46 protein-coding genes and 1 pseudogene (2 of these 47 running past the window's edge) are annotated in these 57,671 nt (G+C 71.4%); 30 read left to right on the plus strand and 17 right to left on the minus strand.

The window, feature by feature from the left end; all coding sequences use genetic code 11:
- Positions 1–310: the 3' end of a GntR family transcriptional regulator gene (locus ACFHNC_RS13885; RefSeq protein WP_437169815.1), read on the plus strand. Its footprint begins 491 nt before the window's first position; the window shows 310 of its 801 coding nt (coding positions 492–801); its start codon lies beyond the left edge, outside the window; the stop codon is at positions 308–310.
- On the opposite strand, the gene ACFHNC_RS13890 is transcribed toward ACFHNC_RS13885, so the two are convergent.
- Genes ACFHNC_RS13890 through ACFHNC_RS13900 form a run of 3 tightly spaced genes read right to left on the minus strand, consistent with a single transcriptional unit; the run spans position 297 to position 2,819 of the window.
- The gene (locus tag ACFHNC_RS13890; protein WP_437169816.1) at positions 297–1,298 is read right to left on the minus strand and encodes an enoyl-CoA hydratase/isomerase family protein; all 1,002 of its coding nucleotides are present in this window, start codon (positions 1,296–1,298) and stop codon (positions 297–299) included. The two genes, ACFHNC_RS13885 and ACFHNC_RS13890, sit on opposite strands and share 14 nt — an antisense overlap.
- 7 nt (positions 1,299–1,305) lie before the next feature.
- A complete protein-coding gene (locus tag ACFHNC_RS13895; protein WP_437169817.1) occupies positions 1,306–1,956 on the minus strand; it encodes an MlaC/ttg2D family ABC transporter substrate-binding protein in 651 nt (216 codons plus the stop codon).
- 29 nt (positions 1,957–1,985) lie between these two features.
- The gene (locus ACFHNC_RS13900) at positions 1,986–2,819 is read right to left on the minus strand and encodes an MlaA family lipoprotein (RefSeq protein ID WP_437169818.1); all 834 of its coding nucleotides are present in this window, start codon (positions 2,817–2,819) and stop codon (positions 1,986–1,988) included.
- A gap of 197 nt (positions 2,820–3,016) precedes the next feature.
- Between ACFHNC_RS13900 and metF the strand changes: the two genes are divergently transcribed.
- Entirely contained in the window at positions 3,017–3,952 is a 936-nt protein-coding gene (metF, locus tag ACFHNC_RS13905) for a methylenetetrahydrofolate reductase [NAD(P)H] (RefSeq protein ID WP_437169819.1), read from the plus strand.
- Positions 3,953–4,118: 166 nt separating this feature from the next.
- Entirely contained in the window at positions 4,119–5,090 is a 972-nt protein-coding gene (locus tag ACFHNC_RS13910; RefSeq protein ID WP_437169820.1) for a tripartite tricarboxylate transporter substrate binding protein, read from the plus strand.
- A gap of 16 nt (positions 5,091–5,106) precedes the next feature.
- Here the strand turns inward: ACFHNC_RS13910 and ACFHNC_RS13915 are convergent, their stop codons facing one another.
- Positions 5,107–5,532 (minus strand): hypothetical protein, encoded by a 426-nt coding sequence (locus ACFHNC_RS13915; protein ID WP_437169821.1) that lies wholly within the window; start codon positions 5,530–5,532, stop codon positions 5,107–5,109.
- A gap of 64 nt (positions 5,533–5,596) precedes the next feature.
- Positions 5,597–6,535, minus strand: coding sequence for a bile acid:sodium symporter family protein (locus tag ACFHNC_RS13920; protein ID WP_437169822.1), 939 nt, complete (start codon positions 6,533–6,535; stop codon positions 5,597–5,599).
- A 163-nt stretch (positions 6,536–6,698) separates the two neighbouring features.
- On the opposite strand from ACFHNC_RS13920, the gene ACFHNC_RS13925 reads away from it, so the two are divergent.
- The 3 genes from ACFHNC_RS13925 to ACFHNC_RS13935 all read left to right on the plus strand — a co-directional run bounded on the left by ACFHNC_RS13925 (position 6,699) and on the right by ACFHNC_RS13935 (position 10,618).
- Positions 6,699–7,157, plus strand: coding sequence for a pentapeptide repeat-containing protein (locus tag ACFHNC_RS13925; RefSeq protein ID WP_437169823.1), 459 nt, complete (start codon positions 6,699–6,701; stop codon positions 7,155–7,157).
- Positions 7,154–9,388 carry an ATP-dependent helicase gene (locus tag ACFHNC_RS13930; protein ID WP_437169824.1) on the plus strand — a complete coding sequence of 745 codons (2,235 nt, stop codon included), beginning with the start codon at positions 7,154–7,156 and terminating at the stop codon, positions 9,386–9,388. Before ACFHNC_RS13925 ends, ACFHNC_RS13930 begins: the two co-directional genes overlap by 4 nt.
- A 306-nt stretch (positions 9,389–9,694) precedes the next feature.
- Positions 9,695–10,618 carry a 50S ribosomal protein L11 methyltransferase gene (locus ACFHNC_RS13935; protein WP_437169825.1) on the plus strand — a complete coding sequence of 308 codons (924 nt, stop codon included), beginning with the start codon at positions 9,695–9,697 and terminating at the stop codon, positions 10,616–10,618.
- Positions 10,619–10,813: 195 nt separating this feature from the next.
- Here ACFHNC_RS13935 and ACFHNC_RS13940 read toward each other — a convergent pair whose 3' ends face one another.
- Positions 10,814–11,239 carry a DUF1127 domain-containing protein gene (locus tag ACFHNC_RS13940; protein WP_437169826.1) on the minus strand — a complete coding sequence of 142 codons (426 nt, stop codon included), beginning with the start codon at positions 11,237–11,239 and terminating at the stop codon, positions 10,814–10,816.
- Positions 11,240–11,422: 183 nt separating this feature from the next.
- Here ACFHNC_RS13940 and ACFHNC_RS13945 point away from each other — a divergent pair, with 183 nt between their 5' ends.
- From ACFHNC_RS13945 to bcsD, 7 genes are all read left to right on the plus strand, one after another.
- Entirely contained in the window at positions 11,423–13,207 is a 1,785-nt protein-coding gene (locus ACFHNC_RS13945; protein ID WP_437169827.1) for an aminopeptidase P family protein, read from the plus strand.
- 154 nt (positions 13,208–13,361) lie between these two features.
- Positions 13,362–14,483: a glycosyl hydrolase family 8 gene (locus ACFHNC_RS13950; protein ID WP_437169828.1), complete on the plus strand. Its 1,122-nt coding sequence runs from the start codon at positions 13,362–13,364 to the stop codon at positions 14,481–14,483.
- Between the two features lie 79 nt (positions 14,484–14,562).
- On the plus strand, positions 14,563–15,678 hold the full coding sequence (locus ACFHNC_RS13955) for a hypothetical protein (protein ID WP_437169829.1): 1,116 nt from the start codon (positions 14,563–14,565) through the stop codon (positions 15,676–15,678).
- Positions 15,679–15,709: 31 nt separating this feature from the next.
- Entirely contained in the window at positions 15,710–16,510 is an 801-nt protein-coding gene (bcsQ, locus tag ACFHNC_RS13960; protein ID WP_437169830.1) for a cellulose biosynthesis protein BcsQ, read from the plus strand.
- Positions 16,507–21,357 (plus strand): UDP-forming cellulose synthase catalytic subunit, encoded by a 4,851-nt coding sequence (bcsA, locus tag ACFHNC_RS13965; protein ID WP_437169831.1) that lies wholly within the window; start codon positions 16,507–16,509, stop codon positions 21,355–21,357. The genes bcsQ and bcsA overlap by 4 nt, the downstream gene beginning before the upstream one ends.
- Entirely contained in the window at positions 21,354–25,250 is a 3,897-nt protein-coding gene (locus ACFHNC_RS13970; protein WP_437169832.1) for a cellulose synthase subunit BcsC-related outer membrane protein, read from the plus strand. Before bcsA ends, ACFHNC_RS13970 begins: the two co-directional genes overlap by 4 nt.
- A gap of 10 nt (positions 25,251–25,260) precedes the next feature.
- Positions 25,261–25,743: a cellulose biosynthesis protein BcsD gene (gene bcsD, locus ACFHNC_RS13975; protein ID WP_437169833.1), complete on the plus strand. Its 483-nt coding sequence runs from the start codon at positions 25,261–25,263 to the stop codon at positions 25,741–25,743.
- Between the two features lie 108 nt (positions 25,744–25,851).
- Here the strand turns inward: bcsD and rnhA are convergent, their stop codons facing one another.
- Genes rnhA through ispH form a run of 3 tightly spaced genes read right to left on the minus strand, consistent with a single transcriptional unit; the run spans position 25,852 to position 28,286 of the window.
- Complete coding sequence (gene rnhA / locus ACFHNC_RS13980) at positions 25,852–26,331, minus strand: ribonuclease HI (protein ID WP_437169834.1); 480 nt, start codon at positions 26,329–26,331, stop codon at positions 25,852–25,854.
- Positions 26,315–27,295: a homoserine kinase gene (locus tag ACFHNC_RS13985; RefSeq protein ID WP_437169835.1), complete on the minus strand. Its 981-nt coding sequence runs from the start codon at positions 27,293–27,295 to the stop codon at positions 26,315–26,317. Before ACFHNC_RS13985 ends, rnhA begins: the two co-directional genes overlap by 17 nt.
- A 10-nt stretch (positions 27,296–27,305) precedes the next feature.
- Complete coding sequence (gene ispH / locus ACFHNC_RS13990; RefSeq protein ID WP_437169836.1) at positions 27,306–28,286, minus strand: 4-hydroxy-3-methylbut-2-enyl diphosphate reductase; 981 nt, start codon at positions 28,284–28,286, stop codon at positions 27,306–27,308.
- Between the two features lie 195 nt (positions 28,287–28,481).
- Here ispH and ACFHNC_RS13995 point away from each other — a divergent pair, with 195 nt between their 5' ends.
- A complete protein-coding gene (locus tag ACFHNC_RS13995) occupies positions 28,482–29,030 on the plus strand; it encodes a hypothetical protein (protein ID WP_437169837.1) in 549 nt (182 codons plus the stop codon).
- Between the two features lie 86 nt (positions 29,031–29,116).
- Here ACFHNC_RS13995 and ACFHNC_RS14000 read toward each other — a convergent pair whose 3' ends face one another.
- From ACFHNC_RS14000 to ACFHNC_RS14010, 3 genes are all read right to left on the minus strand, one after another.
- Complete coding sequence (locus tag ACFHNC_RS14000) at positions 29,117–29,587, minus strand: GlcG/HbpS family heme-binding protein (protein ID WP_437169838.1); 471 nt, start codon at positions 29,585–29,587, stop codon at positions 29,117–29,119.
- A gap of 73 nt (positions 29,588–29,660) precedes the next feature.
- Positions 29,661–31,154 (minus strand): hypothetical protein, encoded by a 1,494-nt coding sequence (locus ACFHNC_RS14005; RefSeq protein WP_437169839.1) that lies wholly within the window; start codon positions 31,152–31,154, stop codon positions 29,661–29,663.
- A gap of 24 nt (positions 31,155–31,178) precedes the next feature.
- Entirely contained in the window at positions 31,179–32,828 is a 1,650-nt protein-coding gene (locus ACFHNC_RS14010; protein ID WP_437169840.1) for a 4Fe-4S dicluster domain-containing protein, read from the minus strand.
- 87 nt (positions 32,829–32,915) lie between these two features.
- Here ACFHNC_RS14010 and ACFHNC_RS14015 point away from each other — a divergent pair, with 87 nt between their 5' ends.
- From ACFHNC_RS14015 to moaB, 3 genes are all read left to right on the plus strand, one after another.
- Entirely contained in the window at positions 32,916–33,710 is a 795-nt protein-coding gene (locus tag ACFHNC_RS14015; RefSeq protein ID WP_437169841.1) for a uracil-DNA glycosylase, read from the plus strand.
- Positions 33,711–33,973: 263 nt separating this feature from the next.
- A complete protein-coding gene (locus ACFHNC_RS14020) occupies positions 33,974–35,659 on the plus strand; it encodes a transglycosylase SLT domain-containing protein (RefSeq protein WP_437169842.1) in 1,686 nt (561 codons plus the stop codon).
- A 47-nt stretch (positions 35,660–35,706) separates the two neighbouring features.
- Positions 35,707–36,246, plus strand: coding sequence for a molybdenum cofactor biosynthesis protein B (moaB, locus tag ACFHNC_RS14025; RefSeq protein ID WP_437169843.1), 540 nt, complete (start codon positions 35,707–35,709; stop codon positions 36,244–36,246).
- Between the two features lie 71 nt (positions 36,247–36,317).
- On the opposite strand, the pseudogene ACFHNC_RS14030 reads toward moaB, so the two are convergent.
- From ACFHNC_RS14030 to ACFHNC_RS14045, 4 genes and pseudogenes are all read right to left on the minus strand, one after another.
- Positions 36,318–37,492, minus strand: a pseudogene (locus ACFHNC_RS14030) (M20 aminoacylase family protein).
- Positions 37,493–37,509: 17 nt separating this feature from the next.
- Complete coding sequence (locus ACFHNC_RS14035; RefSeq protein ID WP_437169844.1) at positions 37,510–38,166, minus strand: DUF1028 domain-containing protein; 657 nt, start codon at positions 38,164–38,166, stop codon at positions 37,510–37,512.
- A 10-nt stretch (positions 38,167–38,176) separates the two neighbouring features.
- On the minus strand, positions 38,177–38,869 hold the full coding sequence (locus ACFHNC_RS14040; RefSeq protein ID WP_437169845.1) for a glutathione S-transferase family protein: 693 nt from the start codon (positions 38,867–38,869) through the stop codon (positions 38,177–38,179).
- Positions 38,866–41,103, minus strand: a complete 2,238-nt coding sequence (locus tag ACFHNC_RS14045; RefSeq protein WP_437169846.1) for a hypothetical protein — start codon at positions 41,101–41,103, stop codon at positions 38,866–38,868. The genes ACFHNC_RS14040 and ACFHNC_RS14045 overlap by 4 nt, the downstream gene beginning before the upstream one ends.
- Before the next feature lie 624 nt (positions 41,104–41,727).
- Here ACFHNC_RS14045 and ACFHNC_RS14050 point away from each other — a divergent pair.
- From ACFHNC_RS14050 to ACFHNC_RS14075, 6 genes are read left to right on the plus strand one after another with little or no spacing between them, the layout of a single operon-like run.
- Positions 41,728–43,056: a hypothetical protein gene (locus ACFHNC_RS14050; RefSeq protein WP_437169847.1), complete on the plus strand. Its 1,329-nt coding sequence runs from the start codon at positions 41,728–41,730 to the stop codon at positions 43,054–43,056.
- A complete protein-coding gene (locus ACFHNC_RS14055) occupies positions 43,046–44,122 on the plus strand; it encodes a hypothetical protein (RefSeq protein WP_437169848.1) in 1,077 nt (358 codons plus the stop codon). Before ACFHNC_RS14050 ends, ACFHNC_RS14055 begins: the two co-directional genes overlap by 11 nt.
- Positions 44,119–45,192, plus strand: coding sequence for a hypothetical protein (locus ACFHNC_RS14060; protein ID WP_437169849.1), 1,074 nt, complete (start codon positions 44,119–44,121; stop codon positions 45,190–45,192). The genes ACFHNC_RS14055 and ACFHNC_RS14060 overlap by 4 nt, the downstream gene beginning before the upstream one ends.
- On the plus strand, positions 45,192–46,673 hold the full coding sequence (gene glpK, locus ACFHNC_RS14065; RefSeq protein WP_437169850.1) for a glycerol kinase GlpK: 1,482 nt from the start codon (positions 45,192–45,194) through the stop codon (positions 46,671–46,673). Before ACFHNC_RS14060 ends, glpK begins: the two co-directional genes overlap by 1 nt.
- Complete coding sequence (locus ACFHNC_RS14070) at positions 46,670–47,848, plus strand: hypothetical protein (protein WP_437169851.1); 1,179 nt, start codon at positions 46,670–46,672, stop codon at positions 47,846–47,848. Before glpK ends, ACFHNC_RS14070 begins: the two co-directional genes overlap by 4 nt.
- 9 nt (positions 47,849–47,857) lie before the next feature.
- Positions 47,858–48,520: a hypothetical protein gene (locus tag ACFHNC_RS14075; RefSeq protein WP_437169852.1), complete on the plus strand. Its 663-nt coding sequence runs from the start codon at positions 47,858–47,860 to the stop codon at positions 48,518–48,520.
- A gap of 249 nt (positions 48,521–48,769) precedes the next feature.
- Here the strand turns inward: ACFHNC_RS14075 and ACFHNC_RS14080 are convergent, their stop codons facing one another.
- A complete protein-coding gene (locus ACFHNC_RS14080) occupies positions 48,770–50,668 on the minus strand; it encodes a PHA/PHB synthase family protein (protein ID WP_437169853.1) in 1,899 nt (632 codons plus the stop codon).
- A gap of 180 nt (positions 50,669–50,848) precedes the next feature.
- Between ACFHNC_RS14080 and ACFHNC_RS14085 the strand changes: the two genes are divergently transcribed.
- The 7 genes from ACFHNC_RS14085 to ACFHNC_RS14115 form a co-directional block, all read left to right on the plus strand.
- On the plus strand, positions 50,849–51,418 hold the full coding sequence (locus ACFHNC_RS14085; RefSeq protein ID WP_437169854.1) for a hypothetical protein: 570 nt from the start codon (positions 50,849–50,851) through the stop codon (positions 51,416–51,418).
- A 47-nt stretch (positions 51,419–51,465) separates the two neighbouring features.
- Positions 51,466–52,677 carry an LL-diaminopimelate aminotransferase gene (locus ACFHNC_RS14090; protein WP_437169855.1) on the plus strand — a complete coding sequence of 404 codons (1,212 nt, stop codon included), beginning with the start codon at positions 51,466–51,468 and terminating at the stop codon, positions 52,675–52,677.
- A 22-nt stretch (positions 52,678–52,699) separates the two neighbouring features.
- Positions 52,700–53,992, plus strand: coding sequence for a homoserine dehydrogenase (locus ACFHNC_RS14095; protein WP_437169856.1), 1,293 nt, complete (start codon positions 52,700–52,702; stop codon positions 53,990–53,992).
- Between the two features lie 220 nt (positions 53,993–54,212).
- Entirely contained in the window at positions 54,213–55,235 is a 1,023-nt protein-coding gene (gene glpX, locus ACFHNC_RS14100) for a class II fructose-bisphosphatase (protein WP_437169857.1), read from the plus strand.
- Positions 55,232–57,034 carry a single-stranded-DNA-specific exonuclease RecJ gene (recJ, locus tag ACFHNC_RS14105; RefSeq protein ID WP_437169858.1) on the plus strand — a complete coding sequence of 601 codons (1,803 nt, stop codon included), beginning with the start codon at positions 55,232–55,234 and terminating at the stop codon, positions 57,032–57,034. Before glpX ends, recJ begins: the two co-directional genes overlap by 4 nt.
- Before the next feature lie 61 nt (positions 57,035–57,095).
- On the plus strand, positions 57,096–57,395 hold the full coding sequence (locus ACFHNC_RS14110; protein WP_437169859.1) for a hypothetical protein: 300 nt from the start codon (positions 57,096–57,098) through the stop codon (positions 57,393–57,395).
- Positions 57,335–57,671: the 5' portion of a hypothetical protein gene (locus ACFHNC_RS14115; RefSeq protein ID WP_437169860.1), read on the plus strand. The gene runs 53 nt beyond the window's last position; the window shows 337 of its 390 coding nt (coding positions 1–337); it begins with the start codon at positions 57,335–57,337; its stop codon lies beyond the right edge, outside the window. Before ACFHNC_RS14110 ends, ACFHNC_RS14115 begins: the two co-directional genes overlap by 61 nt.

A 57,671-nucleotide genomic window follows, 5' to 3' on the forward strand; every position in this document is an offset into this window, starting at 1 on the left:
CCAGCCCTTCCTGCTGGCCGATGTCTGGCTGGATGACAGCCTGTCGCCGAAGGTGACGCCGGAAGATCTGGTGACCAAGACGGCGCTGCGCCTGGTTGCCAGCATCCCGGGCGTGAAGATCGCCGGCGCCCGGCAGACGCTGACCATCGGCAGCGCCGATGTGGAAACCGCCGCCGCCCTGCACCTGCCGCTGAATGCGCCGATCGCGCATGTCCACCGCGTGGCGCTCGACGCCAAGGGCACCTTGTTGATGGTGGCGAACGGCCTCTATCGCGGCGATACCGTCCGCATCGACGTCAAGCTGCGATAGCCGGGAAGAAGCCCGCCACATCGCCCGGCGGCGCCCAGCGTGGCGCCTGGTCCTTGTCCACCAGCACGGCGCGCACGCCCTCGGCGAAATCCGGGTGGCGGGTGACATGGGCGGTCAGGGCGAGTTCCATCGCCAGGCAGCCGGCGAGGTCCAGCGTGGCGCCACGGCGCAGCAATTCCAGCGTCACCGTCAGGCTGGTGGGGGACATGCGGGCCAGGATGGCCGCCTGCTCCCGCGCCCAGTCGGTGCCCTCGGCGGCCAGCGCCGCCTGGATCTCGGGCAGGGTGGCGGGGCCGAAGCAGCGGTCGATGGCCGGGCGCTGGGCGGCGATCGGGCCCGGCGGCACGACCTTGGCGAAGCGATCCACCGCGGCGGCGTCACCCGCCAGCAGCGCGGCGCGCAGGGCGGGCAGGCGGTCCCGCGTCACGAAATGCGTGGCAAGGCTGGCCTCCACCGCCTCCGCCCCCCGCAGCCGCGCGCCGGTCAGCGCCAGCCATTTGCCGAGCGCGCCGGGCAGCCGCGGCAGGACGTAGGAGGTGCCGACGTCCGGGAACAGCGCGATGGCGGTTTCCGGCATCGCCAGCATCGCATGGTCCGTCACCACGCGGTGGCTGCCATGCACGGAAAGCCCGATGCCGCCGCCCATGCAGACGCCGTCGATCAGGCTGATCCAGGGCTTCGGAAAGCCGGCGATGGCGGCGTTCACGGCGTATTCGCCAGCGAAGAAGGCGCGCACCCCGTCATCATCCCCGGCGAGCGCCAGTTCACGCACCCGGCGCACGTCGCCGCCGGCGCAGAAGGCCTTGCCGCCCGCCCCTTCCAGCAGCACCAGCCGCACCGCCGGGTCATCCCGCAACCGGCCGATCGCGGCATCGAGCTGTGCGATCATTGGCAGGTCGAGCGCGTTCAGCGCCCGCGGACGGTTCAGCAGAAGGGTGCCGGCCGCCCCCTCCTGCCGGAGAAGGACGGTCGGTTCAGCTTCGGTCATCGGGCTGTCAGGTGCCTTCGCGGGAGGCGAGCTGGGTGATCTGCCGGCGCATGGCGGAAAGCAGGGCCTGCACATTGTTGCCGTTGCGGGTGATGACGCTGCTGTATTCGCTGCGCGTGGTCAGTCGCAGGCTGGTGCCCTCGGCGATCACATCGACCACGCGGGGCTGGCCGCCCACTTCCGCCACCCGCCAATCGAGCCCGAAGGCCGGGGTGCCGGTGCGTTCGATGATGGTGCTGACCAGCACATCCTCCTCCGTCCGCGCCTGGCTGCGACCCAGGGTGAAGGTGAGCCCCTGGTATTCCCCGAAGCGGGAGGAAAGGTTGCGGATCAGCACCTCCGCGAATAATTGCAGGTATTCCTGCTGCTGCTGCGCGTTGGCGGTGCGCCACCAGCGGCCGAGGATGAAGCGGCCCACGCCGTCCACATCCACGGCGCGGCGCAGGATGGCACCGACCCGGTCGCGCCGCTGCGCCACTGGCCCATCGACATTGATGGCGGCCACCAGTTCACGCCCCGTGGCGTCGATGAACGCCGAAGCGCGGCCGATATCCATCTGCTGCGCCCAGGCCTGCTGCGTTGTGGCGGCGCCGCTCAGGCCCAGGAGTCCGAGCGTGCCGAGCAGCAGGGGACGGCGGGTGAAGTTGCTTGCTGTCATGGAACTCTGTCCTTCTCGGGCCGCCGCGCTCAGCGCCGCAGGCCCTGGATGCCGGAGCCGAGGCCGTGATCGGAGGTGGCCGCGGCCCCTGTCGGCACATTGCGGATTTCCACCACCCGGCGCTGGCGATAGGCGCTGCGGATGGTGGCGTAGGGGTCGAGGGAGGAAGCGCGCACCTGGTCGATCGGTTCGATCAACCCCTCGCGGGTGGACAACGCGGTGGCGGCGGTGCGGGAGATATTGATCGCCTCCCAGGTCTCGCCGCCGGTATAGGACAGCGGGTTGATCGCGGTGTCGGCGGCGAAGCCCACCACATCCCGCGGGCTGGACGGGCCGAGCACCGGGATGAACAGGTAGGGACCTTCGGGCGCGCCCCAGACCGCGAGCGTCTGGCCGAAATCCTCGGTATGGCCGATCAGCCCGAAATCGGTGGCGCGGTCGAAGATGCCGCCGATGCCCACCGTGGTGTTGACCAGGAAGCGGCCTGCGGTGGTGGCGGCGCGATAGCTTTCGCCCTGCAGCAGGTCATTGGCCAGGATCACCGGCGTGCGGAGATTGGCCAGCACGTTGCGGATGGCCGTGCGGACCTCCGGCGGCAGGAAGACGCGATACATCTCGGCCGCCGGGCGCAGCACCAGCGTATCGATGCCCTCATGCACGAAATAGGCGCCGCGGTTCAGCGGCTCCAGCGGGTCGTTGGTGGCGCGGAATTCGGCCACCGCCTCGGCATCGGTCGGGTTGGGCCGGGTGGCGCAGGCGCCCAGGCCGAGCGCGACCGCAAGCGCCAGGAAGGGCAGGGCGGGCCTGGTGCGGCTGCGGCCCCAAAGGGTGCCGGACGTGATGGCGTGGCGGATGCGGATCAACGGGCGACCTCCGGAAGCGGGTGGCTGGGCACAGCCCAGCCATCGCGACCCGGGACTTCCTGGGACACGATACCACCCTTATATGCGTCGGAAGGCATCAGCGAAACGGTGGTGCCGCCGAAGTTACGCACAGAGACATCCCGCGCCGGCAGAGGAGGCCCCGCCTTCGGCCGCGCGCTACCGAGAGAACCCACCCGATGGACATGGCCCTTCCCGGCACTTTGCAGCGTTGGTTGACCGGCCCGCGCGTGGCCAGCCTGCCAGTGCCAACCGAGATGCCACCGCCGAAACTGTCCTTCGAGTTCTTCCCGCCGAAGAACGAGGCGCTGGAGACCGCGCTCTGGGCCGCGATCCGGCGGCTGGAGCCGCTGGGGCCGCGCTTCGTCTCCGTCACCTACGGCGCAGGCGGCACCACCCGTTCCCGCACGCATGAGACGGTGGCGCGGCTGGCCAAGGAAACCTCGCTGACCCCGGCCGCGCACCTCACCTGCGTCGGCGCGACGAAGGAGGAGGTGGATGAGGTGGCGCGGGACTACCTGGCGGCCGGCGTCCGCCACATTGTCGCGCTGCGCGGCGACCCGCCGGCCGGCGCCAGCCAGTACACCCCGCATCCGGGCGGCTACGCCCAGGCGGAGGATCTGGTGCGCGGCCTGAGCCGGATCGGCGATTTCGACATCTCGGTGGGCGCCTATCCCGAGATGCATCCCGCCGCCGCCTCCGCCGAGGCCGATCTCGATTTCCTGAAGCGGAAGATCGATGCCGGGGCGACCCGCGCCATCACCCAGTATTTCTTCGACACCGATGTCTATCTCCGCTTCATCGACCGCTGCGCCGCCGCCGGCATCACCGTGCCGATCGTCCCGGGCATTCTGCCGGTGTCGAATTTCGGACAGGTGAAGAAGTTCTCCGCCATGTGCGGCGCCTCCGTCCCCGCCTGGATGGGCCGCCTGTTCGAGGGGCTGGAGGAGGATGTGGAGTCGCGCCGGATGGTCGCCGCCGTGGTCGCCGCGGAGCAGGTGCGGCTGCTGCAGGCCAATGGCGTGGATGAGTTCCACTTCTACACGCTGAACCGCGCCGACCTGACCTACGCCATCGCCCATCTGCTGGGCGCAAGGCCCCAGAAGACTGGGTGAAGGCGGCCTGATTCGCGCGGTCGCATGGGCTGAACCGCGCCGGCGTTTCACCACACGTTGCCATTGACGTGAGGCGACCCCGCCGGACGTGAACGACCTTTCCCTCCGCCAATGCCAGGCCCAGCATGGCGCACCGGCATCAGACCGGATGGTGGAGGTAAAGCCCATGACAACCACGCGCCGCGCGACCCTGCTGGCCGCGCCCGCCCTTCTCCTCGGCAGCCGCCTGGCGGGCGCCCAGGCCTGGCCATCCCGCCCCGTGCGGATCGTGGTGCCCTATACGCCGGGGGGTGTCTCCGACATCACCGCGCGCTTGATCGCGGAGCCGATGGCCGCGGCGCTGGGTGTTGCCGTACCGGTGGAAAACCGCCCCGGCGCGGATGGCGTCATCGGGACGGAGGCGGTGGCGCGCGCGCCCGCCGATGGGCATACGCTGGCCCTGGTCTCGGTCGGGCATCCTGTGAACGCGGCCTTCTACCGGCTGCCCTTCGACACGATGCGGGACTTCACCTTCATCAGCCTGACCACGAAGACGCCGCTGGTGCTCTGCGCGGCGCGGACCTTCGTGGCCTCCACCCCGGCGGAGCTGGTGGCGCATGCCAAGCGCAACCCGGCCGGGCATGTGACCTTCGCCGGCACGGGGGGCGTGGTGCGGCTGGCGCCGGTGCTGTTCGCGCAGCGGACGGGGATCGAGATGACCTATGTGCCGTACCGGGGTTCGACCCAGGCGCATCCGGACCTGATCGCCGGGCGTGTCGACATCATGTTCGACACCGTCCCGGCGGCGCTGCCGCATATCCAGGGCGGCACGCTGAAGGCGCTGGCCACCACCGGCGCTGTCCGCGCGCCGCAACTGCCGGATGTGCCGACGCTGGGGGAAAGTCTGGCGGGGTTCGAGGCCTCCACCTGGGGCATGGTGATGGGCCCGGCCAACCTGCCCGCGCCCGTGCTGGAGCGGCTGCACCGGGAGATCACGGCCGCCGTCATGCGCCCCGATGTGGTGGCGCGGCACCGGCAGCTCGGCGCGGAAGTCGTCACCTCCAACCCCGATGAGACGCGGAGCTTCGTCCAGGCGGAGATGGAGAAATGGGGCACGGCGGCCCGCGCCGCGGGGGTACGGCCCCAAAACGCCGGGTGACACGCGGGGTAGCCCGCTACCGCGCGCCGAGGATCCACTCCGCCACGAACAGCGTGCCGAACAAGGTGCCGGCGAAGATCAGGAGGTGGTTCCGCACCGCGTCCTTGCGGAACACCATGGCGGGCGGCGGCGGCGGGGTGGCGGAGGCCGCGAGTGCCGCCAGGCCGCGCGGTTCTTCCGGCTCCGGCGGCACCGCGGGCACGGCGGCCGCCAACGCCCGCTCCGTCTCGGCCGGGGTCAGGCACGGGCCGAGATAGGTGAAGCGGCGCACCGCTTCCTCCGCCGTCACCGCACTGCCATCCCAGACGATCCACTGCCGCAGCGCGCCGTTCCAGCCGATCGGCAGCGGGGCGCGGCCTCGATCCTCCGTGCGCGCCACCCAATGCCAGGGGCGGGACGGGTCGGCAGGCTCGCCAGGGCGCTTCGGGTCGGGCCAGGCCATGCAGCATTTTCCTTCTTGGGATTGGACCATAGCAGGGCGCGACTCGCCCCGCGGCAAGGGGGCATCAGGTGACCAGCCGCGCCCTCAGCCGGTCATAGACCGGGCGCAGCAGCAGCGGGGACAGGAACAGCGGGAACTGGCACAGCGCGAAGAACATCAGGATGCCGGGATCCGTCGCCGCCGGCAGCACCGCCAGGAACAGCGCCGTGTTGCGGTTGCCCGAGAGAAGGCCCGCGGAAAGTGCCACCCTGGCGCCGGCCGGCTTCAGGAAGGCCAGCGCCGTCAGCAGGTTCAGGCCGAAATTGCCGGCGAAGGCCAGCGCCACCCCGCCCAAAACCCACATCGGCTGCGCCAGCAGCATGGCCTGAACGCCGTCCATCACGCCAAACCCGTACAGCACCACCAGCAGCACCACGGCGCCATCGACGCTGCGGCCATAGGTCGCCAGCCGCACCGGCCCCGCCAGCCGCCGGATCACCAGGGAAATGAGCAGCGGTACCCCCACCACCAGCGCCAGCCGCCCCATCAGCCCGCCGAGCGAGATCGCCAGGTCGATGCCCAGCAGGCCGAGCGCCAGCGGCGGCGCGGTGAAGGGAACCAGCAGGGTGGACAGCACCGCGACCACCAGCGAAATCTCTCCATCCAGCCCTACCATGCGCGCAAAGGCGGGGGAGGAGGTGGCGGCGCAGCCGGTGGCCATGATGACCACTGCAGCGCCAAGCGGGCCCTCCAGCCCCAGCAGCCGGACTAGGGCGAAGACGATCAGCGGGCAGACCAGCAGGACCCAGGTCAGCAGCGCCGCCACCAGCACCGGCCGGCGCAGATAACCGAGCACCTGGCCGAAATCGACCCGCAACAACACCAATGTCATCAAGCAAGCTACGACGGGCGTCACCACATCCCGTGTGGCGGCCGCCAGCGGCGGCAGCAGCACGCCGAGAAACACGCCATAGCCCAGCAGGGCGCCGCCATTGCGGGCGGACCATTCGAGAAAACGGACCAAGGGGAACCCAATGGCTCAGGGACAGGATGCGGGAGAAGCGGATGCGGGAGGCGCGGGCGAGGTTGGCGTTGTTCGACCTGTGTTCTATATCCAAGGTGTGCCCGGACGTCATCACACCCCGAATCGCCTCGCGCTCCTGCCCTTCCTGGCATTGCTTGGCCTGATGCTCAGCGCCGCGCCTGCGCTGGCCGCCTGCACGGACCCGCCTGGGCCGGGGGTGGATTGGCGGCGCTGCAGCCTGGATGGGCGCGATTTGAGTGGTGCGGACCTCTCCGGCATGCAGCTTCGCGATGCTTCCCTGCAACGCACCCAGTTGGTCGGCGCCAAGCTGGTCGGGGCGGAAGGGTCTTATGTGCGCTTCGTGTCCTCCGACCTGAACGGCGCCGATTTCACTGGTGCGACTCTGCGGGAAGCCGATTTCACCCGCGCCACGCTGCGCGGCGCCAAGCTGGTCCGCGCCGATCTGCGCCGTGCCCGGCTTTACCGTGCCGATCTGACGCAAGCGGACCTGACCGGCGCGATGCTGGGCGGCACGGATTTCACCGGGGTGATCCTGGATGGCGCGACCTGGACCGATGGCGCGCGGATCTGCGCCGCGGGGTCCGTGGGTTCCTGCCAGTGAGTCTTCCGGCGACCCAGCCGGACTACCTCGCCCGGCTTAACCCGGAACAGCGCCAGGCGGTGGAAACGCTGGATGGCCCGTTGCTGGTGCTGGCCGGCGCCGGCACCGGCAAGACCAGCGTGCTGACCACCCGCTTCGCCCATCTGCTGATGACCGGCCGCGCCCGCCCCTGGCAGGTGCTGGCCGTGACCTTCACCAACAAGGCGGCGAAGGAGATGCGCGAGCGCGTCGCCACCATCCTCGGCCAGCCTGCGGAGGGGCTGTGGCTCGGCACCTTCCACGCACTATGCGCCCGCATGCTGCGCCGGCATGCCGAGATCGTCGGGCTGAAGTCGAACTTCACCATCCTCGATACCGACGACCAGATGCGGCTGCTGAAGCAGATCATGGAGGCTGCCGGCGGCATCGATTCCAAGCGCTGGCCGCCGCAGGGGCTGATGGCGGTGATCCAGCGCTGGAAGGATCGCGGCCTGACGCCGGCCCGCATCACCCCGGCCGAAGATTCGGACTACGCCAACAACCGCGCGCGTAGCCTTTATGAAGCGTATCAGCGCCGCCTGATCGAGCTGAACGCGGCCGATTTCGGCGACCTTCTGCTGCATGTGGTGGAGATCCTGCGCACCCGCCCGGATATCCTGGCCGAGTACCACAGGACCTTCCGCTACATCCTGGTGGACGAATACCAGGACACCAACCTGGTCCAATATCTGTGGCTGCGCCTGCTCGCCCAGAACGAGGACCCGGCCCAGCGCAACATCTGCTGCGTCGGCGATGACGACCAGTCGATCTATTCCTGGCGCGGCGCCGAGATCGAAAACATCCTTCGGTTCGAAAAAGATTTTCCTGGCGCGCGCACCGTGCGGCTGGAATCCAACTACCGTTCGACCAAGCCGATCCTCGCCGCGGCCGCCGGGCTGATCGCCCGCAATGCGGGCCGCCTCGGCAAGACGCTGCGCGCCGGTCGCAAGGACGCGGAAGGCGAGAAAGTGCGCGTCGTCTCCCTGTGGGACAGCGAGGAAGAAGCCCGCATGGTGGGGGAGCGGATCGAGGCGGCGCGCCGCGGTGGCCACCCGCTGTCCGAATTCGCCATCCTCGTCCGCGCCGGCTTCCAGACCCGCAGCTTCGAGGAACGCCTCATCACCCTCGGCCTGCCCTACCGCGTGGTTGGGGGGCTGAAATTCTACGAGCGCGCGGAAATCCGCGACGCCATGGCCTATCTCCGCATCCTGCACCAACCCGCCGACGACCTGGCGTTTGAGCGCATCGTCAACACGCCGAAGCGCGGCCTCGGCGACAGCGGCCTACGCGCCCTGCACCAGGCGGCCCGCGCGGAAGCCATTCCCCTCGCGCTCGCCGCCGAACGCATTGCCGAAACCGACTCCCTCAAGCCGAAGCCTCGCACGGCGCTGCGCGAACTGATGCGCGGCTTCGTCCGCTGGCGCGGCATCAACGAGAAGGAAGGCCACGTCGTCGCCGCCGCGACCATGCTGGATGAATCCGGCTACACCGAGATGTGGAAGCTGGACCGCAGTCCCGAAGCCCCCGGCCGCCTCGAAAACCTCAAGGAACTGCTGCGCGCGCTGGGCGACTACCAGACCCTCGCCGGCTTCCTCGACCACGTCGCCCTGGTGATGGAAACCGACGAGAACGCCGAAGCCGAACGCGTCCAGCTCATGACGCTGCACGCCGCCAAGGGCCTGGAATTCGACACCGTCTTCCTGCCCGGCTGGGAAGAAGGCCTGTTTCCCTCCCAGCGCTCCCTCGACGAGGGCGGCGACAAATCGCTCGAGGAAGAACGGCGCTTGGCCTATGTCGGCATCACCCGCGCCCGCCGCAACGCCATCATCAGCCACGCCGCCAACCGCCGCATCTACGGCAACTGGACCTCCTCCCTCCCCTCCCGCTTCCTCGACGAATTGCCGGAAGAGGCCATCACCCGCGAAGGCCAATCCACCATCCGCGCCAACCGCATGGCCGACACCCCCAGCGTCTTCCTCGGGCAATCCGGCCTGCTCGCCCGCCGCCCGCGCATGACCGACGTGAACCCCTGGGACACCCGCGAACGCCCCGCGCGCGAATCCACCCTCGTGAAGGGCGAACGCGTCTTCCACCAGAAATTCGGCTACGGCACGATCACCGACATCGACGAAGACCGCCTCGACATCACCTTCGACCATACCGGCCCGAAACGCGTGCTGGACCGCTTCGTCCAGAAGGCGAGCGAGGTTTAGGGACTTCGGATGTGGTCGCGGGGTGGTTCGCGGGGGGCCTTGCCCCCCGCACCCCCCACCAGGAGGCAGTGGCCTCCTGGACCACGGGACTTTGTGCAGGAAGGGAGAGGGGCCAGCGGTACCGCAGATCATGCGGTCGCTCCGGCCCCTCTCCCTTCCTGCACAGGATTCAAGGGTTCCAAGGGGCCACTGCCCCTTGGCGGGAGGGTGCAGGGAGGGCGGAGCCCTCCTTGCAAACAACCCGCGCCATCCTCCAAAGCCCCCACAATCCTCGCCCACCCTTCCGGATGAAAAGGTTCAGCCTGCATGTCGCGTGATGTTTATGCCCAGCGTCAGGCGCGGCGGGCGGAGCCGTTGGAGACGGTTTGGTTTGATGCGTTGCCGGAGGCGGCGGTGCCGATGTTTGAGGCGGCGTTGTTGCGGGTGTGTCCTTCGGTCGCGATTTTCCGGGATGAGGCGACGGATACCTGGCGGGTTGAGGGGGTGCGGGCGCGCGGGCAGGGGGATGAGGAGTTGGCGGGGGCTTTGGCCTTGGCGGCTCTGGTCACGGGTGTGACGCCAGCGTTGCAGGCGGAGCCTGTCGAGGCGGAGGGGTGGCTGGCCCGGACGGTGGCCAGCTTCGGGGAGCAGGAGATTGGCGCCGGCGTGCTGGTGCGGCCGACGCATGTGCCGGATCGGCGGATCTATGGGCGCATGGTGTTGAAGCTGGATGCAGGGATCGCGTTCGGCTCGGGCGAGCATGGCTCGACGCGCGGTTGCCTCGTGGCGTTCGAGCGGGTGGCGCGGGATGGCCGGGCGCGGCGGTTGCGGCGGTTGCTGGATCTGGGGACGGGGTCCGGCATTCTGGCGATGGCGGCGGCCAAGCGGTTGCGGCGGCCTGTGCTGGCCACGGATATCGAGCCGTGGAGTGTCCGGGTGGCGGAGGAGAATGCCCGGATGAATGGCGTAGGGCGGCTGGTGCGGGCGCGGCTGGCCGATGGCTGGAAGGACCGGCATGTGCGGGCCGGGCGGCCTTATGACCTGGTGTTCGCCAATATCCTGGCGCGGCCGCTGTGTTCCATGGCGAAGGATCTGAGTGTGGGTCTGGCGCCGGGCGGCACGGCCATTCTCGCAGGGCTTCTGGGGACGCAGGTGCGAATGGTGCTGGCGGCGCATCGGCGGCGCGGCATGGTGCTGGAGCGGCGTCTGCCGCAGGGCGCCTGGGCGACGCTGGTGTTACGACGGAGATAAGGGGCCGGACATGCGACGGGGCCGATGCCGCTGGCACCGGCCCCGCGCTTCCGCCGCGGTCCAGATCCCCTGCCGGGTGCGGGGGTTGGGGCTGCAACGGGTAAGGGGCGCGCGCTCCTGCTGGGGGAGTGGGAGCGCGCGGTGGGTACCGCCGCCAAAGGGGGGGATTTTGGGGGCGGACCTGTCTCGGGAACGTCAGGCTGCGGCGGCGGTTCCCCGCACCGGGCTGTTGGCATTCGCCGGCGTGTGCACGGTGGTTACGGCCACGGTCACCGTCGCGGCCTTGACCGGGCTGGCGGCCTTCAGCGCCGGTGCGCGGAAGTCCGGGTCGAACACATGGGCGATCTCGCCGCGGGTCAGGCCGATATCCGCCAGTTCGCGGTCGGTCAGGCTGCGGAGGCTCTCATAGGTGCTCTGCCGGGCGGGCCAGCTGCGCAGCGTGCGGCCGAGGAAAGACAGGCCGCGGACCAGGCTGGCGAAGAAACTGATCACGCCTTCGGCGATCGCCTGGTCGCGGGCGCGGATCGCTGCGTGGCGCAGCATCTCGATCTCGCGGGCCGTGCGGTCCGGGGTGGCGATGGCGAACAGGATGGCCTGTTCCGTGCTGTGGCGGGCGTTCATGATGACCTCTGTTGAGCGGCGCGGCGGGCTGGCCAGTCTTGGCCTCGGCCCCCGCGCTTCGCAGATGCAACATAGGGATGGAGAGGCCACAGGTGATGCGCCGAAGCCACAGCCAAGACATGCGTCCAGCGCATGAAATACATCGGACATATGTTTCATCGTTAGGGCTTCGGTAACCAGCCGATGGAAACCTCACCCTCCCACCGCCTCGCTGTGCTGCGCGCGGAGCTGGCGCGCCAGGGGCTGGACGGCCTTCTGGTGCCGCGCGCGGATGCGTTTCTTGGTGAATATGTACCGCCCTCCGCGGCGCGGCTGGCCTGGCTCACTGGCTTCACCGGCAGTGCCGGGCTGGCCCTGGTGCTGCGGGACCGCGCGGTGCTGTTCGTTGATGGCCGCTACACCACCCAGGCGGCGGCGGAGACCGACCCGGCGCTGTGGGAACGCCGGCATCTGCTGGACCAACCGCCAGCCGCCTTCCTGAAGGCGGAGGCGCCGGGCGCGCGTATTGGCTACGACCCCTGGCTGCACCCGCAAGCCGCGCTGGATCGGCTGGCGGAGTCCGGCGGCACTCTGGTACCACTGGAGGGCAATCCGGTCGATGCGGTTTGGGCAGACCGCCCTGCGCCGCCGGCGGGCCAGGCCGTGCCGCATCCGCTGCAATTCGCCGGGCAGGATTCCGGTACGAAGCGCGCGGAAGCCGCCGCCGCGCTGCGCGAAGCCGGGCAGGATGCCGCGGTGCTGGCCGATGCCCATGCGGTGGCCTGGCTGCTGAACATCCGCGGCGATGACCTGCCGCACACACCGCTCGCCCTCGCCATGGCGCTGCTGCATGCCGATGCGCGGGTGGATCTGTTTCTCGACCCCGCGCGCGCCGATGCTGCGCTGCTGGCGCATCTCGGCAATGGCGTGGCCCTGCGCAAGCCGGAGGCGCTGGCCGGCGTGCTGGAGGGCCTGGCCGGCCGCCGGGTGCGGCTGGATGCGGAGGTGACGCCCGCTTGGTTCGGCCAGCGCCTGCGCGCAGCGGGGGCGGAGGTGGTGGCAGGCGAAGACCCCTGCCGCCTGCCGCGCGCCTGCAAGAACACGGTGGAGCAGGACGGTGCCCGTGCTGCCCACCTGCGCGATGCGGTGGCGCTGTGCCGCTTCCTCGCCTGGTTCGCCGGCGCCGCGCCGGCGGGGCGGGAGACGGAGCTTTCGGCGGCGGCGAAGCTGCTGGCGCTGCGGGCGGACGGCGCGCATTTCGTGGCCGAAAGCTTCCCCGCTATCAGCGGTGCCGGTGAGAATGGCGCCATCATCCACTATCGCGCGACACCGGAGACCGATCGGCCGATCCGCGCGGATGAATGCTACCTGATCGACAGCGGCGCGCAGTACCGGGATGGCACCACGGATATCACCCGCGCGCTGTGGACCGGCCCGGGCGCGCCCCCGGCCGAGCTGGCCGCGCGCTACACGATGGTGCTGCAGGGCCACCTGGCGCTGTCCGCGCTGCGATTCCCGGAGGGTGTGGCCGGCGTTCACCTGGATGCGCTGGCGCGCCAGCGGCTCTGGGCCGCGGGGCTGGATTACGACCACGGCACTGGCCACGGCGTGGGCAGCTTCCTTTCGGTGCATGAAGGGCCGGCCGGAATCAGCCGTGCGGCGCGACCGGTGCCGCTGAAGCCGGGCATGATCCTGTCGAACGAGCCGGGACTCTACCTGCCCGGCGCCTATGGCATCCGCATCGAGAACCTGCTGCTGGTGCGCCAGGCCACCCCTCTGCCCGGCCAGGCCAAGCCCTTCCTGGATTTCGAGACGCTGAGCTGGGCGCCCTATGACCGCCGCCTGATCCAGGGGGCGATGCTGTCCGCAGCGGAACGGGCGCAGGTGGATGCGTATCACCGCGCGGTCGCGCAGCGGATCGGCCCGCTGCTGCCGGAGGAAGCGCGAGGCTGGCTGATGCAGGCCTGCGCGCCGCTGCCGAAGGGCTGAGAAAGCCCGGTCGCGCCGCGCGGGTTTGGGGTGCTGTCGGCGGAACGATAAGGAATGCAACCTATACGGGCAATTACGTGGACTCGCGCAGGGGAAGGTTGTTAACTGTGAATATCAACCCTCGCTTCACCTGCTGCTGCGACCCTAGGTCCGCATGTCCCAGATCCTCCGTCGCCGCACGCTGCTCGCTCTTGCCGCCGCACCGGCCCTGCCGGCGCCGGCGCTTGCCACCATGGATGCAGGCAGGGGGCCGCGCCCGGAACCCGGGCCGCCCAGCCCCCGCGGCCCGGCGCTGGACCCCGCAGTGTGGCGCACCTTCTGCACCCGTTTCGTGCGCCCGGATGGGCGGGTGGTGGATACCTTCAACAACGGCATCTCCCACAGCGAGGGCCAGGGCTGGGCGCTGCTGTGTGCCGAACAGGCGCTGGACCGGGAGACCTTCGACCAGATCCTGAGCTGGACCACCCGCACCCTGGCGCGCCCCGGCGATGCGCTGCTGTCCTGGCGGTTCCGGCCGGATGCCTTTGGCGGGGTCGGCCAGGTGGATGACCCGAACAACGCCACGGATGGCGACCTGATGTTCGCCTGGGCGCTGCTGCGCGCCGGCCGGCGCTGGCGGTCCGAGGCCTACACCGAACAGGGCGTGGCCGTTGCGCGGGATGTGCTGCGCCTGCTGGTCCGCCAGGTGGGGGACGAGACGGTGCTGCTGCCGGGCGCGGCGGGGTTCGAGCAGCGCGAGCATGTCGTGCTCAACCCCTCCTACTACGCCTTCCCGGCGCTGCGGGCGCTGGCCCAGGCGGTGCCGGACCCGATCTGGCTGCGGCTCGCCTCCGATGGATTGTCGCTGATGCGCCGGGCGCGCTTCGGCCGCTGGGGCCTGCCGGCGGATTGGGTGGCGCTGCCGCGCGGCGGCGGACGGCCCTCACCCGCACCGGGCTGGCCGACGCGGTTCTCCTATGACGCGGTGCGGGTCCCGCTGTACCTGGCATGGGCCGGGCTGGGGCGGGAGCCCGCCGCGGTGGGCGCCGCGCGCTTCTGGACCGACCCGCGCCACACGCGTATGCCCGCCTGGACCGATTTCGCCGCCGATACGGTCTCACCCTATGGAGCGTCACCCGGAATACGTGCGGTGGCGCAACTGACGATCGCGAGGCATGCAGATGCGACGAGTTCACCCCCGGAATCCTCGGTGGATGAGGCGCAGGACTACTATTCAGCGATCTTGTCGCTGCTCGCCCGTCTCGCTTGGCGAGACTCGCTGACAGCTTCGATCTAGAAGTGCCTGCGCGGTCGAGATTAGGTATTCCCTAACCGTCGCAGCCACGGCATGTTGCGGTGCGATTGGGGGTTTTTTTATGCGCCAAGATACGGATGTTGCCCGCGTCGCCGCGGCGCTTCGGGCGCCCGCTATCCGTTACCGTAGTTTCGGCAATGAACCGGTCCGTACACCTGTGCCGGTGCCGGAGGCCGATCCCTATGCGTTGCTCGGCGCCGCCATGAATGCGGCGGCGGAGATCGGCCAGCAGCAGGGGATGCCGCCAGCCGAACCCTGGCAGCCCCCGATGCCCCCGCCCGCGCCGGTTTCCGAATCCGTGGCCCCTGCACCTGCCCAGCCCTATTGGTCCGAGCCTCCCTCGCCGCAGGCGGTGCCGACCCAGAACTGGGCCGAGCCGGTGCAGCAATGGTCGGCGCCGGCCCAACCGGTGGCCGAGCCGCAGACCTGGCCGGAGCCCGCCGCCGAGGCCTGGCCCGCCCCGCAGCCGCCAACGCAGCATTGGGTGGAGCCGGAGCGGCCGGCGCCACCCCGGGAGCCAGAGCCGGTGGCAAGCCTGCCCGAGCCTGCACCGCCTCCACCCCCGATACCGGTGCCGCTTCCGCCGCCGCCTGTCCTTCGGCAGCCGGAGCCGGCTGCGCCGCCGCCGGAAAGGCCCGAGGCCGCCGGCTGGACGCCCGCGCCGGTCCAGGTGGCAGAGCCTGTGGCCGCACCTGACGCGCCTGCAGCCGCGCCCGCCCGTGTGGCGACCCCGCCGAAGGCGCCGCCAGCCGCGGCCGCCCCGGCGGTATTCGGTCTCAGCGACATGACCCTGCTGCAGGCCGCCGACATGCCGGCGCCCCCCGCACTGCGCCCGGCGCTGTCCACCCTGGCGGAATTGTCCTCCGCCCCACCGGCTTCGCGGCATGCCTCGCAGCCTGGCGCCCCGCATGCGGCATTTCCGCTGATCGATGCGCTGGACCTGCCCGGCGGCCTGCTTGCCCGCCGCTCCGCCCTGGCCGAGGCGCGGGACCCCGTGCCGGAGGAAGCGCCACCGGCGGAGCCGCCCGCGCGGCCGCCGCCCGCCGTCCTGATGGCTACCGAGATAGACTTGCCCCTATCGGAACTTTTGCGCCTTCTCGCCGCGGATCCGGCCGAGTCGGCCGATGCCTTCCAAGCCCTGCGCCGTCCCCCACGCGCAGAACCACTCGACGCCTGATGTTCCAACTGCCGGGAGGCACCGCTCGCCCATGCCGCTAATCTGTTTTGCGTCCCCCAAGGGCGGCGTCGGCAAGACGACGCTGACCGCGAACCTCGCCGACGCGCTGCAGCGCGAGGGTCGTCGGGTCATGGTCATGGACTTCGACCCGCAGAACACGTTGCGGCTTCATTTCGGTGTGCCCCTGACGGATATGGGCGGCTTCACCGCCGATCTGCCGCGCCGCCCCGACTGGCGCAGCTGCGTGCGGGAGACAGCATCCGGCGTGAAGGTGCTGCCGCATGGCGCGATGGAACTGCGCGGCGCGCTCGGCCTGGCCGCGGCGCTGGAGCGGGACCCGGAGCTGCTTGCGGCGCCGATGCGCTCCATCCTGTCCGACCCCGGCCTGACCGTCATCGCCGATACCTCGCCCGGCCCCTCGCATGCGCTGGCGGTGCTGGTGCCGATGGCGTCGATGGTCATCGCGGTGCTGCAGGCGGAAGCGATCAGCGCCGCGCTGATCCCGGACATCGACAGCGGCCGGTTCCTCGGCTCGGGCACCATGGCGGCGCTGTTCGCCGGCCGGCTGCGCGTGGTGCTGAACGAGGTGGATCTGAATTCGCGACTGTCCCGCGCGGCCGCCGATGCCGTGGCGCGTCATCTCGGCCCGCGCCTGCTCGGCGCCGTGACGCGCGATGAAACGATGGCCGAGGCGCTGGCGATGCAGAAGCTGGTGCAGGAAATCGCGCCCGACAGCCGCGCCGCGGAAGACATCCGCGGCATCGCCCGCGCGGTCGAGGCCGCGCTGCCGGCGGCGCCCGAGGGCTTCTCCATGGGTTGGGGCGCGCGATGAGTTTTGCCCAGTCCCTGCGCCAGGGCCGAGCGTTCCGGGGCGGGCCCTGGGCACGGCGCTGGGTTTCCTGGCCGCTGATGGCGCTGAGCCTGATCATCGGGCTGATCTTCACGGTGGCACCGCTGCAGGCAGAACAGCAGGCCTGGCTCGCGGTGGCGGGCTTCCTGCTGTTTCTGGTGGCCAACCGCATTCCGGGCCGGGCGATGACGATCTTCATCGTCTTCATGTCCTGCCTGGTGTCCATGCGCTACATCTACTGGCGCCTGGTCGATACGCTGGAATTCACCAGCTTCATGCAGACCTTTCTCGGCACCGGCCTGCTGCTGGCCGAGGTTTATGCCGTGACCACGATGCTGCTGGCCTATTTCCAGGCGATCTGGCCGCTGGACCGCAAGCCGGTGCCGCTGCCGGAAGACCCGGATGAATGGCCGACCATCGACGTCTTCATCCCGAGCTACAACGAGCCGCTGGAGATCGTGAAGCCCTCCATCTATGGCGCGCTGGCGATCGACTGGCCGCGCGACAAGATGAATGTCTACCTGCTCGATGACGGGCGGCGCGACGAATTCCGGCGCTTCTGTGAACAGGTCGGCTGCAACTACCTGATCCGCCCCGACAACAAGGGCGCCAAGGCCGGCAATATCAATGCCGCGCTGAAGGTCACGAACGGCGAATACGTCTGTATCTTCGATTGCGACCACGTCGCAACACGCGCCTTCCTCCAGCTGACCGTGGGCTGGCTGCTGCGCGACCGCGACCTCGCGATGGTGCAGACGCCGCACCACTTCTACTCGCCTGACCCGTTCGAGCGGAACCTGGCCTCCGGTGAGCGCGTGCCGAATGAAGGCTTGCTGTTCTACGGCATGGTGCAGCAGGGCAATGACCTGTGGAACGCGGCCTTCTTCTGCGGCTCCTGCGCGGTGATCCGGCGCGAGGCGCTGCTGGAAGTGGGCGGCGTGCCGACGGAGACGGTGACGGAAGACTGCCACTGCTCGCTGAAGATGCAGCGGCGCGGCTGGCGCACCGCCTATCTCCGCGTGCCGCTGGCCGCCGGCCTCGCGACAGAGCGGCTCATGCTGCATATCGGCCAGCGCATGCGCTGGGGCCGCGGCATGATCCAGATCCTGCGGATCGAGAATCCGATGCTGGGCGCGGGGCTGAAATTCCACCAGCGCTGCTGCTACTTCATGTCGCAATTCCACTTCCTGTTCCCGCTGCCGCGCTTCGTCTTCCTGACCGCGCCGCTGGCCTTCCTGCTGTTCGGCGAGAGCATCATCGCGGCGTCGCCGCTGGCCATCATCGCCTATGCCGGCCCGCACATCCTGCATTCGGTGGGCGCCACCAGCCGGCTGTCCGGCCATGTGCGGCACAGCTTCTGGTCGGAAATCTACGAGACGGTGCTGGCGCTGTATCTGATCCCGGTGATGCTGGCGACGCTGCTGGACCCGAAGAAGGGCAAGTTCAACGTCACCGACAAGGGCGGCACGCTGCAGGAAGGCTTCTTCGACCTGCGTGCCGTGGGCCCGAACATGGTGCTGGCCCTGGCTTTGATCGCGGGACTGCTGTCCGGCATCTATGGGCTGACGACGAACGCCGTGGACAGTTTGGATTTCCAGGCCTTCGCGTTGAACTTCCTGTGGGCGACGCTGTCCTTCGTGGTGGTGCTCGCCGGTCTGGCCGTGGGCCGCGAACGCCGCCAGGTGCGCGAACGCGCCCGCGTCGGCGCCGTGGTCGCGGCGAATGTGGTGCTGGCCGATGGCCGCGTGGTGGAAGGCGAGACCATGGACCTTTCGCTCGGCGGCGCGGCCGTCGCGATCCCGCGGCCGGCCGATGTCCCGGATGACGCGGCCATCACCCTGGAGTTGGATGTCGGCCCCGAATGGGTGGCGATTCCGGCCGAGGTGCTGCGCTGGCAGGATGACCGGATGCAGGTGCGCTTCGCGGCGCAGACCCTGCATGATGAGGGCAACATCGTGCGCGCCGTGCTCGGCCGCGCGGATGCATGGGTGGATTGGGACGACGTGCGAGAGGATAAGCCACTGCGTAGCCTGGGCGAGGTGGCACGCTCGATCGGCGGCCTGTTCCGCGGAGACAGCCAGTTCTCCTTCTTCACCCGCCGTCAACAGCGCCAGAAGGTGGTGGTCCGCACTGCCGAGACGCCGGCCATCGAGGCGAGCGCGCCAGACGCGGCGGAGGCCCCGGCCTTGCCCGCGCGCCGTGCCCGCGGCGAAAGCAGCGTCATCCGCCGTGCCGCGGCCGTGGCGCTCGCTTTGGCGCTCTCGGCGCCGGGCGTTGCGCTGGCGCAGGTGAACTTGCGCGGCGCACCGCCGCCGCCGGCGCCGTTGCAGCCGGGCCCGCAGGGTCTGCCGCTGACGCTGACGCCGCAATCGCCCGGCATCGGCACCTTCGGGGCGCCCTCCACCCAGTCCGGCGCGGTGCCGCTTGGCGCCGCCTCCCCGCTGCAGGTGCAGGGCTCGCCCTTTGGCCAGCCCGCGCCCTCCGGCCAACCGGTGCAGTTCGGCCAGCCCGCGCCGTTCGGCCAGCCCGCACCGTTCGGACAACCGGCGCCGTTCGGCCAGCCGGGCCAGCTTGGCGCGATCGGCCCGGTCAATCCGCCGCCGACCGGTCTGCCGCCACTGCCGCTCGCCCAGCCTGCCTTCGGCAGTGGGCCCGAGGTCGGCAGCTTCGGCGCGCCGACCGGCGACTTCGGCTCCACCCGCACGGAATCCCGCACGCTGCGTCAGCTTGGCCTGCGCGCACCGATGCAGATGCGCGGCACCTCGGATCTGCAGGGCGTGCTGTTCGGCGTGCGCGGCGATGAGGTGGTGACGGGCGCCCGGCTGGTGCTGCAGGGCGCGACCAGCCCGGCGCTGATCCCGGAATACAGCCAGATCTCGATGGCGCTGAACGAGCAGTTCGTCGGCGTGATCAACCCCGACCGCAACCGCCCAGCCTTCGGCCCGTTGGAATTCCCGATCAACCCGGTGTTCTTCGCCGATCTGAACCGGCTGAACTTCCGCTTCACCGGCCGCTACACGCTGGAGTGCAACGACCCGCTCTCCGGCCTGCTCTGGGCCAATATCTCGGACCTCTCGACCCTGCAGCTGACGCTGGAGCGCCTGCCGCTGCAGCGGGACCTGGCGCGACTGCCGGAGCCGTTCTTCGATCCGCGCCTGCTGCGGGAACCGCTGTCCCTGCCGGTGGTGCTGCCGCAGGCGGCGAGCAACGAAAGCCTGCAGGCGGCGGCGACCGTCGCCTCCTGGTTCGCGGTGCAGGCAGACTACCGCGGCGCCAGCTTCCCCGTCTCCTTCACCGTGCCGCAGCGCGGCAATGCGGTGGTGGTTGTCGGCGGCAACGAGAATGTCCCCGGCCTCGCGCTGCCGCGCTTCGATGGTCCGACGCTCGCCCTGGTGCAGAATCCGACCGACCGCCTCGGGCTGATCCTGGTGATCGGTGGCCGTACCGGCGCGGAAGCCGCCCAGGCGGCGACCGTGCTGGCCGGCAGCAAGGAAGCGCTGGCCGGCGAAATTGCCGTGGTGCAGCCTGTCAGCATTCCGCCGCGGCAGCCCTATGACGCACCGCGCTGGGTCCGCAGCGACCGGCCGGTTCGGCTGGGTGAATTGGTGGACCCCTCCGAACTCCAGGCCTTCGGCTACGCGCCCGGGCCGATCGCGGTGCCGTTCCGTACGGCGCCGGACCTCTATACCTGGCGTGGCCGGCCACTTCCGGTGGAACTGCACTACCGGTCCCCGCCTGGCCCGATCATGGATGTCGCGGTCTCTCGCCTCGATATCGCGCTGAACGACATCTATCTGCGCAGCCTGCCGCTGCGCGAGGTGGATGCGCCGTGGCCGCTGTCCCTGCTCAGCCGGCAATTCGGCCAGTCGGAGCGCATGACCGGTCGCTTCGGCCTGCCGCCCTACCTGATCTTCGGCATGAATGAGCTGCAGATGCGCTTCGACATGCGCCCCCTGCATCGTGGCGACTGCATCGCGGTGCCGGCGGATGTTCGGGCCGGGATCGACCCGGACAGCACCATCGACCTGTCCGATGCCCACCGCTTCACCACGCTGCCGAACCTGGCCTTCTTCGCTGGCTCCGGCTTCCCCTTCACGCGGATGGCGGATTTCGCGGACACGGCGGCGGTGCTGCCGGACCAGCCGAGTGAGGTGGAGCTGTCCAGCTTCCTGACGCTGATGGGCCGCCTGGCCAGCCATGTCGGCCACGCCACCACGAGCATCCAGGTGGTGCGCAGCGGGGCGCTGGACAGCGTGGCCGGGCGCGACCTGCTGGTGATCGGCACGCTCGGCCGCCAGCCGGCGCTGGAGCGCCTGCTGGGCGAGGATGGGCCGGTAACGCTGCAGGGCAACCGGCTGTCCGTGGCGCTGCCCGATGCGCTGGAGGGGTTCCGCAACCTGTTCCTGGGTAGCGAGCCGCGGCTGGCACGCGAACAGGCGCAGGCGATGCTGACCTCCACCGGCGACGGCCTCGGCATCCTGCTGGGCTTCGAAAGCCCGCTGCGTTCCGGCAAATCCGTCGTGGCGCTGACCGGGACGACGCCGCAGGGGCTGGAGCAGATGCTGGCCGCGCTGCGCGACCCGGAACAGGCGCCGCGCGTGCAGGGCGACCTTGCCATCCTCTCGGCCGGGCGGATTACCGGCTTCACGCTCGGCCGCAACTATACGGTGGGGACGTTGCCACCTTATATCTGGCCGCAATACTTCCTGCAGACCCGCCCGGATCTGCTGCTGCTGCTGCTGGCGCTTGCCTGTGCCATCATTGCCATCCCCGCCTATTGGGCGCTGCGCCGTCGCGCGGCCATCCGTCTCCGGACGAGGACCACATGACGAAACTGACGATGTGGAAGTTGCGCACCGGCACGCTTCGTGCCGGCCTGTTATGCACCGCGCTGATCGCCGCGCCGGCTCTGGCCCAGGATCGCGGCGTGGCCGCGCTGCTGGACCAGGCGAATTACTGGAAGCTGCAGAACCGGCCGGACCAGGTGGTCCGCACGCTGGAACGCATTCTGGAAGTGGACCCGCGCAACACCGATGCGCTGGCCGGCATGGCGGAAGCGCAGGCGCAGCTTGGCAATGTGGCGCAGGCGCAGCAGGCGCTCGGCACCTTGCGGCAATCGGCGCCGGCCGACCCGCGCACGGTGCAGGCGAGCGTCGCGGTGCGGACCTCCACGGTGGATGCCGGCGCCCTGGCGCAGGCGCGCCAGTTGGCTCAGGCCGGCCGAAATGCGGAGGCGGTGGAACGCTATCGCGCCCTGTTCGGTGGCGGCCCGGTGCCGGACAGCTTCGCCCTGGAATACTATCAGGCGCTGGCCGGGACCGAGAGCGGCTGGCGTGAGGCGCGGGATGGGCTGGGCCAGCTCACCCGGCGCAACCCCTCCAACACCGCGGCGCAGCTCGCCAATGCCCAGGTGCTGACCTACCGCGAGGAAACCCGTGCCCAGGGGATCGAGGCACTGCGCCGCCTGTCCGGCCAGCCGGAAAGCCGGCAGAGCGCATCCGCCGCCTGGCGCCAGGCCCTGACCTGGATCGGCCCGGGACCGGATGCGGTGCAGCCGCTCGAAGGCTATCTGCGGCAATTCCCCAATGATGCCGAAATCCAGCAGCGGCTGGACCAGGCGCGCAACCCGCCGCCGGGCGCTGTGGATGCGGTGGGCGGTGCCCGCGTCGAGGCCTGGAACAGCTTCAACGCCGGACGGCTGCGGGAGGCGGAGGATCGCTTCACCGCCCTGCTGGCGGTCGAGCCGAATGACCCGGATGGGCTGGGCGGCATGGGCCTGATCCGGCTGCGCCAGGGCCGCCAGGCCGAAGCGCGGCGGCTGCTCCAATCGGCGATCGAGGCCGATCCGTCGCGCCGCTCCGCCTGGGACCAGGCGCTGCGTGGCGCCAGCCAGCGCCCGGCGGCGCCTGCCGCTGCGGTCGGTGGTGGCGGTGCGCCGGGGCCGGATATCCAGGCGGCGCGCAATCTGGTGGAGGCCGGGAACATATCCTCCGCCGAGCCACTGCTGGCGCGCATCGTCGCCCGCAATGGCGGCGACCGGCCGGATGCCGAGGCGCTGCTGGGCGACATCGCGCTGCGCCAGGGCAATGCGGGGCTGGCGGAGCAGCGCTATCGCGCCGCGCTGGCACGCCGCGGCAATTTCGGCGCGGCGCTGTCGGGCCTCGCCAATTCGCTGCAGGAACAGGGCAAGTTCGCGGAAGCCGAGGAGGTGTTCCGCCGTATCGGCGGCACCAACGCACCCCAGGTGCGCGCCGATGCGCTGCGTGCCGAGGCGCAGCGCACGGATGACCCGCAGGCGGCCAGTGCCCTGCTGCGCGCCGCCATCCAGAACGACCCGAACAATCCCTGGCCGCGGCTCGATCTCGCCCGTCTGCTGGCCCGCTCCGGCCAGGCCGCCGAGGCGAACCAGCTGATCGGCGCCACGGTGGCCAGCCGGGCGACGCCGGATACCATACATGCCGCGGCGATCTTCGCCCAGGAACAGGGCCGCCCGGCGCAGGCCGTGCAGCTTCTGGAGCGGATTCCGGCACGGGCGCGCAATGCCGACCAGAACCGGCTGCTGGTCTCGGCCGGCGTGCAGGGGGAGGTGCAGGCGGCTGCGGCCCTGGCCCGGACCGGGCAGCGCCAGCAGGCGCGCACGCGGCTGATCGCCATCGCCTCTCGCCGTGACCCGACCGGGGAAGCGGGGCCCGCGGCGGTGCGCGCGCTGAACGCCATCAATGACCCGCGCGGTGCGCAGGAAGCGGCGCGGATGTATGCGATTGCGGCGCGCGGGCAATCGCCCACGGCGCAGCTTGCGGCAGCCACCACGCTGCTGGAGGCGGGGCTGAACCAGGAAGCGGCGCAGACGGCCCAGTCCATCGATGCGCGGCGGCTGACGGCGGATCAGCGCCGGCAGGCGAATAACATCTCGGCCGGCCTGTCGATCCGCGCAGCGGACCAGCTGAATGAGCGCGGCAACCAGGCGGCGGCCTTCGACGTGCTGCTGCCGACCTTGCAGCAGAACCCGGAAAATCCGGCCGCCAATCTGGCCCTCGCCCGGCTGTACCAGGGCGCGCAGGAACCCGAGCAGGCCGGGCGCATTGCCGAGGCCGTGCTGTCGCGCAACCCCCGGAACACGGATGCGCGCCAGGCGGCGATGGACGCCGCCATTGCCAATCGCGACTGGAGCCGGGCGGAGGCGCTGCTGGCCGAGGGCCGCGGGCTGATGCCGAATGATCCACGCATCCCGCTGCTGGAGGCCCGCCTCGCCCGCGCCTGGGGTGATCAGCGCCGCGCCCGCAACGCGTTGGAAGCGGCCGCGCAAATGCGCCGCCAGCAGATCGGCGTGAGCCAGACCCCGGGGATGCTGGGCGGCTCCATGGTGCCGCAGGGCCAGCCGGCGCAGCCAGGCTATGAGAACCCGTTCCGCCGCGTGCCGCTGTCCGGCCAGGATTTCGGCCAGATGCCGGCCCAGCGGCCCATGCAGGGCCAGATGCAGGGCCAGATGCAAGGGCAACAATTCGCCCAGGTGCAGGGGTTCGGGGTCGCCCCGGGGCAGCCGGCCGACCCGTTGCTGAGCGAAATCAACCGCCAGCTTGGCGAGGTCCGCCAGGAATCCGCGCCGCGCATCACGCCGGCGCTCGGCGTGCGCGTGCGGTCCGGCGATGACGGCATCGACGCGCTGACCGAAACCCATGTCGGCGCGGAAGGCAGCATCGCTGTGCCGGGCGTCGGCGGGCGGCTGACGGCACGCGCCAGCGCGGTCACCCTCGACAATGGCGATCTGTCCGGCACGCTGCCCGCGATGCGGCGCTTCGGCAGTTTCCCGCTGACCCTGCCGGGGCTTCAGGGCACGCTGAGCCAGCAGCAGCGGAACCAGGCGCGCAACACCGAAGCCAGCCAGAGCGGCGTGGCGCTCGGCGCGGCCTATGCCCGCAACGGCTTCACGGCGGATATCGGCACCACGCCGCTGGGCTTCCTGCGGGAGAATGTCGTCGGCGGGATCGAGATCGCGCCCGAGATCGGCGATGGCGTGCGGCTGCGGCTGACCGCGGAACGCCGCGCCATGACGGACAGCCTGCTGTCCTGGGGCGGGTTGCGCGACCCGGGCCAGGGCTCCGTCTGGGGCGGCGTGGTCCGCACCGGCGGCCGGGCGCAGATCGAGTTCAGCAACGGCGATACCAATTTCTACGTCGCCGGCGGCTACTTCACCATGTCCGGCGAGGGTGTGGCGGAGAACAGCCGCATGGAGGCCGGGGCCGGCTTCCAGACGCCGATCTGGCGTTCCGCGACCGAGGAACTCGTCACCGGGCTCGACCTCGTCTACTTCGCCTATGACAAGAACCTGCGCTTCTTCACGCTGGGCCATGGCGGCTATTTCAGCCCGCAGAGCTTCATCGCGGCGAATGTGCCGATCGATTGGCGTGGCCGTTCCAACAACCTGTTCTACCGCGTCGGCGCCACCATCGGCGTGTCCACCTTCACGGAAGATCGCACCGCCATGTTCCCGAATGATGCCGGGCTGCAGGCGGCGCTGCAGGGGCGCGCAAATAGTGAGGCCGATGTGGATGCCTTCTATGCCGGACAGTCCAAGACCGGCTTGACCGGCGGGCTGCGCGGCGACATCGAGTACATGATCACGCCGCAGCTTCGCATCGGCGGCGCGCTGCGCTTCGACCAGGCGGCGGATTGGAGCGAGACGCGCGGCCTGGTCTATGCCCGCTACCGGTTCGATCGCTGAGGACATGGGCATGACGGAAGCTGACGCGACGGACTCGGTGACGGCCGCCTACCTCGCCCGGCGCGGGGTTGCCGCGCAGTGGCGCGTCTTCGTGCGCGGGCTGGTGGAGACGCTGGACGAGCATCTGGACCAGGAAGGCCGCGCGGCGCTGATGCGCGCCATCGGCCGGCGCATGGCGGATGCGATGCCGCTGCCGCACTGCGACACGTTGAAGGGGCTGGAGTCGCACATCAACGATGCGCTGGGCGCCGCCGAATGGGGCTATTGCCGGATTGCGGTCGATGTCGAGCGACGCCGCCTAGTGGTCACCCACGCCGCCGCGCCGGCCATCGGCGTCGGGCAGGACGCGGATGGCGGCTGGATCGGGGCGGTGCTGGAGGGCCTCTATGCCGGCTGGCTGTCCGACCAGCCGGGGGCCGATGCCGCGCTGGCGCCGGAAGTGGTGCAGTATGCCGCGGGGTCGGCGAAGCTGGAGTATGGGCGGGCCGCCTGAACGCCCGCGCATCGTCACGGTTGGAGCCAAGGCTCCAACTTCTCACGCGCCGGCGCTCCGCTTGTTGTGGCCCCATTCGGGCGAAAGCCGCGATCAATGGGATCTGGTTTAGACCAGCTCCTGCCGCGCCTGGGTCGCCAGGACATCCGCGCGTTCGTTCATCACGTCGCCCGCGTGTCCACGCACCCAGCGCCAGTCCACCTCATGCGGCTTCGCCGCCGCCAGAAGGCGCTGCCATAGAGGAAAATTGGCCACCGGCTGCTTGGCCGCGTTGCGCCAGTTGTTCCGCACCCAGCCCTTGATCCAGCGCTCCATGCCGTTGCGGACATATTCGCTGTCCGTGTGCAGCACCACGCGGCAGGGCTTCTTCAGCGCCTCCAGCGCGGCGCAGGCGGCGGTGAGTTCCATGCGGTTGTTCGTGGTTTCCGCATCGGCGCCGGTCAGTTCCTTTTCCGTCCCGCCGAAGCGCAGGATGGCGGCCCAGCCGCCGGGGCCGGGGTTGGGCTTGCAGCCGCCATCGGTCCAGATTTCGACGAAGGGCCGATCGTCAGGCCCGTCTTGAGGGGGGGCTTCAGGCGCCGATGGCACCGGGGCTCTCCACCTGCGCGAAGAAGCGCAGTTTACGCAGATATTCCAACGGGTCCTTCCGGGTCACCAGCGCATCCGCCGGCGTATGGGTCCAGTCATACAGGCGGGTCAGCAGGAAGCGGATGGCGGCACCGCGGCACAGCACCGGCAGGGCCGCGCATTCCGCCGGCGTCAGCGGCCGCACCGCCTGGTAGGTGGCCAGCAGCGCCCGCGCTTTGGTCAGGTTGAAGGCGCCATCGGCCTCGAAGCACCAGGCGTTCAGGCAGACGGCGATGTCGTAGGCCAGCAGGTCGGTACAGGCGAAGTAGAAGTCGATGATGCCGGAGACGCGCGGCCGGCCCTCCGCATCGGGCAGGAAGAAGACGTTGTCGGGGAACATGTCCGCATGGATCTGCCCCACCGGCAGCGCGCCCGAGGCCGGCCAGCCGGCCAGGATGGCGGCGAGCTGGCTGTCCAGCTCCGCCATCAGCCCGGGCTGCACCTCATCCCCGCGGCCGCGGCACGCCTCCAGCAGCGGCGCCCAGCCGGCCGGGCCGAGCGCGTTGGGCCGGCTTCCCGCGAAATCGCCGCTTGCCGCATGCAGCCGCGCCAGCGCGGTGCCGAGCGGCGCCAGGTGTTCCGGCCGCACCCGGCGCGGCCAGACGCCTTCCAGGAAGGTGCAGACCGCTGCTGGCCGCTGCGCCAATTCGCGCAGCGCCGCGCCATCGCGTCCACGCACCGGCGTGGGGCAGGCGAGCCCCGCCCGCGCCAGATGCTCCATCAGCCCGAGAAAATAGGGAAGCTCCGCCGGATCAACGCGCTTCTCGTACAGCGTGAGGATGAAATCGCCGCGTTCGGTCCGCAGCGCGTAGTTGGAATTCTCCACCCCCTCCGCGATGCCGCGGAAGGCGATCAATCCACCCAGCTCGTAATCGGCGAGGAAGGCGCGCAGCGCCTCATCCGTCACCTCGGTATAGACAGCCATGGAGCGGGGTTTATTCGGCCGCGAGCGCGGGCGGAAGCCGGAACACCACCTTTTCCTCGGCCACCACCACTTCCTCGACCTCCAGCGTGAAGCGGGTGGCGAGTTTCGCCAGCACTTCCTCCACCAGCACTTCCGGAGCGCTGGCGCCGGCGGTCAGGCCGATGATGGTGCAGCCATCGGCCACGGCCGGGTCCAGCGCCGAACCGCGTTGCACCAGCAGGGACCGCGCCGCGCCGGCACGCTTGGCCACTTCGGCCAGCCGCACGGAATTGCTGGAATTCGGCGCGCCGACCACGATCACCAGCTCCGCCCCGCGCGCCGCGATGGCCTTCACGGCCGCCTGGCGGTTGGTGGTGGCGTAGCAGATATCCTCCTTCGCCGGGCCGGCGATGGTGGGGAAGCGGCGCTGCAGGATGGCGACGATATCCGCGGTGTCGTCGACCGAAAGGGTTGTCTGCGTGGTGTAGGCCAGCGGCAGGTCGCCGGGCGGCACCACCGTCTCGGCCTGGGCCGAATCCTCCACCAGCGTCACGGCGCCGGGCGGCAACTGGCCCATGGTGCCGATCACCTCCGGATGGCCCTCATGCCCGATCAGCAGGATGTGGCGGCCGCGGGCGAAGTGGCGCTCCGCTTCCCGGTGCACCTTGGACACCAGCGGGCAGGTGGCATCGAGGGCGAACATCTTCCGCTGCGCCGCGGCTTCGGGCACCGATTTCGGCACCCCATGGGCGGAGAACACGACGGGCCGGCCATCATCCGGAATCTCGGAGAGTTCCTCGACGAAGACGGCGCCCTGGCGTTCCAGGCTTTCGACCACGAAGCGATTGTGGACGATCTCGTGCCGGACATAGACCGGCGCGCCGTGGCGTTTCAGCGCCTCCTCGACGATCTTGATGGCGCGATCGACCCCGGCGCAGAATCCGCGCGGGCCGGCCAGCAGCACCTTCAGCCGAGGGGTGGGGGAGGAGGTGGGCATCATGGTCTCGGGCATATGGTTGCTCGGTGCCTCGCTGCCCCCGGGGGTCTTGGCCCAGGGCTGCGCCCCGGGGGTGGGGCGGGGATGGTCGGACGGCGCCGGCGATGCGATAGACGCAACGTGGTGCCTTGGCGCCACCTTACCGGCTGCGGGGCCCGCTTCAAAGGCTCCGCTTCGCAACGGGCCGGCGGCGATGGGGGAGAGGGCGCGATGGCACGAAGCAGCATGGGTGTGGCGGCGCTGGCCGGGCTGGCATTGCTGGCCGCCTGTGGGAGCGACCAGGGCGCGACCACCAGCCAGGCGCCGTGCCCGCGCATCGTCATCCTGGCCGATGGCGCGGACCTCACGCGCTTTCGCGGCGGGGCCAGTGGCGACCTGACGGCGCTGATGGCAGATGCGCGGATCGCCGGCTTCCAGGCGAATTGCGATTTCGCCGGGCGGGACCGCCGCGCGCTGACCGTGCGGGTGACCCCGCGCTTCGAAGTGGAACGCGGGCCGGCGGCGGAAGGCCGGGTGCTGGACCTGCCCTGGTTCGTCGCCCTGACCGATGCCGGCGATGCCACCATGCTGGACCGCCAGGCCTTCACCAGCCGCGTCACCTTCGGCCCCAATGTGGTGCGCAACACCATCCAGGGGCAGACGGCGCGGCTGACCGTGCCGCTGGGCCAGGGCGCCCGCGCCGTGGACTACACGGTGCGGGTCAGCTTGCAGCTGACGCCGGAGGAACTCGCCCTGAACCGCGCCCGCGGGCCGCGCTGAGGCGGCCCGCCTAATGGTCCCTTGGCCGCGCTGACGCGGCCCGCCTACTTGTCCCTTGGCCGCGCTGACGCGGCCCAGGGGCGTGATCAGGCCGGCGCGTCGCCCGTATCGGCGATGAGGCCCGCGGCCTGGATCCCCGCCACGGCGCAGATCTCGTCCTTGTCCGAGACGTCGCCGGAGACACCGACGGCGCCCAGCACCGCGCCATCCGCCGCGCGCACCAGCACGCCGCCCGGCACCGGCACGGCACGGCCGCCCGCGAGGTCCGACAGCGCGTTCATGAAGCCGGGCATGGATTGGCTGCGCCGCGCCATCTCGCGGGACCCGAAGCCGAGCGCCATGGCGCCATAGGCCTTGCCCCAGGCGATATCCGGCCGCAGCAGGCTGCTGCCATCTTCCTTCAGCGCCGCCTTGAGCTGGCCGCCGGCATCCAGCACCACCACGGTCAGCGGCGCGAGGCCCAGTTCGCGCCCCTTGGCGAGGGTTGCGTCCAGGATGGTGCGGGCAGCGGCAGCGGTGATGCCGTGCTGGAAGCCGGCGGGGGCCTGGTGGGTCATGGTCGGGGGTTCTCCGATGGGGTTGCTGGTGTCCTGTGCCCGCAACCGCGCCGCGCGGGAAGGGGGAAGGGGGTCAGCGGATCGGCTGGGTCACCGGCTCGCCGCGGCTGCCATCCGCATAGATCGCGGCGAGGCCGAGCAGGCGGGCTTCCTCCGGCGGGGTGATCTCCACCACGATGCGCGGGGCATCGCCGGCCAGCAGCACCGCGTCCGGCACCCCCACCGGCACGCGCCGTGGCGTGGGTTCGATCTCGGTCCACCATTCGATGGCAAGCAGCCCGGCCCGCAGCGCGCCGGAGATGGGCAGGGGGTTCACCTGGCCGGGCGCGGTCCAACCGGGCTGATACAGGGCGAAGGGGCCCTGGCGGCGCAGCGCCTGCTGCGCCTGGGCGCGGATGGCCGCGGCCGGGTCGAAATCATGGACCAGCTCGGCGGCGGCCACGCCGTCCCGGTCCAGGTAGCGCAGCACCAGGCTTTGCGGTGCGAAGGGGCGCGGCAGGCGGAGGGTGGGCACGCCATCCTCCCGCGGCACCTCCACCCAGTCCTCGCCCCGGCGAAGCTGCACGGCGCGGGCCGGCTCCGGCAGGGCCAGGCGCAGCAGGATGGGCTGGTCGGGCAGGCCGGGGGGTGGCGCCAGGGTGGTGACGGTCAGGCGCCGCGCCGCCACTTCGCGCACCCAATCCAGCGCGGTCACGCCCTGGCGCAGCAGCCGGGCGCGGGCGGGGTCGAGGAAGCGGGCCTCGAAGGTTGCGAAGCGGGCGTCGTCGGCGAAGGCTTCCACTGCCGGGGCGATCCGCGCCGCCTCCGCCACGGTGGGGCCGGCGGGCAGGGTGGCGGCGATGCGGGCATGGGCCAGCGCGGCGAGGCGGATCAGCGCATCCGGCCCACCGCTTTCCATGGCTTCCAGCGCTGCCTCCCGGCCGGCGGCATCGGGCAGGCGCAGCGCAGCCAGCAGCGTGGCGGCCTCCGGAGGAAGCGGGGCGATTTCCAGGATCGACCGCGCATCCGGCCAGCCCATCAGCGCCGCATGCAGCAGCAGCGCATCCGGCCGCGGTGCCTCCAGGGCCAGGACGAGCGCCGTTGCGGCGCCGCGACGGTCGCCGCGCGCATCCAGCGCCAGGGCGTTGAACAGATGCTCGTCCGAGGAGGCCGGGTAGGGCCGCGGGCGGGGGTGCGGCGCGGCCAAGGCGGCGCGCAGGCGGTCCTCCGGCCAGGGTGGTGGTGGCGGCAGGTGCAGCGCCGCGGCCTGCCACACCGCGACCGCCGGCAGATGCGCGGCCAGCAGCCCGCGCGGCTCCGCGCCAATCTGCGCCGCGGCAATGCCCGCCAGCCCCAGCAGTAGCCCGGCCACCCTGCCGGCCGCACGCTGCGTCTGGCGGGCCAGCGTCAGCGCCCACAACAGGGCAAGACCGAGCGCCAGAAGCCCGGCCAGCGGCAGCACCGGCTGCGCCAGATCAGCCGCCAGGCCAAGCAGCAGGCCCAGCGCAACGAAGGGCTGCGCCAGCCGAACCGGCGCCAGCCGCGCCCGGGACCGGCGGGCCGGCCCCCTGCCGATGGCCGCGCTCATGCCTGGCCGGGTGGCGCGGCGGCGCTACATGCCGCCGATGTAGTTCGGGCCACCGCCACCTTCCGGGGTCTTCCAGTCGATGTTCTGCAGCGGGTCCTTGATGTCGCAGGTTTTGCAATGGACGCAGTTCTGCGAGTTGATCACGAGGTGCATCTCGCCCTCGCCATTGCCGGCCTCGGCGCCGACTGCCTCATACACCGCGGCCGGGCAGTAGCGGCTTTCGGGAGAGGCGAATTTCTGCCAGTTCGTGCCCTTCCAGGCGGCGGGGTCGCGCAGCACCAGGTGGCTCGGCTGGTGTTCCTCATGGTTTGTGTTGGACAGGAAGACCGAGGACAGGCGGTCGAAGGTCAGCACGCCATCCGGCTTCGGGTAGGCGATCTTCTTGGCCTCCGCCGCGGGCTTCAGCGTGTCATGGTCCGCATGGTGGCCCCAGGTCCAGGGCGCCTTGCCGCGCAGCACGTAGGTATCCAGCGCCGCGGCCGCCATGCCGCCCCAGAAGCCATACTTCGCGAAGCCGGGGCGGATGTTGCGCACGCCTTCCAGCTCGGCCCAGACCCAGCTGGCCTTCAGCGCCGTGGGGTAGCTCTCCAGCTCCGGCGCGGGGGCCTCGCCGTCCAGCGCCGCCGCGATGGCGTCCGCCGCCACCATGCCGGACTTCATGGATGTATGCGTGCCCTTGATCTTCGGCACGTTGAGGAAGCCGGCGGCATCGCCGACCAGCATGCCGCCCGGGAACACCAGCTTCGGCACCGCCTGGATGCCACCCTCGTTCAGCGCGCGGGCGCCATAGGCGATGCGCTTGCCGCCTTCCAGGAAGCCGCGCACGGCGGGGTGCGTCTTGAAGCGCTGGAACTCATCGAAGGGCGACAGCCAGGGATTCGGATAATCCAGCCCGACGACGAAGCCGACCGAGACCAGGTTGTCCCCCAGCATGTACAGCCAGGACCCGCCATAGGTGTCCGATGACAGCGGCCAGCCGGTGGAATGCCACACCAGGCCCGGCTTATGCTTGTCCTTCGGGATCTCCCACAGCTCCTTCATCCCCAGCGCATAGGTCTGCGGCGCCACGCCCTCGCGCAGGTTGAAGGTCTCGAACAGCATCTTGGCGAGGCTGCCGCGGCAGCCCTCCGCGAACACCGTGTAGGTGGCGCGCAGCTCCATGCCCGGCTCATAGGACGGGCCCTTGCTGCCATCCTTCTGGATGCCGGCGACACCGGCGACCACGCCCTTGACCTGGCCGTCCTCGATGATGGGCTGGGAGGCGGCGAAGCCCGGGTAGAGCTCCACCCCCAGCGCCTCGGCCTTGGCGCCCAGCCAGCGGCAGACATTGCCGAGGGAGACGACGTAGTTGCCCTCATTGTGCATCTGCGGCGGGGTCGGCAGCTTGAAGCCGCGCGTTTCCGTCAGCATCATGAAACGGTCGTCGGTGACGGCGGTGGCGAGTGCCGGCGGATCGTCGCGCCAGTCCGGGATCAGCTCATCCAGCGCACGGGGTTCGAGCACGGCGCCGGACAGGATATGCGCGCCGATCTCGCCGCCCTTCTCAACCAGGCACACATTGGTGTCCGGGCGGGCCTGTTTCAGCCGGATGGCGGTGGCGAGGCCGGCGGGGCCGCCGCCCACCACCAGCACGTCGAACTCCATCGATTCCCGCTGCTCGGCCGCATCCGACATCGCTGTTCCTCCGGCGTTCCTGATGACAGTGGATGTAGCGTCGCCACCCATTGCGCGGAACCCCGGCGCGGCCTGATATCACGTCCCATGCAGGCAGGATTGCGCGAGGAACTGCTGGCCGCGCTACGGCTGCAGATCGATTGGGGGGTGGATGAGGCGCTGGATGCGGCGCCGCTGGACCGCTTTGCCGCGCCCGCGCCGCCCCGTGAACAGGCCGCCGCCCCGCTGCCCATACCCGCGGTCACCACGCCCGCCCTGCCAGCCATCGCGACGCCCGCCGCCATCGCCACCGGCCGCGCGGCAGAAGCGGACAGCCTGGAGGCGCTGCGCGCCGCCATCGCGGACACCGACAGCCCGCTGCGCGACACCGCCACCAACCTGGTCTTCGCCGATGGCGTGGCGGATTCCGGCCTGATGCTGGTGGGCGAGGCGCCGGGCGCGGATGAGGACCGGCTCGGCCGGCCCTTCGTCGGCGTCTCCGGCCAGTTGCTGGACCGGATGATGGCCAGCATCGGGCTGGAGCGGTCGAAGAATTTCTACCTGACCAACATCCTGCCCTGGCGGCCGCCCGGCAACCGCACGCCGACGGATGGCGAGATCGCGCTGTTCCTGCCCTTCCTGCTGCGCCACATTGCCCTGGTGCGGCCGCGCCACATCCTGCTGCTGGGTGGCACCCCCGCCAAATCCCTGCTGCGGGCGAAGGACGGGATCACGCGCCTGCGCGGCCGCTGGCACAGCCTGCCGATGGAACAGGGCGCCATCCCGGCGCTGCCCACACTCCACCCTGCCTATCTGCTGCGCAGCCCCGCGGCCAAGCGCGAGGCCTGGGCCGACCTGGTCTTGTTGCGGCGCACTTTGGATGGCGAGGCGGCCGCAGGTTAAATTATCTAAATGAGCATGGTCCGTTAAGGGTTTGATTCACATCAGACCGGAACGAATCGAGGCACCGCGCCATAATTGCAGGGTTGCCAGGGGCTTAGCCATGCCGTTAGGGGTGGCGCGCCATGCAAGCGCTCTGCCAAATGGCCCGGCGTTCCCCTGCCGCAGACCGCCTCCGCAACTCCGCGAAGGCCCTGCTGCTGGGGGCGACATTGACGTTGGGGGCTCAGGTCCCTGCCGTCGCGCAACGGGTCGAACAGGCCGCCATGAGCGTTCCGAATCCTGCGGTGCAGGGCCGGGACGCCGGGTTCCCGCAACCCCTAGCGCCGTCGGATGCGGCGCGCCTTCGGCGTATCTTCGCGTTGCAGGCCCGGAGCGAGACCACCCCGGCGATGCGGGAGGTGGAGCGCCTTCAGGACCGCCGCTTGGTCGGCCATGTGCTGGCCGATCGCTGGCTGAACGCCGGTGTGACGCCACCCCTGCCGGAGGTGGTGGCCTGGCTGACGGATTTCAGCGACCACCCCGATGCCACCGCCATCCATGCCATCCTGGTGCGCCGGGCGCCGTCCGGCATGGCGCTGCCGGCCGCCCCGGCGCAGGAATCGCTGTCCGACAGCACCGATGTGGTGCCCGAGGAACGGGAGCCCACCACCGCCCGCCGTATCACCCGCCACCCGCCGCTGGACCGCACCGTGCGCGAACGGGCGCGGGATGGTGACATCGCCGGCGCCCTGGCCGCCATCGAGCGCAGCCGCGCCAGCGGCGCCTATGCCGCACTGCTGAAGGCGGAGGCGGCGCAGGCTCTGCTGCAACAGGGCCGCGACGAGGAGGCCTTCCGGATCGCCGCAGACGCCGCGCGGGATTCCGGCGGCAGCGCCTTTCCCGGCTACATCGCGGGGCTGGCCGCCTGGGCGCTGAACCGCCCGGAAGCGGCGCTGGCCTATTTCGAACACGCCGCGCGGTCCGAGATCGCGGCGCCGGCCACCCGCGCTGCCGCCGCCTTCTGGACCGCCCGCGCCGCGGTGCGCGCCCGCAGGCCGCAGGCCTATGTGCCCTGGATGATGCAGGCGGCGCAGGAGCCGCGGACCTTCTACGGCCTGGTCGCCCGCCGCGCCCTCGGCCTGCCCATGGGCTTCGCCTGGGAGCGGGAAGTGGCCGGGGCGAATGAGGCCGCCGCCATCGCCGAGACCGCCGGCGGCTGGCGCGCCCTGGCGCTGCTCCAGATCGGCCAGGAAGCGAGGGCGGAGGCCGAATTGCGCGCGCTGTGGCCGCGCGTGCAGGGCAATGCCGGGGTGGTGCGGGCGATGCTGCTCGTGGCGACCCAGGCCAACATGCCGGACCTCGCCTCCCAGCTCGCCTCGCTGTCGCAATCCGCCGATGGGCGGCCGCGCGACTTCGCCCGCTTCCCGCTGCCGCGGCTGCAGCCGATGCACGGCTTCCGCATGGACCCGGCGCTGGTCTATGCGCTGGCGCGGCAGGAATCCAACTTCAACCCGGCCGCCATATCCCCGGCCGGGGCGCGCGGCATCCTGCAGATCATGCCGGCCACCGCCAGCTACATCACCGGCGACAGCAGCCTGCGCGGTGCCAACATCGCCCGGCTGCATGACCCGGCCTTCTCGCTGGAGCTGGGCCAGCGCTATGTCCACTACCTGGCCGCCAACAGCCGGGTGAATGGCGACCTGATCCGGCTGCTGGCCGCCTACAACAACGGCCCCGGCAACCTGTCCCGCTGGCTGCCGGCGGTACAGCACCGGTCCGACCCCTTCCTGTTCATCGAGAGCATCCCGGTTGGGGAAACGCGGGCCTTCGTGCAGCGGGTGCTGGCCTATTCCTGGATCTATGCGGCGCGCCTCGGCCTGCCTTCGCCGTCGCTGGATGCGCTGGCCACCGGGCGCTTCCCGCAATTCCAGGCGGCGCCCGCCGTCGCTGCGATGCTGATCTCGCGCTGAGGCGTCGCCGCGCCTATCTCTGCCCCAAGAAGCAGAAGGCGCGGCCCATGCCGATCGATGAGTCGAGAAAATTCGTGCCGGTGCGGATCGCGGTGCTCACCGTCTCCGACACCCGTGACCTGGCCTCGGACCGGTCGGGGGATACGCTGGTGGGGCGCATTGCCGCCGCCGGGCATGAGCTGGCAGCGCGGGAGATCCTGCGCGACGAGGCCGCGCTGATCGAGGCGCAGCTTCGGGACTGGATCGCCGACCCCACGGTGGATTGCGTCATCACCACTGGCGGCACCGGCATCACCGGGCGGGACGTGACACCGGAGGCCTTTGGCCGGGTGCTGGAGAAGGAGATCACCGGCTTCGGTGAGCTGTTCCGCATGCTGAGCTATGCGAAGATCGGCACCTCCACCATCCAGTCCCGCGCCATCGGCGGTGTGGCGGGCGGCACCTATCTGTTCGCGCTGCCAGGCAGCACCGGGGCCTGCAAGGATGCCTGGGACGACATCCTGGTGCATCAGCTCGATAGTCGGTTCCGGCCCTGCAACCTGGTGGAGCTGATGCCGCGGCTGCAGGAACATCTGCGAGCGGCGTGACGCCTGCTTCTCCCTCCCCCGCGCGGGGGGTTGCGGCGCTGCCGCAACGCCGGAGGCTGGTCGGGGTGGCCTCAGCCCCGCTTCAATTCCTGTTCCACGATGCCGGCGAAGAAGCTGGCGCCGATCGGTAGCAGGTCGTCGTTGAAATCATACTGCACCGTGTGCACCGGCGCGCTGCCCTTGGCGCCGGCCGCCTGGCCGAGCTTGATGTAGGCGCCCGGCTTCTCCAGCAGCATGAAGCTGAAATCCTCCCCGCCCATCACCGGCTGCATGTCGCGACGAACCTTGCCCTCGCCCAGGATGCCGGCGCAGATGCGGGCGGCGAGGCGGGCGTTCTCGGCATGGTTGACGGTTGCGGGGTAGCCGCGCGCGTAGGTGAAGTCCGCCACTGCGTCATGGGCTGCCGCCGTCGCCTCCACCACCCGGCGCATCGTCGCCTCGACCAGGTCCTGCACCGCGGGGTTCAGCGTGCGCACCGTGCCGTTCAGCACCGCCTCGTCCGGGATGATGTTGCTGGCGGTGCCGGCGTGGAATTGCGTGGTGGAGATCACCGCCGATTCCAGCGGGTCCACGCGCCGCGCCACGATGGTCTGCAGCGCGCCGACGATCTGCGCGCCGACCACGATCGGGTCGATGCCGCCATGCGGCCGCGCGGCGTGGCCGCCCTTGCCGCGCACGGTGATGCTGAAGGTGTCCGAGGCCGCCATCATCACATCGTCGCGGATATCGGCCTCGCCGATCGGCAGGGACGGGTCGTTGTGCATGCCGTAAACGCTGTCGCAGGGAAAGCGCGTGAACAGGCCTTCGTCCATCATCAGCTTGGCGCCGGCGCCGCCTTCCTCCGCCGGCTGGAAGATGAAATGCACGGTACCGTCGAAGTTGCGCGTCTCCGCCAGGTATTCGCGGCGCCGAGCAGCATGGTGGTGTGGCCGTCATGGCCGCAGGCATGCATCACGCCGGGGGTGGTGGAGGCGTAAGCGAGGCCCGTCGCCTCCGTCATCGGCAGCGCGTCCATATCCGCACGCAGGCCGATGCTGCGGCCGGAGTCGCTGCTGCCGCGCAGCACGCCGACCACGCCGGTGGTGGCGATGCCGGTATGCACCTCGATCCCCCAGCCGGCCAGCAGCTTCGCCACCTGCGCGGCGGTGCGATGTTCCTGGTAGCGCAGCTCCGGATGCGTGTGCAGGTCGCGGCGCCACACCTCCATCTCCGGCTGCATCGCGGCGATCCGGTTGTTGATCGGCATGGGTTCGGTCTTTCAGATCAGAGGGCGATGGCGTCGTCGGGGTTCAGCACGCGCACCACATAGGCATCGACCAGCGGCGCATATCCCTCCCACAGCGCGCGCAGCGCCGGGATGGGTTGGGCATGACCATCGGCGCGCAGATCAACCAGCGCGAAATCATGCGCGCCGAACACCAGCAGGCTGGCGGAGCGGACATCGCCATGTTCGCCACCCGCCGCTTCGCCAGCCTCCAGCCCGCGCACCAGGCGCTCCGCCAGCGGCAGGTCGGGGTTGGCCAGGAAGCCCGCCACCATCGCATCCGGCACCTGCGCGCTGGAGAGGATGTTGCCGATGGCGACCACATCGGTGCCATGCGCCGCGCCAAGTTCCGGCTTCACCCGCGCGCCATGGAAATGCGCCGTGCGCCCCGCCGCATCGATCGCCGCCAATTGCCGCCAGCCATGATCCGGCGTGGAGGCAACCAGCGCCGCCACGGTTTCAGACGCCGAGCAGCCGGAGCGCAGCAGCGCGATGCCGCGCGGGCCGAGCCGCGGGTCGGTGCGATGCTGCGTCAGCACCGCGCCCACGCCGGCCGCCACCGCATGCACCCGCGCGCCGACAGCGAGGGAGGATGTGGTGGCCGCCGCGCCGAACTGGCCCGTGCGCGCGCAGCGGCCGATTAGGGAGAAGGTCATGCGCGGTCCCTCAATCGAAGCCCGGGGCGGCGCGGGCGATGCCGCCATGTAGGTCCAGCATGCGCTGCCGCCAGGCCTCCAGCGGGTCGTCAGAAGCGAGCAGCCGGAAGGGGCTGACGCAACGCGCCCATTGGAAACCGCCGAAGACGATGGCGTCCGCATACAGCGGCGCATCCCCGCCGAGGAAGGGCTGCGCCCGCAGCACCATACGCAGCGGGTGCAGGCTCTGCCGGAACCCCTCCAGCTTCGCCTCGCGATCCGCCTGCACGGCCTCCAGCTTCATGCCGAAGCGGGCTTCCCGGCTCTGCCGGAAATAATCCGCATCCTCGGGCGCGAGCACCTTGGCGATGTCTGCCACCACCATCCGCACCAGCCCGGCATGCAGCACCGCATCGGTCCAGCCCGTCACAAAGCGGGACAGCGCATGGCCGCCGGGGCCGCCGAACAGGCTGGCGCGGTCGGGGTAGGCCTGCTCAAGGTATTCGGCGATTGCCCAGCTATCGGTGATGACGCGCTCGCCATCGACCAGCACCGGGACCTTGTCGCAGCCCAGGTCACCCAGCACCTGCTTCTCGGTGAAGCGCCAGGGGATGGTCTCCACTTCCAGCCCCTTCATCGCCAGCGCCATGCGTGTGCGCCAGCAATAAGGGCTGAAACGCCGTGCCGGGTCGGCGCCGGCCAGATCATACATTCGCAGCGTCACCGTATTTCCTCCGCACTGGCCCGCAGCACCGCGCCGGCACCCTCCGGGTCGCCCAATTCGATCATCCGCGCGGCAATCGCCTGCCGCTCCGCCGCATCGGCCTGGCTGGCCCGGGTCCGCAGCGCGGCGAGCAATTCGGCGCGGCGGCCTTGGCGGGCCAGCAGTGCCTCGTAGCGCGCCTGCCAGCCGGCCCCCAGCGTGGCGTCCGACAGGCGCCGCAGCATCGCCTGCGAATCCTGCGGCGCGGCGGCCAGCACCAGGAACAGCGCCTGCTCCCGCTGGGCACGGTCCAGGCCTGGCAGCAGGTCGCGCAGCGCGGCCTCACCGGCCGCCACACCCTCGCCCCGCAGACGGGCCAGCACCAGGGCCGGGCCGAAGCGGGCGGGCTCGCTTTCCGCCCGCGCCGCCAGCAGGGGCGCCGCCGCGGCGGGGGCCAGCACGGCGACCAGCGCCAGCCGTGCCGTGCCGGCCTCATCCCTGGCCTCCGCCCCGCGCAGCAGGCGCGGCACGGCCGGGTGCTGGCCGGCGCCGAGCATGGCACCGGCGCTGGCCACCTCAGGCGCCGCCGCCAGCAGCCGCACCACACGGTCGGCCGCCGCGACTTCCCCGGTCCAGCCGAGCAGGTTCAGCGCGCCAGTCAGGCTGCCGGCGCCGAGCGGCCGGGCGAGGGCGGCGGTCACCGCCACCTCCTCCGCCGTCCAGCCTTCGGGCAATTCGGGCAAGGCGCGCAGTGCGGCCGCGGCGGCATCCGCCACGCCGGGCGCGCGGCGCTGTGCCGCCAGGGTCAGCGTCTCGGCCAGCGCGGCGGCGGAGGCGGTGCCGCCGCCGGCCAGGAAACGCGCCACATCGTCCAGCCGGTCTTCCGCCAGCGCCAGGCGCAGCCAGGCCTCCCCGGCGATGGGGCCGGAGCCGCGATGCCTCTCCAGCAGCGGCAGGGCGGCGGCGCGGCGGGCGGGCAGGGCAGCGAGTTCGGCGAACAGGCGGATCGTCAGCGGGGCCGGATCGGGCGCCTGCACCTCTCGCCGCAGCCGGTCATGCGCCGCCTGGTCCAGGCCCAGCTCGCGCAGCACCGCGGCCACGCCGCGCGCACCTTCCACCGAAGCCGGGGGCTGTTCCACCGCCTGCTGCGCGTAGCGGCGCGCCGCCGCCCGGTCACCGCGCGCCAGCGCCGCCACGGCTGCCGCATCCGGCCGTGCGGCTAAGCTGGCCGGGTCGATGCGCCGGAACAGGGTGGCATCGCGCGCCGTGCGGGCGGCTTCATGCAGCCGCATCGGCAGCGCGGCGGGCCAGGATTCGGATGGCAGCAGGGCGGCGACGGCGAAGGCCTCCTCGACCTGACCCTCCCGCAGGGCGAGGTCGATCAGCAGGGCGCCGCCGCCGGGCGGCAATCCTTCGGTCGCGCGCAGCGCCATCAGCCGGGCCAGCGCGCCACCGGCCCAGCCGGCGCGCGCCTCGGCCTCGGCCAGCGCCAGGGCGATGCGGGGGCTGGCCTGGTCCTCCGCGGGCAGGCCTTCCAGCAGGTACAGCGCCAGGTCGGGGCGGCCATCGCCCATCAGCACGCGGCGCAGCGCCTCCATCAGATCCGGCGCCACCTGCGCCAGCAGATCCCCCATCGGACGCATCGCCCGGGCCGGGTCCGGCAGCCGCGCCGCCGCCTGCATGGCACGCAGCGCGAGTTCCGGGGTGGGGCTGCGGCCGAGCGCGGCGAGCAGCCCGGCGAAGGCGCCGGCGGCATCGCCCGCCTCCATCCGCAGCGCGGCCAGGCGCAGCGCTTCCTGATCCGTGGTCGCGCCGAGCGCGGAAAGCCGTTCCAGCGCGGCGCGGGCGGCGGCGGCATCGCCCGATTCGCTGCGCAGGCCCATCGCCTCCCGCAGCGCGGCGGGCTCCCCGGTCAGCGCATGCAGGCGTTCCAGCACGGCGGCAAGCTGTTGCGGGCGGTGGCTGGCACGCAGCTGTTCCGCCAGCCGGCGCAGCGCCGCCGGGTCGTCCGGCCGGGCGGCGGCGGCGCGTTCCAGGCCGGCGGTCAGCCGGTCTTCCGCCGGGCGCAGCGCATCCGCCAGGCGCAGCGGCGGCGGTGCGGCCGGCGGCGGCAACAGGGTGGCGGCGGCCAGCGCCGCCAGCACCGCGGCACCGAAGGCCAGGCCGAAGCGCCGCGCCGGCCTCAGCCCGAGGACCTGTCCGAGCGGGTCGGCAGGCGGCAGGCCGGGCGCGGCGGGGGTTGCGGTGTAGGACATGCTCCGGCCAACAGGTAGCGGGGCCTTGCCGGACCCGCCAGGGGTGGAATGGCCGGGCCGGACCGCAGCGGCCCTGGCGCGGCCGGGCTGCTGCCGATATTGCTTGGTTTGCTGCGGGGGCGGGCGAATGGGGAAGATGGTCGGTTCGGGATTGCTGGCTTGAAGATGCCCTCGGCCTCCGGGCGTCGCCCCACGGCGCCGCCGGATGCACCGGAAAGCGCGCCGGGGCCCGGCTTCGCCCCGCCGGCACACGCGCCCGCCGTGACGGGGGCGCCGCGTGAGGCCGAGGCCCCAGCCGATTCCCGGGCTGATCGCCGGACTGACCCCTGGTCCGACCCCTGGACCGCGCGAGAAGCGCCGCCGAACGCGCCATCAAGCAAGCCGGCGCAACCCGCACTGCCACGGGCCCGCCGCTGGCGCTGGCCCTGGCGCTGGCAGCGAGCCAGCCGTCCGGCCGATGCCGCCGTGGCGCGGCTGCGGGCGCTCGGCCAGCCGGAGGCGACATCACCCGAACCGGCCCCCAAGGCCCCAGCCACTAGGCCCGCGGCCCCAAAAGCCCCGGCCCCAAAAGCCCCGGCCCCGACCGCGCCGCCATCCGGGTTGCCCTTCGGCGGCCTGCCGCCCTTGCGCGTACCGCTGCGGCCCCTGGTCGAGGGGCTGGGCGGGCTGCTGCTGATGGCGGCGCTGGACCAGGTGCTGACCGGCGGCAATGGCTTCGCGCATTATCCGGCCTCCCCGTTCATGCTGCCGGTGCTCTACGTCGCCGCCCGCTACGGGCTGGTGCCGGGCGTTGCCGTGGCGCTCGCGGCCGGGCTGCTCCGCATCGGCCTCGCGGTCTCCGCCGATCTCTGGACGCTGGGCAGTTGGGCGCTGCCCCTGGTCTGGCCGCTGCTGGCCGCCATGGTCGGCGGCTTCAGCGAATGGCACCTGCGCCGGCTGCGTGCGGCCGAGGACAAGGTCGCTGCCGCCGAGCAGGACCGCGCCGCCATCGCCGAGGCCAACCAGCGCCTGGCGGAACGGGCGCTGGAGCTGGATGCCCGGCTCGGCGCCCGGCTGCAGGCCACCACCGCGGTGTTCGAGGCCGCGCGCATCCTGGGTGGCGGGACGGAAGGCGTGATCCGCGGCGCCACCGGCCTGCTGCGGGCTGCCACCGGCTGCACCGCCTGTTCCTTCTGGCTGGCCGAGGATCGCACCCTGCATCTGGTGGCCGCGGAGGGCTGGCCGCAGCACGCCGACCCACCGCTGGCGCACACCATCCTGCCCGGCCCGCTGACCGATGCCATCGCCCAGGGCCGCGGCGCGCTGGTGGCCACGCGGCTGGCCGACCGCCTGGCTCTGGGCGGGGAGGGGCTGCTGGCGGCGCCGGTGCTCTCGCCCTGGGATGGTTTTGTGCTCGGCATGGTCAAGATCGAGGATATCGGCTTCGACGATCTCGGCCTGGAGACCATCGCGTCGTTGGAAGCCGCCGCCGGCTGGATTGGCGCGGCGCTGGCCGAGGCCAGGGCGCGGGAGGCGGCCGAGGCGACCTCGGGCGGCGGCGGCCTGGCCGGTGCGTCGGCTGGCGGCGGGCTGATGGTGCCGGGCGAGGATGCCTCCCGCGCCATTGCGGTGATGACGGGGCTGGCACGCCGCCTGGGCTTCGAACTGGCGCTGCTCTCGGCCGAGATTCCGGCCGGGCCACGCGGCGCGGCGGCGCTGGAGGCGACGCGCGCGGCGATGGCGGAGGCCTTCCGCGGATCGGACCTGCTGCTGGAATCGCGGCTGGAGGAACGCCGCCTGTCCATCCTGCTGCCCGGCGCCGCGGTGGCGGGGGCGGAGGCGGCGGCGGCCCGGCTGCGGGGGCTGCTGGCAGACCGCGCGCCCTCGGCCACCGCCCAGGTGGTGGTGGGGGTGGCGCTGCTGCATGGCATGCAGGGCGGCGGCTGGCAGGTTGTGCGCCCCCATGGCGGCTAGCCTGCCCTCCGTCGGGGCGGATCGCCGGCCGCCGCGCGCCCTGCTGCCGGATGGCCGCGCGGGGCTGATCCTGGCCGGGCTGGCGGCGGGGCAGGCGCTGGTGGTGGGGGCGATCGGGCTGGGCTGGTGGCCGGCGGCGCTGGTCCTGCATCTCGGCTGTTGCCTGTCGCTGTTGCTCGGGGCCGCGCCGGGGCCGGGCGACGAAGACTGGTCGGGCACGATGCTGCGGCTGTTGGGCGCGACGCTGCCGGTGCTGGGTCCGCTGGCCATGTTCGCGGCCCTGGTGGCGCTGGCGCTTGGCGTCCCGCGCGGCCTGCGCCGCGCGACGCGGCCCCTGCCGGAGGATCCGCTGGATGCGCGGCTGGAGGCGATCGCCCAGGCGCGGGAAGTGCCGGAGGGGTTGCTGCTGGAATCGCTGGGCGATGTGCTGCGCTGGGGCCATGCGCGGCAGAAGGCGCGCGCGCTGGACCTGGCGGCGGAGCCCGCCCGCCCCGGCGGTGCCGGCCTGCTGCGGCTGGGGCTGAGCGATGCCGATCCGGCGGTGCGGGCGCGCGCCGAGTTGCTGCGCCCGCAGGTGGAACGCCGGCTGCTGGATGCCGTGGAGGCCTCGCGCGCCGGCGCCCGCGGCCAATCCGGCGCTGCCGGCCGCACCACGCAGCGCGCCCTGGCCCGCGCATTGGACCGTGCCGCCTTTTCCGGCCTGCTCGATGCGCCGCGCGCCAATGCCTGCCGGGCGGAAGCCGCTGAACTTTGGCAGGCGCTGGCCGAGGCCGCGCCTGATGGCGGCGATGCCGAGGCCGAGGCGGCGCTCGGACGGAACCTGCTGGCGCTGGGCGACCTGCCGGCGGCAAGGCGGGCGCTGGAGGCGGCGGTGACGCGTGGCGCGGCGGGGGTCTACGCCATTGGCTGGCTGGCCGAATGCCTGTTCCGGGCGCGCGACTTCGCGGCGCTGGAGGCGCTGGTGCTGCGCTGGCGCCCCTTGCTGGAGGCGGAGGCCCAGCGCGCCGTCGTCACCGGCCCGCACGCCGCCGCCTGGCGCCTGTGGCTCGCGGAGGCGCCGCGATGAACGGGGCCCATGGCTTGAAGGAGACCCCTGGCCCGGAGGGTGCGCTGGTGGCCGGTGCCTGGCTGGGGCCGGTGCTGGCGATGCTGGCCGGGCTGGCGCTGCTGGCCTTGCTGGGGGTGCAGGGAGAGTTCCTGTCCCTGCTGTTCGTGGTGGCCCTGTCCCTGCTCGCCGGCGCGCCGGCCGCGGTGCTGGCGGCGCGGCGTGGCCTGGTGGGATGGCCGTTGGGGCTGGCCAGCGGGGCCGCGGGCCTCGCCGCCTTCGCGCTGTTCCATGGGCTGGACGGGCTGCCGGTAGCGGAGGCGATGGCCGCCGCGCTGGCCAGCGCGGCGCTGGCGCTGCTGTGGGTCGGGCTGGGCGTCGCCGCCGGTTTCGGCCTGTCGCCGCTGGCGGGGCTGGCGCTGGGGGCGCTGGCGGCTGCGGTGCTGGCCTGGCTGGTCGGGGGTCTGGCGGGGGCCTTCGGGGGCCTGGCGCTGGGTGCGGCGCTGGCCGGCTTCCTGGCCGCCGCTCCGGCGGCCGCCAGCCCGGTGCGTCTGCGCCCGGGGGAGGCGCGGGCACTGGCGGTGCAGGCGCTGGCCGGCCTGGCGCTGGCGCTGGCGGTGCTGGCCGGGCCGTTCTCCGCCTATCTGCTGGGCGGGCCGGTGATGGCGGTGACGCTGGCGATGCTGGCCGCCCTGCCCGGGCTGCTGCTGCTCGCGGCCTCCCGCGGGATGGCGCCGCTGCCATTGGCCACCGGGCTGCTCGGGCTGCAGGCGCTGGCGGTGGCGCTGGGGCTGGTGGTCGGCGGGGCGCCCGCGGCGGCGGGATGGGTCTCGGTCGAGGCGCTGGGGGCCTACCGGCTGGCCCTGCTCGGCGCCGGCTTCCTGCCGGCCTTCGCGGCGCTGGTGGCGGCGCTGCTGGCGCGGCATGTGGTGGGCGCGGCGCTGGCGGCGCTGGTGCTGGCGGTGCTGTCGGCCGGGCTGGGGCCGCTGCTGGGGCTGGTGCAGCCGGGGCTCGCCGCGTTTGGCGCCCTGGGCGCGCCGGTGCTGGCCACCGGATTCGCCTTCTGGCTGCTGGCACGGGGAGAGGCGTGATGGACCTGCTGCTGGCGATCGACCAGGGCACCACCTCCACCCGGTCCATCCTGCATGGGCCGGACCTCGCCCCGCGTGCCAGCGCGCAGCGGCCTCTGGCGCAGCATTTTCCCGCGCCGGGCTGGGTGGAGCATGAGCCGGAGGAGATCTGGGCGGCGACGCTGGCCACCATGCGCGACGCGCTTGAGCAGGGTGGCGCGACGGCGAAGGATCTGGCCGGCATCGGCATCACCAACCAGCGCGAGACGACTTTGCTGTGGGACCGCCGCAGCGGGCGGGCGATTCACCGCGCCATCGTCTGGCAGGACCGCCGCACCGCCGCGCATTGCGCCCGGCTGGCGGCGGAAGGGGCCGGCGCGCTGATCGCGGAGCGCAGCGGGCTGCTGCCGGACCCCTATTTCTCCGCCACCAAGCTCGCCTGGCTGCTGGACAATGTGGGCGGCGCGCGGGCGGCGGCGGAACGCGGCGACCTCGCCTTCGGCACCGTGGACAGCTTCCTGCTGTGGCGGCTGACCGGCGGGCGGGTGCATGCGACGGATGCGACGAATGCGGCGCGGACCATGTTGTTCGACATCCGCCGTGGCTGCTGGGATGACGACCTGTTGCGTTTGTTTGGCATTCCGGCGGCGGTGCTGCCGGAGGTGCGGGACAATGCCGCCGAATTCGGCCAGACCGAGCCCGGGTTGCTCGGTGCGGCGGTGCCGGTGCGCGGCATGGCGGGGGACCAGCATGCGGCGATGCTCGGCCAGGCCTGCTTCGCGCCGGGCATGGTGAAATCCACCTATGGCACCGGCTGTTTTCTGCTGCTGAACACCGGGGATGTGGCGGTGCCGTCGCGGAACCGGCTGCTGACGACGCTGGCCTGGCAATTGGGCGGGCAGCGCACCTATGCGCTGGAAGGCGCCATCTTCATCGCCGGCGCAGCGGTGCAATGGCTGCGGGACGGCCTCGGCATCATCCAGGATGCGGCCGAGAGCGGGCGGCTGGCGGCGCAGGCGGACCCGGCGCAGGCGGTGTATTTCGTGCCGGCCTTCACCGGCCTCGGCGCGCCGCATTGGGATGCGGCGGCGCGCGGCGCCATTTTCGGCCTGACCCGCAACACCGGCCCGGCCGAGATCTGCCGCGCGGCGCTGGAGGCGGTGGCCTTCCAGACGCGGGACCTGGTGGAGGCGATGCAGGCGGATTGGGGCGCGGCCGGGACCACCGTGCTCCGAGTGGATGGCGGCATGACCGCATCCGACTACGCCATGCAGGCGCTGGCCGACCTGCTCGGCGCGCCGGTGGACCGGCCGGAGGTGCAGGAGACCACGGCGCTCGGCGCGGCCTATCTCGCGGGTCTCCAGGCCGGGCTGCTGCCGCCGCCCGGCCCGGCCGTGGCGCATTGGCGCCTTGATCGGCGCTTCCAGCCTTCCATGCCGCGCGCCGAGGCAGATCGGCGCCATGCCGGGTGGCAGGATGCGGTGCGCCGGGTGCTGACATGAGCGTACTGGCCGAACTGGGCCTGGCCCCCGTCATCAATGCCGCCGGCACCGTCACGCGGCTTTCGGGCGGCATCCTGGCGCCGGAGGTCCGCGCCGCGATGGCCGAGGCCGCCAGCGCCTGCTTCGACATGCTGGAGGTGCAGGCGGCGGCCAGCCGGGAGATCGTGGCGGCGACGGGCGCGGAGGCCGGCATCGTGACGGGTGGCGCCTCCGCCGCGCTGCTGCTGGGCGCGGCCGCCTGCCTGGCGGGGTTGGACCCGGTGGCGATGAACGCGCTGCCGGAGGCCGGCGCGCGCTGCGAATTCATCATCAGCCGCAGCCAGCGCAACATGTATGACCGGGCGCTGGAGGTGGCCGGCGGGCGCATCGTCGAGGTCGGCATCCCGGACCGGTTCTCCGGCGCCGGGGTACGTGATGCCTCGGTGGGGGAGGTCGCGGCGGCGATCGGGCCGCGCACGGCGGCGGTGTTCTGGGTGGCGCAGCCCTGGTCGGAGCCGTCGCTGGCGGAGGTGGTGCGCGTGGCGCATGCGGCCGGCGTGCCGGTGCTGGTGGATGCCGCGGCGCAGTTGCCGCCCATCGCCAACCTGTCCGGCTTCCTGGAAGCCGGTGCGGACCTCGTCGCGTTTTCCGGCGGCAAGGCGATCGGCGGGCCGCAGGCCAGCGGCATCCTCGCCGGGCGGCGGCCGCTGGTGGCCAGCGCGCTGTTGCAGATGCTGGATCTGGACGTGCCGGACGCGCAGTTCCGCCTGCCACCGGAATTCGCCGGCAATACCGCGCTGCCCTTCCTGCCGCGACACGGCATCGGCCGGTCCTGCAAGGCGGGGAAGGAGGAGGTGGTGGGCCTGCTGGTCGCGCTGCGCCGCTTCGTGGCCGAGGGCGATGCCGCGCGTCAGGCCCGGATGCTGGCGCGGTTGCGGGCGGTGGGCGCGGCGATGGGTGAAGTGCCCGCCGAGATCGCGGATGGCCCGACGCCGCTGCTTCTGCTGCGCTGCCAGGATGCGGCGCAGGCCGCGCAGGTGGAAGCGGCGTTGCGGGCGCGGCGGGTGCATGTGAACCAGGGGCGGATGCGGGAAGGTGTGTTGGTGGTGCATCCGGCGGCGCTGGCGGAGGCGGATCTGGTGCCGCTCGGCCAGGCGCTGGCGGCGGCCTTCGCCTCCGCCAATAAAGCCGGATAGGATGCGCGGATGACACGCTGGGAGAGCTTCGCCATGCGGCCTGCCTTGTTCGCACTTGTGGCCCTGGCGCTCACCGGCTGTGCGGAGCTGCGCCAGCCACCGGCTGCCACCCGCCTTCCGGCCGTGCTCGGCGCCGGCAGCGCGGACCCGCTGCGCGATGCGGTGGGGCAGGCGGCGCTAGCCTACGCCGATGGCGGGCGGTCCTTGAACAACGACCCGGCCGCCATGGCCCGCGCCGCGGCGCAGGTGGAGCTGGTGACGGCGGAATTCATGCGCGACCTGCGCTGGGCGCCACTGCCCGCCGGCGTGGTGTTCGAGCTGCGCGGCGCCCGGGTGGAGGGCCGCGCCGCGCTCGGCATCCGCGCCGGCGCCGATCCGGATGCGGTGGTGCGGGCGCTGGCGGCCGCCCATGTCGCGCTGGCCCGCGGCGACCGGGCGGCGGCCGAAGCGGCGCTGAGCCCGGCGCTGTTCGAGCCGGGCGGGGCGGGCACGCTGGCCTTCCTCAGCCGCCCCGGCCCGCTGCCGCAGGGCCGCATCGCGACATCATTGGCCCGGGACGAGGTGGACCGCCTGGCGCGCAGCCGCGTCGGCGGGCTGACCGGGGCGCTGGACCCGCAGGCCGGCTGGGTGAACCCGGAGCCGGGGCGGGGCCTGGGGATCGGGCCGCGCTGAGGGCTGGCCCTGACCATGATGCGTTCACCTTCGTTCACGCATCATGGTCCGGCTTTGTTTGGTCGCGTGATACCAAATCCCGCGGATCGTGACCGATCCGCCCTCAAACGCCGGCGCTCCGCTTGGCTACGCGCCACCTGGCGCGGCGCCCATTCGGGCGCTCGCCCGCCTGTGGCGGGCGCAGGTCGCGACCAATGGGATCTGGTATGATTCAGACTTTTCGGTGAGTCCACCTCAAGTCATCACGCCTCAGTCCTTCGCCATCACCGTCACATAGCTGCCCGGCGCATCGCCCAGCCCGGGATCGGCGGGCTTGCGGGCGGGGACCATGGTCTTGTCCTGCGCCAGCACCCAGCGCTGCCAATCCGGCCACCAGGACCCGGCGAGTTCGGTGGCGCCCTGGAACCACTCATCCGGGTCCGCCGGCAGGCTGGTGTTCACCCAGTGGCTGTATTTTCCTGAATCGGGTGGGTTCACCACGCCGGCGATGTGGCCGGAGGCGGCGAGCACGAAGCGGGTTTTGCCGCCATAGATCTGCGTGCCGCGATAGGTGGATTTCCACGGCGCTATGTGGTCCTCCCGCGTCGAGATCAGGTAGCTCGGCACCTTGATCTTCCGCAGGTCGATCTTCACGCCGTCCAGCTCGATGGCGCCCGGCTTCACCAGGTCGTTCTGCTGGTACATCCGCCGCAGGTAGAAGCTGTGCATCTTCGCCGGCATGCGGGTGCTGTCGTCGTTCCAGTAGAGCAGGTCGAAAGGGAATGGCTCCTGCCCCATAAGGTAGTTGTTCACCACGAAGGACCAGATCAGGTCGTTGGCGCGCAGCATGTTGAAAGTGGTCGCCATCTCCCGGCCTTCGAGGAAGCCCTTCTTGGACATCTTCTCCTCGATGCCCAGAAGCTGTTCCTCATCGATGAAGACGCCGAGTTCGCCGGCCTCCTCGAAATCCGTCATGGTGACGAAGTAGGTCGCGGATTTGATCCGCGTGTCCTTCTTCGCCGCCATATGGGCCAGGGTGCAGGACAGCAGCGTGCCGCCCAGGCAGTAGCCGATGGCGTTGACGGATTTCTCGCCCGTTGCCGCCTCGATCGCATCGAGCGCCGCATAGGGGCCTTCGCGCATGTAGTCCTCGAACCCCTTCTCCGTGAGGTTCTCATCCGGGTTGACCCAGGAGACGACGAAGACGGTGTGGCCCTGCTCGACGGCCCATTTGATGAAGCTGTTCTTCGGGCGGAGGTCGAGGATGTAGAATTTGTTGATCCAGGGCGGCAGGATCAGCAGCGGCCGCTTCAGCACCTGCTCGGTCGCCGGCGTGTACTGGATCAGCTCCATCAGCGCGTTGCGGTGGACCACCTTGCCGGGCGTGACCGCGATGTTGGCGCCGACCTTGAACTTGCTGTCGTCGGTCATGCGGATGCGGAGGTTGCCCTTGCCGCGTTCCAGATCGGCCAGCAGGTTGGACAGGCCCTTCAGCAGGTTCTCCCCGCCGGTTTCCGCCGTGCGGCGCAGCACTTCCGGATTGGTCATCAGGAAGTTGGACGGGCTCATCGCATCGACGAATTGCCGCGTGTAGAAATCCACCTTCTGCGCCGTCTTGTTGTCCAGCCCCTCCGCCCCCTGCACCACATTGGTGAAGTAGCGGGCGGAGAGCAGGTAGGATTGGCGGATGAAGTCGAAGACCTCGTTTTCGCGCCACGCATCATCCTTGAAGCGCTTGTCGCCCTTGACTTCCTCGATCACCGGCGGCGTGGGGTCGCCCATCATGCGGCGCGCGGTGTTCTGCCAAAGGGTCAGGTAGTCCTGCCAGAAGCCGATCTGCGCCTGCATCAGCCGCGCCGGGTTGGCCATCAGCCGCGTCGTCATGTCGATGAAGGCGGAGCCGATATGCAGCGGGTCCGGGCTGCTCGCCGGTGCGCCCTCCGCCTGGCGCTTCAGGAAATCGGCAACGATGCGCTGCCCGCGCTCTGCCACATCGGCCATGGTGCGGCTGACCAGGGCGGGGTCCGGCAGGCGGAAGCTGGCCGTATCGGAAGCATCCGGCCGGGCCTGTGGCGTGGCAGCGCCGCCCGCCGGGGCTTCACCGCCCTTCGCCCCGCCCACCTTGGCTTCACCCGTCTTGGTTTCGCCCGCACCTGAATCCTGCGCCATGCGCCCGCATTCCCCTGAATTCGCCGCCCGTCGCCCGCTTGGGTGAGTCTTCCCGCCTAACCCTCGCCTTGGTGCTTTCGCCGGCTGGTGGTTCGGGGTAACCCTCGGCGCGCGAAGGATTGGGAAGCCATGCACCCGCGCGTCGGACGCCACGGGAAACATTGTGAGGGTAAAGGCCGGATGCCGGGTGATCAAGCGCGCCCCGCAGCGGTCCTGGCCGGTGCCCTGCTGCTGGCCGGCTGCGCCGGTGGCGTGCCGCAGGATATCGATCCGCGCTATTGGTGGCGCAATGTCAGCGGCGGCTATCTGGACGGGCGGGAACCGCCGCCGGGCCGCGATGCGCCCTACCCCAACCTGGCCACCGTGCCGGCCCGGCCCGTACCGCCGACCGCGGCGGAGCGGGCGGCGCTGACCGCCGCACTGGCCGCGGACCGTGACGGGTCGCTTACCGCAAGGACAGGCACGGCGGCACCCGTGACCACCGGTACCCAGCCGCCGGCGCCACCCATCCTGGCCGCCGTGCCCAGGATCCGGCTAGAGCCGGTGCCCGAGCCGGCCGCCCCGGCTGTCGCGGCACCCTCGTTTCCCGCCACGCCGGCGCCGGCCACCTCCGCCGCGCAACCCGCCCCGGCCCCCTTGCCGCAAGCCGCCCCGCCGCCGCTATCCGGCCCGCCGCCGGCGCCGATGGGGGACCTGCTGGCGCCGCCGCCGCCGCCGGGCGCGGATCTGCTGGCGCCTCGCGGCAACTGAACCCTTCCGCTATCCTGACTCCCCTTTACCCCACGGACCCGACGCATATGACTGAGGAGTTCCACCGCATCCGGCGCCTGCCGCCCTACGTCTTCGCCGAGGTGAACTCGGCCAAGGCCAAGGCGCGCGCAGCCGCCGAGGACATCGTGGATCTTGGCATGGGCAACCCGGATTGCCCGACGCCGCCGCATATCGTCGCCAAGCTGGTGGAGGCGGTGGCCGACCCGCGCACGCATCGCTACAGCGCGTCCAGGGGCATCCCCGGGCTGCGCAAGGCGCTGGCCGGCTATTACGACCGCCGCTTCAAGGTGAAGCTGGATCCGGAGACGGAGGTGGTCGCCACGCTCGGTTCCAAGGAAGGGCTGGCCAATCTGGCGGCCGCCATCACCTCGCCGGGCGATACCATCCTGGTGCCGAACCCGTCCTACCCGATCCATCAATTCGGCTTCGTGCTGGCCGGCGCTTCGGTGCGGTCGATTCCCTGCACGCCGGATGACGAGATGTTGGCGGCGCTGGATCGCGCCGTGCGGCATTCGGTGCCGAAGCCCACGGCGCTGATCGTGAATTTCCCGTCGAACCCGACGGCGATGCTGGCCGATCTTTATTTCTACAGGCAGATCGTCGATTTCGCGCGCAAGCATGAGATCTTCATCCTGTCCGATCTCGCCTACGCGGAAATCTATTTCGGCAGCAACGTGCCGCCTTCCATCCTGGAAGTGCCGGGGGCGAAGGATGTGGCGGTGGAATTCACCTCCATGTCGAAGACCTACAACATGCCGGGCTGGCGCATGGGCTTCGCTGCTGGCAACCCGCGGTTGGTCTCGGCGCTGACGCGGGTGAAGTCGTATCTCGATTACGGCGCCTTCGCGCCAATCCAGATCGCCGCCGCCGCCGCGCTGAACGGGCCGCAGGATTGCGTGCAGGAGATGCGCGACCTGTACCGCGAACGCCGCGACGTGATGGTGAAGGGCCTGGCTTCTGCCGGGTGGCAGGTGCCCTCGCCGGAGGGGTCCATGTTCCTCTGGGCGCCGATTCCGGACCGCTTCAAACATCTGGGTTCGGTGGACTTTTCGAAGCTGCTGCTGGCCAAGGCGAAGGTCGCCGTGGCGCCCGGCATCGGCTTCGGCGAGCATGGCGACGGCCATGTCCGCATCGCCCTGGTGGAGAACAGCCAGCGCATTCGCCAGGCGATGCGCGGCATCAAGACCTTCCTGACCGCCGACAATGCCGGTCCGGTCGAGACCCCCGACGCAGCCTGATTTCTCGATTGGATATCTGCACATGACCAAGCCGCTTTCCGTCGCGGTCGCCGGCCTCGGCACGGTGGGCGCCGGCGTGCTGACGCTGCTGCGCGACAATGCCGCAACCATCACGGCCCGCGCCGGGCGGCCGATGGCCGTCACCGCCGTCTCCGCCCGCGACCGCACGCGCGACCGCGGCGTCTCGATTTCGGGCCTGCGCTGGTACGACGACCCGGTGGCGCTCGCCCATGATCCAAATGTGGATGTGGTGGTGGAGGCAATTGGCGGGTCCGAGGGCCAGGGGGCCGACCTGGTGCGCGCGGCGCTGGCCGCCGGCAAGCCGGTGGTCACCGCCAACAAGGCGCTGCTCGCCGTGCATGGCGCGGAACTCGCGGACCTCGCCGAATCCAAGGGCGTGGCCCTGGCGTACGAGGCCGCGGTGGCCGGCGGCATCCCCGCCATCAAGGCGCTGCGGGAGGGGCTGGCGGCGAATGACATCAGCCGCGTGCTCGGCATCCTGAACGGCACCTGCAACTACATCCTGACGCAGATGCGCGAGCGCGGCATCGAATTCGCGCAGGCGCTGAGCGAGGCGCAGAAGCTTGGCTATGCCGAGGCCGACCCGGCCTTCGACGTGGATGGCATCGATGCCGCGCACAAGCTGGCGATCCTGGCCGCGCTGGCGTTTGGCCGCCCGGTGGATTTCGACGCGGTGCATGTGGAAGGCATCCGCGCCATCTCTGCGCTGGATATCAAGCTGGCGGAGGAGCTTGGCTACCGCATCAAGCTGCTCGGCATCGCGCGACGCACCGAAGCGGGTATCGAGACGCGGATGCACCCCTGCATGGTGCCGGTGGCGCACCCGATCGCGCGCGTCGATGGCGTGTTCAATGCGGTGGTGGCGGAGGGTGATTTCGTCGGCCGCATCGTGCTGGAAGGCCGCGGCGCCGGCGCCGGCCCCACGGCGAGCGCGATCTGCGCCGATCTGATTGACATTGCCCGCGGCCGCACCACGCCGGTCTGGGGCGTCGCCGCGCGGGACCTGTCCCGTGCGCCGAGCCTGCCGATGTCGCAGCGCGTCGGCGCCTACTATCTGCGGCTGATGGTAGTGGACCGCCCCGGCGTCATCGCCGATGTCACCGCGGCGCTGCGCGACCACCACATCAGCCTGGAATCCATGCTGCAGCGCGGCCGGGCGCCGGGTGAGGCGGTGCCGGTGGTGGTCACCACACATGATTGCGAGGAAGCCCAGATGCGCGCGGCAATCCTTCGGATTGACGCGCTGGAGGCGGTGCTGGAGACGCCGGCGATGATCCGCATCGAGGCGCTGTAGGACGCAAGGATCGCGTAGGCTGGGTGAGGGCGCGTGGAACCCTGAAGCGCGGCCGCTGTTTTTCCTGCCCCCCTCACCCAACCCTCTCCCTCCCTTTGGGTGGAGAGGGCTTTGTCCGCCGCTACTAAGCCCCCTTTCCGCCGCCCCCGGTTCCGGGCCACAACGCATGCTTGGCCGGTGGGCGGCGACTGCCCACAGCCCTGAGCCGGAGGAAGCCACCTTGTCCGAGACCACACCGCAGACGGACCGCCAGGTCCATGTCGATCGCAACCTGGCCCTGGAACTGGTTCGGGTGACGGAGGCCGCGGGCCTGGCCGCCAGCCGCTGGATGGGCCGCGGCGACAAGAACGCCGCCGATGGCGCCGCCGTGGAAGCCATGCGCCGCGCCTTCGACACCGTCGCCATCTCCGGCACCGTGGTGATCGGCGAGGGTGAGATGGATGAGGCGCCGATGCTCTATATCGGCGAGAAGGTCGGCCTCTACGCCGGCAAGCAGGGCGAGAACATCGCGGAGGTGGACATCGCGGTGGACCCGCTGGAGGGCACCACCATCACCGCCAAGGGCGGCCCCAACGCCATGGCCTGCGTGGCGCTCGCCCAGAAGGGCGGCTTCCTGCATGCGCCGGATGTGTACATGGACAAGATCGCGGTGGGCCCCGGCCTGCCGGAGGGCGTGGTGCATCTGGATGCCTCGGTCGAGGAGAACCTCGCGAACCTGGCCAAGGCCAAGGGCCGCAGCATCAACGACCTGGTCGTCTGCCTGCTGGACCGCGACCGGCACAAGGAGATCATCAAGCGCTGCCGGGCGGCCGGCGCGCGCATCATGATGATCCCGGATGGCGACGTCTCGGGCGTGGTGGCGGTGTCCCAGCTTGATACCGGCGTGGACATCTATCTCGGCAGCGGTGGCGCGCCGGAAGGCGTGCTGGCGGCCGCGGCGCTGCGCTGCATCGGCGGCCAGATGCAGGGAAGGCTGATCTTTGAGAGCGAGGACCAGATCATCCGCGCCAAGGAGATGGGCATCACCGACGCCAGCCGAATCTATTCCATGATGGACATGGCCCGCGGCGATGTGATGTTCGCCGCCACCGGCGTGACCACCGGCCCGATGCTGCGCGGCGTGCGGGACTTCGGGAAGGGCGCGATCACCCATTCCATCGTCATGCGCTCGAAGTCCGGCACCGTCCGCTATGTCGAGGGGCACCACAACTTCGCGCTGAAGCCCGCGGCCTTCGCCGGTTGAACGACACCGGCGCCACCCTTCTCGGAGCCCCCGGCGCCGAAGTGGCGCTGGGCGTGGCGCGAAGCGCGCTCGGCCGGCGCTGGATTTGGCGGCAGGGCGATGCACGCACCGGGCTCGGCATTGCCCAGCGCCTGGCGCTGCCCGAACTCGTCGGGCGGCTGCTGGCGGCGCGCGGCGTGGGGGTGGAGGCGGCGGCGGATTTCCTGGAACCGACGCTGCGCGCGCTGATGCCGGATCCCTCCACCCTGCGCGACATGGATGCGGCGGCATCCCGCCTGGCGGATGCGGCGCAGGCCGGCGAGCAGGTGGTGGTGTTCGGTGACTACGACGTGGATGGCGCCTGTTCCGGCGCGCTGACCGTGCGGCTGCTGCGCGAATTGGGCGCCCGCGTGGTGCATTACGTGCCGGATCGCATCACCGAGGGCTACGGCCCCAATGCCAAGGCGATCGCCACGCTGTGCGACCGGGGCGCGACGCTGATCGTCACGGTGGATTGCGGCATCGCGGCGGAGGTGGCGCTGGAGGCGGCGCGCGGCCGGGCGGATGTGGTGATCCTGGACCACCACAAGGCGGAAGGCCCGGTGCCGCGGGTGCGCGCCGCGGTGAACCCGAACCGGCTGGACTGCACCAGCGGCCTCGGCATGTTGTGCGCGGCCGGCGTGGCCTTCCTGGCCGGCGTCGCCACGGTGCGGGAGATGCGCCGGCGCGGCGCCTTCGCCACGCGGCCCGAACCCAAGCTGCTGGACTTGCTGGACCTGGTGGCGCTGGCCACCGTGTGTGACGTGATGCCGCTGACCGGGCTGAACCGGGCGCTGGTGGCGCAAGGCTTGAAGGTGATGGCGCGGCGCGGCCGGGCCGGTGTCTCGGCGCTGCTGGAGGTCGCGGCAGCCAAGGATGCGCCGACCGCGCATACGCTGGGCTTCCTGCTCGGCCCGCGCATCAACGCCTCCGGCCGCATCGACGAGAGCGACCTTGGGCTGCGTTTGCTGCTGGAGGATGACCCGCTGGAGGCCCGCGCCATGGCGGAGAAGCTGGATGCGGTGAACAAGCGGCGGCAGGAGGTGGAGGCCGATGTGCTGACCGCCGCCATGGCCGAGGCCGAGCGCCAGGCGCTGCATGGACACCCCGTGCTGCTGGTGGTGGGGGAAGGCTGGCACCCCGGCGTGGTCGGCATCGTCGCCGGCCGCATGAAGGAGAAATACAACCGCCCGGCCTGCGTCGCCGGGCTGAACAACGGGCTGGCCAAGGGCTCGGGGCGCTCCGTCGCCGGGGTGGATCTGGGGGCTGCCATCATCGCCGCGCGCCAGGCCGGGCTGCTGGAGACCGGCGGCGGGCATGCCATGGCGGCGGGATTCTCCTTCCTCGCGGCGCGGGAGGGGGAGTTTCATTCCTTCCTGGACGAGCGCCTGTCCCACGCGGCGGACCTGCCCGGCGCGGCGGACCTGCCGGTGGAAGGCTCGCTTGCCGTTTCGGGCGCGACGGTGGAGGTCGCCAGCCAGATCGCCCGCCTCGCCCCCTTCGGCGCCGGCAATGACGAGCCTGTCTTCGTGCTGTCCCGCGCCCGGGTGGTCCGCGCTGACCGGGTGGGCAAGGAAGGCGGCACGATCCGCGCCTTCCTGGAAGGGGAGGGCGGCAGCGGGCGCCTGAAGGCCATCTGCTTCCGGGCCAAGGAAGGCCCGCTGGCGGCGGCGCTGCTGGGCGGCGGGACGCTGCACCTGGCGGGCCACCTGCGTGCCGAAAGCTGGAATGACAGCGTGACCGCGGGCTTCCATGTGGTGGATGCGGCGCCGGTTTCCTGATCGCCAGGCCGTAACAGGACCGCCCTTGAACCCGGGTGCCCGGCGGGCAACATGATGAGGTATGGAACCGCATCGCCAACCGCCCGTGCTGGACATGACGCCTGATGGCGAATTCCGGCAGCCGCCGACCCCGCCGCAACCGGGCCTGCTGGATCGCGTCCTGGCGCGAGTCGGCGGCGTGGCGCTGTTGGTGGCGCTGATCTCCGGCGGACTGGTGCTGGCGGCGCTGGCCGTACTGTTCGTCGGGCTGATCCTGCCGGTGCTGCTGGTGGCCGGGTTGATCGGTGCCGGGTCCCTCTGGTGGCGCCTGCGCCGCGCTCGGCAGCAGGGGCGACCCGTCTTCGTCGTGATGCGGCGCTGAACCGCCCGCCGTTCCGCATCGAGACGGATCGGCTCTATGAGGTTTCCCCCCGCGGCACCCCCTGGACCGAGGGCGATCCGGCCGCGGCCGCCGCCCGGCTGCGGCGGATGCGCTGGCTGTTCGGTATCGGCCTGGCCGTCAATGCGGTGACCTGGACGGCCTCCGGCGCCGCCTTCGCACTGGGCGGGGCGCATTGGGGGGCGGGTTTCGGGCTTCTGGCGGTGCTGACGGCGCCGCTGCTGGGCCTGCCGGCGCTGGCCGAGGCCGCCGCACGGC

It is taken from the genome of Falsiroseomonas sp. E2-1-a4 (genome assembly GCF_051433165.1).
In the GTDB taxonomy this organism is placed as follows: domain Bacteria; phylum Pseudomonadota; class Alphaproteobacteria; order Acetobacterales; family Acetobacteraceae; genus Falsiroseomonas.

Coding starts and splice junctions, on each gene's coding strand:
- ACFHNC_RS13890 (WP_437169816.1), bottom strand. CDS start 1,298: ATGACCGAAGCTGAACCGACCGTCCTTCTCCGGCAGGAGGGGGCGGCC.
- ACFHNC_RS13895 (WP_437169817.1), bottom strand. CDS start 1,956: ATGACAGCAAGCAACTTCACCCGCCGTCCCCTGCTGCTCGGCACGCTC.
- metF (WP_437169819.1), top strand. CDS start 3,017: ATGGACATGGCCCTTCCCGGCACTTTGCAGCGTTGGTTGACCGGCCCG.
- ACFHNC_RS13910 (WP_437169820.1), top strand. CDS start 4,119: ATGACAACCACGCGCCGCGCGACCCTGCTGGCCGCGCCCGCCCTTCTC.
- ACFHNC_RS13915 (WP_437169821.1), bottom strand. CDS start 5,532: ATGGCCTGGCCCGACCCGAAGCGCCCTGGCGAGCCTGCCGACCCGTCC.
- ACFHNC_RS13925 (WP_437169823.1), top strand. CDS start 6,699: ATGCTCAGCGCCGCGCCTGCGCTGGCCGCCTGCACGGACCCGCCTGGG.
- ACFHNC_RS13935 (WP_437169825.1), top strand. CDS start 9,695: ATGTCGCGTGATGTTTATGCCCAGCGTCAGGCGCGGCGGGCGGAGCCG.
- ACFHNC_RS13940 (WP_437169826.1), bottom strand. CDS start 11,239: ATGAACGCCCGCCACAGCACGGAACAGGCCATCCTGTTCGCCATCGCC.
- ACFHNC_RS13945 (WP_437169827.1), top strand. CDS start 11,423: ATGGAAACCTCACCCTCCCACCGCCTCGCTGTGCTGCGCGCGGAGCTG.
- ACFHNC_RS13950 (WP_437169828.1), top strand. CDS start 13,362: ATGTCCCAGATCCTCCGTCGCCGCACGCTGCTCGCTCTTGCCGCCGCA.
- ACFHNC_RS13955 (WP_437169829.1), top strand. CDS start 14,563: ATGCGCCAAGATACGGATGTTGCCCGCGTCGCCGCGGCGCTTCGGGCG.
- bcsQ (WP_437169830.1), top strand. CDS start 15,710: ATGCCGCTAATCTGTTTTGCGTCCCCCAAGGGCGGCGTCGGCAAGACG.
- bcsA (WP_437169831.1), top strand. CDS start 16,507: ATGAGTTTTGCCCAGTCCCTGCGCCAGGGCCGAGCGTTCCGGGGCGGG.
- ACFHNC_RS13970 (WP_437169832.1), top strand. CDS start 21,354: ATGACGAAACTGACGATGTGGAAGTTGCGCACCGGCACGCTTCGTGCC.
- bcsD (WP_437169833.1), top strand. CDS start 25,261: ATGACGGAAGCTGACGCGACGGACTCGGTGACGGCCGCCTACCTCGCC.
- ACFHNC_RS13985 (WP_437169835.1), bottom strand. CDS start 27,295: ATGGCTGTCTATACCGAGGTGACGGATGAGGCGCTGCGCGCCTTCCTC.
- ispH (WP_437169836.1), bottom strand. CDS start 28,286: ATGCCCGAGACCATGATGCCCACCTCCTCCCCCACCCCTCGGCTGAAG.
- ACFHNC_RS13995 (WP_437169837.1), top strand. CDS start 28,482: ATGGCACGAAGCAGCATGGGTGTGGCGGCGCTGGCCGGGCTGGCATTG.
- ACFHNC_RS14000 (WP_437169838.1), bottom strand. CDS start 29,587: ATGACCCACCAGGCCCCCGCCGGCTTCCAGCACGGCATCACCGCTGCC.
- ACFHNC_RS14005 (WP_437169839.1), bottom strand. CDS start 31,154: ATGAGCGCGGCCATCGGCAGGGGGCCGGCCCGCCGGTCCCGGGCGCGG.
- ACFHNC_RS14010 (WP_437169840.1), bottom strand. CDS start 32,828: ATGTCGGATGCGGCCGAGCAGCGGGAATCGATGGAGTTCGACGTGCTG.
- ACFHNC_RS14015 (WP_437169841.1), top strand. CDS start 32,916: ATGCAGGCAGGATTGCGCGAGGAACTGCTGGCCGCGCTACGGCTGCAG.
- ACFHNC_RS14020 (WP_437169842.1), top strand. CDS start 33,974: ATGAGCGTTCCGAATCCTGCGGTGCAGGGCCGGGACGCCGGGTTCCCG.
- moaB (WP_437169843.1), top strand. CDS start 35,707: ATGCCGATCGATGAGTCGAGAAAATTCGTGCCGGTGCGGATCGCGGTG.
- ACFHNC_RS14035 (WP_437169844.1), bottom strand. CDS start 38,166: ATGACCTTCTCCCTAATCGGCCGCTGCGCGCGCACGGGCCAGTTCGGC.
- ACFHNC_RS14045 (WP_437169846.1), bottom strand. CDS start 41,103: ATGTCCTACACCGCAACCCCCGCCGCGCCCGGCCTGCCGCCTGCCGAC.
- ACFHNC_RS14055 (WP_437169848.1), top strand. CDS start 43,046: ATGGCGGCTAGCCTGCCCTCCGTCGGGGCGGATCGCCGGCCGCCGCGC.
- ACFHNC_RS14060 (WP_437169849.1), top strand. CDS start 44,119: ATGAACGGGGCCCATGGCTTGAAGGAGACCCCTGGCCCGGAGGGTGCG.
- glpK (WP_437169850.1), top strand. CDS start 45,192: ATGGACCTGCTGCTGGCGATCGACCAGGGCACCACCTCCACCCGGTCC.
- ACFHNC_RS14070 (WP_437169851.1), top strand. CDS start 46,670: ATGAGCGTACTGGCCGAACTGGGCCTGGCCCCCGTCATCAATGCCGCC.
- ACFHNC_RS14075 (WP_437169852.1), top strand. CDS start 47,858: ATGACACGCTGGGAGAGCTTCGCCATGCGGCCTGCCTTGTTCGCACTT.
- ACFHNC_RS14080 (WP_437169853.1), bottom strand. CDS start 50,668: ATGGCGCAGGATTCAGGTGCGGGCGAAACCAAGACGGGTGAAGCCAAG.
- ACFHNC_RS14085 (WP_437169854.1), top strand. CDS start 50,849: ATGCCGGGTGATCAAGCGCGCCCCGCAGCGGTCCTGGCCGGTGCCCTG.
- ACFHNC_RS14090 (WP_437169855.1), top strand. CDS start 51,466: ATGACTGAGGAGTTCCACCGCATCCGGCGCCTGCCGCCCTACGTCTTC.
- ACFHNC_RS14095 (WP_437169856.1), top strand. CDS start 52,700: ATGACCAAGCCGCTTTCCGTCGCGGTCGCCGGCCTCGGCACGGTGGGC.
- ACFHNC_RS14110 (WP_437169859.1), top strand. CDS start 57,096: ATGGAACCGCATCGCCAACCGCCCGTGCTGGACATGACGCCTGATGGC.